Genomic DNA, 56,739 nt, shown 5'->3' on the forward strand with positions numbered 1-56,739 from the left:
GTGGCGGCCGGTGATCATCTCGGCGCGGTCGTCGAGCTGCTCCAGGAGCAGGTTGCGCATGCTCCAGTGGGCCTCGTTGATGAGGACCTCGTCGGCACCGCCGTCGAGGAAGCCGAGGACGGCGGCGTTGACGTCCGAGGTGAACATCGACCGGCACCGCTCCCACTGCGGCGTGCCGGGCAGTACGTCGCCGGGCCAGGTCACCCCGGTGGCGCCCTCCATGTCGGCGCTGATGAGGATCTTCATGGTGCGCCACGTTACGCGCCCGTACGGCCACCGGCCAGGAAGCGGGCCGCCGCCCCTCGGCGGCGGCCCGGCCGGCGGTCAGTTCGGGCGGTCAGTTCGGGCGGCCGGTCACCAGCCACTTCGACGGCAGCACGATCTGCTCGCCGTCGGGGGTGAACTCGGTTGTCATCAGGGGAAGTTCGCCGCCGGCGAGGATGGTGAGGCCGGCGTTTTCCAGGTACTCGGGCACCGCGCCGTCGGCGACCTCACCGGGGGCGATGCCGTGCCGGAAGATCGGGGCGAGCTTGGCAGGGGGGCCGGACGGACTCTGGGCGAGGCCGCCGAGGACGGGGCGGGCGGTCTCGGAGAGCTCGACGAGGAAGGCCCGGCCGCGATCGCCGACGAGCGTGGCGACGGCGTCGGCCAGCAGCTGCCGGTCGTCGGGCTCGCACTGGTGCAGGACGCCTCGCATGTAGATGTTGGCGTCGCCGAGTTCGGCGTGCAGGGCCTCGGCCTCGGTCTTCTCGACCGCGTCCAGCTGCCGGTAGCGGGCCAGTCCGGCCGGGTCGGCGTGCCGGGCGTGCGCCAGGGCGGCCTCGGCGATGTCGGTGCCCAGCACGCGCGGGAAACGGCCGGCGAGGAAACGGGTCTGGGTGCCGTTGCCGCAGCCCAGGTCGACCAGCGGCAGGCCGGGGTCGATGAGGTGGGGCTCGAGGAGGGGGACGTGGACGGCGGCGGTGACGCCCGGTTCCGCGTCCCAGAACACCGCTCCCGTCCCCTCGGGCGCTTCACGCCAGAAGCCCTCCCAGGCGTTCCGGTACCGACTCGTCACGCTCATGCCCAACTCCCCGGGGTGTGACCGCAGAAGGCCGCCGTATGTGACGGGCCAGTACGGTTTACCCTGCGCCGGTTTCGGCCACAAGCGCCCGGCGCGCTCCTTCACCGCGCATTCGGCGAACGTGCGTCTTCAGCGGCGCCGTGAGGTGAGTTCGAACCAGACGGTCTTCCCGGCGGCCGTACGGCTGCTGCCCCACTCCCGGGCCAGCGTGCTGACCACCCGCAGTCCGCGCCCGGCCTCGGCGCCGGAGTCCCTGCCCAGCAGGGTCGGCAGCGTGTGGTCGTCGTCGTCGACCTCGCACAGCAGGGTCTCGTCACGGATCAGCCGGAGCTGGACCGGGCGGCTGTGGGAGTGCCGTATCGCGTTGGTGACGAGTTCGCTGACCATCAGCTCGGCGGGGTCGGCGAGCCGGGCCAGGCCCCAGTCGTGCAGCTGTTCGCGGACGGCCGCGCGGGCCCTGCGGACCTCGGCGGGGTCGAGGGCGAGCCGCCACTCGGCGACGTCGTCCGGCTCGATGCCGTTGAGGCGGGTCATCAGCAGGGCGACGTCGTCCTTACGGTCGCCGCGGCCCGTCTTCGAGAAGGTCGCGGCCAGGGTGCGGACGATGGTGTCGCAGGCATCGTCCATGGAGGCGGCCGGGTGGGCGGCGGACTCGCAGAGGGCGGCGAGGCCGACACCGATGTCCTCGCCGCGCATCTCGACCAGTCCGTCGGTGCACATCACCAGCCGGTCACCGGGCTCCACCCGCACCCTCAGCGACTCGAAGGCGACCCCGCCGACGCCGATGGGCGCCCCGGTGGGCAGGTCGAGGAGTTCGCTTCGGCCGTCCACGGCACGGACCAGCACGGGCGGGATGTGGCCCGCGTTGGCGAGGTGGAGTTCGCTCTCGATCGGGTCGTAGACGGCGTAGAGACAGGTGGCGAGGTAGCCGTCGCCGAGGCGCTGGGCGAGGTCGTCCAGGTTGCGCAGGAGCTGGGCGGGCGGCAGGTCCAGGGCCGCCATGGTCTGGACGGCGGTCCGCAGCTGGCCCATCATCGCGGCCGAGTGGAGGCCGTGGCCCATGACGTCGCCGACAACCAGGGCGGTGCGGGCGCCGGGGAGCTTCACGGAGTCGAACCAGTCGCCGCCGACCCGTCCGAGCAGGGTGCCAGGCAGGTACCGGGTGGCGATGTCACAGCCCGCCATGCGCGGCGGGATGTGCGGCAGCATGCTGTCCTGGAGGGTCTCCGCGACGCTCTCCTGGAAGGTGTACATGCGCGCGTTGTCGAGCACGAGGCCGGCGCGGGCGGCGAGTTCGGCTCCGGTGACGCGGTCCATGTCGTTGAACGTCTCGCGCTCGGGGTGGCGCAGCAGGATCATGAAACCCAGCACGACGTTGCGGGCCTTGAGCGGAACGACCAGCATCGAGCGGCCGGTGATCAGCGGCCGGATGTCGCGCTTTTCGAACTGCGAGGCGATGGCGTGGCCCATCTCCACGCTGATGCGCGGGACCAGGACCGGCTCACCGCTGGTCATGCACTGGAAGAACGGCGTGTGCGCGGGGAACGGCATGGCCTCGCCGACCGGCACGACGTCGTCCCAGCGGCCGGGCTCGTCGGTGTGCTCCAGGGCCACCCGGTGCCACATGGTGGTGGTGTCGGGCACGCCCCCCTGGAACCCCTCCCCGGCGACGACCTGTTCGCGCAGATAGGTGCCGGCGACATCGGTGAAACGGGGTACGACCGCCCTGCTGACCTCGATGATGGTCCGGGACAGGTCGAGCGAGGTGCCGATCCTCCCGCTGACCTCGTTGAGGAATTCCAGGCGCTCGCGGACGGCCGCGTGCTCCAGGTCCTCGCCCTCGTCGCCGGTGAGGCCGGCGGGCGGCGGGAGGCCCTGGGCGGCCGCCCGGGCGGCACGCTCTCGACGGGCCTGGCGCTCGGCGCGCCGGGCGACACCCCAGTCGGGGGTGACGGGGACCCGGTCGTTCTGGCTGAACTCCAGGATGGGATAGCCGAGTTCGAGAACCTGGGCGACGATCCGCGCGCTCTCGTCGACGCTCATGCTGGGCAGGATCTCGGGGAGCCGGCGGGCGAGTTCCTCGGCGCCGGGGAAGTCGGTGTGCAGGGCGAATCCGGGCGCGACGCGCTCGAAGGCGACGTCCTCGGCGCGCTCGGACCGGCGCAGCCGCCCGGCGTCGGCGGCGAGCACCAACAGCCGCTCCTCGCCGGGTCCGACCAGCGGATACGCCCACCACAGCACATCGACGCGGTCGCGGTCCGGCACGGTCAGCCGGGCCCGGCCGGCGGCCGGGAAGTTGAGCCGTCCGTCGAGAGAGGACTCCAGGTCGGGGCCGAGTCCGTCGTAGGCCGCGTAGGCGCCGTACAGGGTTATCTCGTCGTCCTCGGGGAGCGCCCCGGAGACCGGCAGCAGGTCCAGGACGGGGCGGCCGATCGCCTGTTCCCTGACGGCGCCGAACAGCCGGCGCGCGCCGGTGCTCCAGTGGGAGACCCGCCCGTCGCGGCCGACGACCACCACGGCCAGGGGGATACGGCCGGACGCGCCCTCCCCGGCACCGAGACTGGGAGGTCCGTCCCGCTCGCCGCCATGGTTCATGGCCCAGGCCCTCTCTCCCCACGGCTCCGCAAAGATCTGTGCCGCCCGCCACTACCGTACGGTGGCCGCCGGTTGCGATGTGTGCCAATTCTGGAATTGGTATCACCGGAGCGCACCGGCGCGCAGGTCCGCGCCCTCGCGCCCGCCAGGTCCGGCCCCGTGCCCCGTCCGGTCAGTCCTCGTGCCCCAGTTGGAGATCGCGTTCGGTGCGGCCGCCGCCCGCCACCTGCAGCACCGTGGCGACCGGCGGGTAACCGGCGGCGATGACGGTGTACTCGCCCGAGGAGAGGTCGACGAACCGGAACGTTCCGTCGGGACCGGTGGTGAGGGTGTCCACGACGTTCCCGGCGGCGTCGAGCAGCGTCACCCGCGCGTCCTCGACGGGCCGCCCGCCGCCGGCCCGGACGGTGCCCTTCAGCACGGCGCCGCCCGCGAGTTCGACGTCCTGCCGGGTCTCCCGGGCTGCCTGCACGGTGACCGGGAGGGCGGCCGGGCGGAAGGCGGGGGCGCTGCCGGCGAGGGTGTACTCGCCCGCCACCAGCTCGGTGATGACGTAGCCGCCCTCGCGTCCGCTGCGGGTGCTGGCGACCACCTCGCCCTGCACGTTGGTGAGCGTGACGGTGGCGTCGCGCACCGGCGTGCCGTCGGCGGTGCGGACGGTGCCCGCGAGCCGTCCGGCGCCGCCGAGGACGACGTCGAGCTCGACGGGCCGCTCGCCGACGGTCACGGTGACCGCCTGCGGCTGGTGGCCGCCGGCGGCGGCGATCAGGACGTACGCCCCGGAGCCGGGTGTGGACAGGGCGTACCGTCCGTCGTCGCCGCTGGCGCCCCGGCCGATCTGCCGGCCGACGGCGTCGATGAGGGTGAGTGCGGCGCGGGGCACCACGGTCCCGTCGGGGTGCTGCACGGTGCCGCAGACCGGGATCCCGGCACCGGGATGCGCCGAGCGCGCCTGCGGGATCGGGGTGTGGACGGGGACGGACCCGGTTTCGGCGGTGGGGTGGGACACCAGCGGTTTCTCCTTGAGGAAGCAGGCGATGAGCAGGCCGAGGACGAGCATCGGCACCAGGTAGAGGAAGATCCTGGGCATCGCGTCGGCGTAGGCGCGGATGTAGGCGTCACGCAGTGCCGGGGGCAGCGCGTGGACGAGCTGCGGGGTCAGCGACTCGGGGTCGGGCAGCCGGGCGCCGGCGTGGGCGGGCAGATGCCGGTGCAGGGCGTCGGTGAGCCGGTCGGCGAAGAGTGTGCCGAAGACGGCGGCGCCGACGCTGCCGCCGATCTGCCGGAAGTAGTTGTTGGCGCTGGTGGCGGTGCCGAGGTCGGCCGGCGGCACGGAGTTCTGCACGGCCAGCACGAGTACCGGCATCACCATGCCGATGCCGGCGCCGAGGACGGCCATCCAGATGCTGTACTGCCAGCGCGGGGTGTCGACCTCGAGCCGGGAGAGCAGCCACATGCCGACCACCGACACTCCCCCGCCGAGCACCGGGTAGATCCGGTAGTGCCCGGTGTGGCTGATGAGCTGGCCGGAGACGATCGAGGCGCCGACGATCCCGCCCATCATGGGCAGCATCAGCAGCCCGGACTCGGTGGCCGAGGCGCCGTCGACCATCTGCAGGAAGGTCGGCAGGTAGCTCGCGGCGCCGAACAGGGCGACGCCGATGACCAGTCCGACCAGTCCGGTCACGTTGAAGACGGAGTCCCGGAACAGCCGCGGCGGGATGAGGGGTTCGGCCGCGCGGTGCTCGGCGACCAGGAACAGCGCGGTGGCGGCCAGGGCGCCGGCCCCGAGTCCCAGGATGACGCGGGAGCCCCACGCGTACTCCGTGCCGCCCCAACTGGTCAGCAGGACCAGGCAGGTGGAGGCGGCGCCCAGCAACAGACTGCCCAGGACGTCGAAACGAGCGCGGACCCGGGGCTTCGGCAGCCTCAGCACGGCGGTGACGACGGCCAGCGTGACCAGACCGAAGGGCACGTTGACGTAGAAACACCAGCGCCAGGAGAGGTGGTCGGTGAAGTAGCCGCCGAGCAGCGGCCCGGCGACGGAGGCGAGGCCGAAGGCGGCGCCGATCAGTCCCATGAAGCGGCCGCGCTGCCGGGGCGGCACGATGTCGGCGATGATCGCCTGGACGCCGATCATGAGCCCGCCGGCGCCGATGCCCTGCACCGCGCGGAAAGCGATCAGCTGGTCCATGCTCTGCGCGCGGCCGGCCAGCGCGGAACCGACGACGAAGACCAGGATCGCGAACTGGAAGACGCTCTTGCGGCCGATGAGGTCGCCGAGCTTGCCGTAGACCGGGAGGCCGATGGTGGAGGTCAGCAGATAGGCGGTGATCGCCCAGGACATCCGCTCCAGACCGTGCAGTTCGCCGACGATCCTCGGCAGCGCGGTGGCGACGATCATCTGGTCCAGCGCCGCCAGGAGCAGCGCGAGCATCAGCCCGCAGAACACCAGCCGGGTGCGGCGCGGCCCGAGTTCCCGCGCCGGGGCGGGTTCCGGTAGGGGGGCGTCTGCGGGTGCCGCGGCCGGCTCCTCGTACTGCACCAGAGTCGTCCCCACGTACCGCTCCCCTCGTCGCGCCTGCGCACAATTGCCGCCTTGTGTCCCGCTGGGCGACAACTGTGGGCAAGCACGACGAGTTACGGCACAGCACCGGTCGGGCCGGAGATCCACTCGAACCGGTGAGAGGGGTCAACACCCCCTGTCCATCCGGCGGTTACCTGCCGCCGGGGGAACGGGACTACTTCTCGACCTCGGCGGCGAGCCTGTCGAGCACCTCGCCGTAGATCCGGCCGAGACCCTTGGGGGCGAAGGTCTTCTCGAAGAAACCGCCGACGCCGCCGGCGCCCTGCCAGGTGGTGTGGACCACGACCCTGGAGCTGCCCTCGCCGGCCGGGGTGACGCGCCAGGTGGTGACCATGGAGGAGTTGCGGTCCTTCTCGACCAGCTCGCCGTCGGTGGGCTCGCTGACCTCCAGGAGGCAGTCGCGGACGCGCTTGCTCGTGGCCTGGAGCTTCCAGTGCACCAGGGTGCCCTCGCCGTCGCCGCCCTCGCGCACCTCGTACTCGCTGAAGTGCTGGGGCAGCAGCTTCGCGCGCGTGCCGCTGTAGTCGGCGAGCGCGTCGAACACCGTCTCCGCGTCCGCCGCGACGACCCGCTCCGTAGTGGCCTCGACCTGCGCCATTGAGTTCCTCCAGCACCTGAGTTCTCGGGGTTGGGGCAAGCCAACCACCCCGGCGCCCGGCCGCCCAAATCGGGGTGACGGAAGCGGTCGGAAACGGTGTGCGCGCGGTCTCCACAGATCGTCCGCACGATCATGGGAACAGATGTTCTATTCTGGGGGCAGTGCTACCGAGGAGGCGTCATGCGCTGGGAGAACCTCACCGAGGAGGCCGAACGCGGCCGTGCGGACACCGCGCTGTTCGGCGCGGACGCGGTCACGACCCGCACCTTCGACACCCCCGAGTTCCGGGGGATCACCTTCCACGAGGTGCGGGGCCGGTCGATCATCAACCGGGTGCCGGGCGCCTCGCGGATGCCGTTCGAATGGACGGTGAACCCGTACCGGGGCTGCACCCACGCGTGCGTGTACTGCTTCGCGCGCAAGACGCACAGCTACCTGGACCTCGACACCGGGATCGGCTTCGACACCCAGATCGTGGTCAAGGTGAACGCCCCCGACCTGCTCCGCCGCCAGCTGGGCTCACGGCACTGGCTGGGCGACCACATCGCGATGGGCACCAACGTCGACTGCTACCAGCGCGCGGAGGGCCGCTACCGGCTGATGCCGGGGATCATCTCGGCCCTCACCGACCACGCGAACCCGTTCTCGATCCTCACCAAGGGCACGCTGATCCTGCGCGACCTCGACCTGCTGCGGCGCGCGGCCGAGGTCACGGACGTCGGCATCTCGGTCTCGGTCGGCTTCGTCGATGCCGAGCTGTGGCGCACCGTGGAGCCGGGCACCCCGGCGCCCGAGCGCCGCCTGGACGTCGTACGGGCCCTCACCGAGGCCGGTATTGGCTGCGGTGTCCTGATGGCCCCCGTGATCCCCTTCCTGGGCGACCACCCGGCCCAACTGCGGGCCACCGTGCGGGCGATCGCGGCCGCCGGCGCCACGTCCGTGACGCCCCTGGTGCTGCACCTGCGCCCCGGCGCCCGTGAGTGGTTCATGAGCTGGCTCGCATCCCACCACCCGCACCTCGTCCGCCGCTACGAGCGGCTGTACGCGGAGGGCGCCTACGCGCCCAGGTGGTACCAGCGCCGGATCACCCGGCAGGTGCACGAGCTGGCCGAGGAGTACGGCATCGGCCCGACCCGCGCCGGCGCCTTCCGCCGGACGCCGGTGCCTCCGGCGGAGGAGGAGCCCGCGCCGCCCGAGCCGGCCCAGCTCACGCTGCTCTGAGAGCGTTCCCGGCCGCGGCGTGCGCGGCGGGGAGCGTTCGAGCGCAACCCTCGGCCCAATTGGGTCAATAATCGTCAGAACAGGTTCTTCCGGGTGCTGTTCCCGGGACGATGCGGCGAGGACCGTGACCCGTGCGGTCCGCGACCCTCCGTCCTGGGAGGACCCCATGCGAACACGCGCAGCCGTGCTGTGCGCCGCCGCCGTCATGGCCGGGTCGGTCACCGTCCCGCCCGCGAGCGCCACGTCCCGAGCCGCCGCCGAGGCACCCTCGGTGGCCTGGAAGAAGTGCGGCAGCACCGACTACCCGACGCTGCAGTGCGGCACCCTCAAGGTGCCCCTCGACCACCGGAACCCGGGCGGCGGGCAGATCACGCTCGCCCTCTCCCGCGTCCCGCACACCGCCGCCGCCTCCGCCTACCAGGGCCCGCTGCTGGTCAATCCCGGCGGCCCCGGCGGCAGCGGGCTGAGCCTCGCGGGGTTCGTCGCCTCCACGCTGCCGAAGAAGGTGGCGGCCCGCTACGACGTCATCGGCTTCGACCCGCGCGGCGTGGGCAAGAGCACTCCGGCGATCGACTGCGCGCCCGGCTACTTCGACCCGGTGCGCCCCGACTCGGTGCCGGCCACGCCCGCCCTGGAGCAGGCGAACCTCAAGCGCGTGCAGTCGTTCGCGGCGGCCTGCGCCAGGAAGTACGCGAGCGTGCTGCCCTACCTCGACACGGTCAGCGCCGCGCAGGACATCGACTCCGTCCGCCAGGCCCTCGGGGCCCGCCGGATCAGCTACTTCGCCTACTCCTACGGCACCTACCTGGGCGCCGTCTACGCCAAGCTGCACCCGGACCGGATCCACCGGCTGGTCCTGGACTCGATCGTGGACCCGACGGGTGTCTGGTACGACGACAACCTCAGCCAGGACTACGCGTTCAACGACCGCCACCGCGCCCTGATGACGTGGATCGCCAAGTACGACTCCACCTACAAGCTCGGCTCCGACCCGAAGCAGGTCGAGACCAGGTGGTACGCCATGCGGGCCGCGCTGGCGAAGAAGCCGGCGGGCGGCAAGGTGGGCGCCTCCGAGCTGGACGACACCTTCATCCCGGGCGGCTACTACAACGGCTACTGGCCCTACCTGGCGGAGGCGTTCTCGGCCTACGCCCACGGCAGGAAGACGGCGGCGCTCGTCGAGGCCTACCAGAACTTCGCGGCCGTCGACCCCTCGGGCGACAACGGCTACAGCGTCTACGCGGCCGTCCAGTGCCGGGACGCCTCCTGGCCGCGGGACTGGGCCCAGTGGCGCAAGGACAGCTGGGCGGCGTACGAGAAGGCGCCCTTCATGGTCTGGAACAACGCCTGGTACAACGCGGCGTGCACCTCCTGGCCGACGTCCACCCTGAAGCCGCCGGACATCGCCAACGGCAAGCTCCCGCCGGCCCTCCTCTTCCAGGCCACCGACGACGCTGCCACGCCCTACCAGGGCGGCGTCGCGGCCCACCGGCTGCTGGCCGGCTCCAGCCTGGTCGTCGAACAGGGCGGCGGCAACCACGGCATCACGCTCAGCGGCAACACCTGCCTGGACGACCACCTCGCCGCCTACCTGACCGACGGCACGGTGCCGCACGGCGACGGCACCGCCGACGCCGTCTGCCGCAAGACCCCGGACCCGAAGCCCCTGAGCACCAAGGCCGCCTCGACGTCGTCCCGCGGCTCGACCCTGCACGGGCTGCTGGGCTTCCGCGGCTGAACCGGTCCTGACGAGCCGTCGGGGGCGTTGTGACACCCGGGTCCACCGTGGACGCATGGCTGCGCCGACCCGCGTCACCGCCCCCGACGGCGTCGCCCCGGCCACCCGGTACAGCCGTGTCGTGGCGGCCACCGGCCCTCCGCGAGGCTCGTGCCGCGGACCGGGCGGAATTCCCGGCGGGCGGAGCCGTCCGTTTCCTAGGGTGCCGTCATGACCGACGACTTGCTCCGCATCCGACCGATGGCCCTCGACGACTGCGACCGGGTCTCGGAGATACGCATCCGGGGCTGGCAGTACGCCTACCGGGGGCTCATGCCGCAGCCGTTCCTGGACGGGCTCAGTGTGGAGCGGGACGCCGAACGGCGCCGGGCCCGGTTCCGGGACGGCGAGGACGGGGTGACGGACCTGGTCGCCGAACGGGGCGGCGAGATCGTCGGCTGGGCGGCGCACGGGCCGTACCGGGACGGCGACGTGCGCACCGGGGACGCCGAGTTGTACGCGATCTACCTGGACCCGGCCCATGTCGGTACCGGCGCCGGGCGGCGGCTGCTGGAGACGGCGCTGGGGCAGTGTGGCCGGTACACGCGTGTGTACCTGTGGGTGCTGAAGGGGAACACGCGCGCCCGGCGGTTCTACGAGACTGCGGGCTTCCGTCCCGACGGCTCCGAGGAGCCGTACGAGGTCGACGGGGTGCCGGTGCCCGAGGTGCGGTACGTCAGGAACCGCGATCTCACCTCGGCCTAGGAATGTGGGACAGCGCCCGGACCGCGGCCTCGGCGAGGGTGGGGTGGGCCAGCGCCTCGCTCAGGACACGGCGGGCACGGGTGTCGCCCAGGTCGCCGAGGCCCTCCACGCAGGCGAGCGCGACCTTGCGGTAGGGGTCGTGGGGGCGCAGCCGGCGCTCCAGGGTGGTGATGAGGGCGGGCACGGACTCCGGGGCGCGGAGCACGACCAGGAGACGGACCGGGTGCAGGGCGTAGGCGACCCGGAGTTCGTTGGTGGCGAGGGCCGCGGCCGCGCGGGCGGTGCGCGGGTCCCGCAGGCGGGCGAGGGCGTGCGCGGCGGAGGCGCACCGGGGCGGGTCGCGGTGGTTGAGCAGAAGGACCAGGGTCTCGAAGGCACGCCGGTCGCCGGCGGTGCCCAGGCGGTACGCCGCCAACTCCCTGGCCCACAAGGGCTGTCCGGCGGCGGTGAGCACCTCCGCCAGCTCGTCGGGGTTCTCGGTCGCCAGGAGCCGGTCGCAGGCGGCCGATCCCTGCGACTCCTGACGCAGACGCTCCGTGAGCGACCGCAACTCTTCGTCCACGAAGCCCAGCGTAGAGGGGTTGCGGGAGCGGAGGGACGTACATCACAAAGTCCGGGGGCTGGCGCGCTCGTTACCCGCCGGTTAAGCTCAATCGAGCGAGTCACCCACTCGCATTGATACTCATTCCGGTTTGGTGACGCAGCCGTCGTGAGCATCAGGTCGGTTCGGTACCTCGTACCGTACGTACGACTCGGCTCCGGGACAGGGCCGGTCGGGATCAGCGGTTCCCGGGCGTGTGCACGCCCGCGGCGACCGCACCGGGCGTGTGCGCCCGCAGCCCGGCAACACCCGCATTCACGCAGCTCCCGTGCAGCTCTCTCCGCACCCGGTGCGCCGTTTCGGCGCACCCGGGGCGTTTCCAGTCGTCACCCTCATTCCTGGAGTCCCGCGATGGCCACTCCCCAGTCCGACCCCTCCCTGTCCCCGCTCAGGACCGTCGCCGTGGTCGGCCTCGGCACCATGGGCACCGGTATCACCGAGGTCCTCGCGAGGGCCGGCCGCGAGGTGATCGGCATCGACGTCAGCGAGTCCCAGGCGGCCGGCTCCCTCGCCGCCCTGGAGGCCTCCACGACCCGTGCCGTGGCCCGCGGCAGACTGACCGAGCAGGAGCGTGCCGACGTCCTCGCCCGGGTCCGCACCGGCACCGACCTCACGGCCGCGGCCGACGCCGACCTCGTCATCGAGGTGGTGCCGGAGTCGTACGACATCAAGCACCAGGTCCTCCGCGAGCTGGACGGCATCGTCCGCCCCGAGACCGTCCTGGCCACCGGCACCAACGCGCTCTCCGTGACCCGGCTGGCCGCCGACTCGGCACGGCCCGAGCGCGTCCTCGGTCTGCACTTCTTCAACCCGGCCCCGGCGATGAAGCTGGTCGAGGTCGTCTCCTCGGTGCTCACCGCCCCTAGTGCGGTCGCCGCGGTCACCGATCTCGCGCTGGAACTGGGCAAGGAGCCGGTCGCGGTCGGCGACCGCCCCGGGTTCGTCGCGGACGGGCTGCTCTTCGGCTACCTGAACCAGGCCGCCGCGATGTACGAGGCGAAGTACGCCTCCCGTGAGGACATCGACGCGGCCATGCGGCTCGGCTGCGGCCTGCCGATGGGCCCGCTGGCCCTGCTCGACCTGATCGGCGTCGACACCGCCCGGACGGTCCTGGAGGCCATGTACGCCGAGTCCCGCGACCGGCTGCACGCCCCGGCCCCCGTCCTCAAGCAGCTCAGCGAGGCGGGCCTGACCGGCCGCAAGTCCGGGCGCGGTTTCTACACCTACGAGGCTCCGGGCAGCGCCACGGTCGTCCGGGACGCGCTGACCCCGCTGGACGGCGCCGCCCTCACCCAGGGCCGCCCGGTCCGCTCGGTCGGGGTGGCCGGCTCCGGCACCATGGCCTCCGGCATCGCCGAGGTGTTCGCCAAGGCCGGGTACCGGGTCGTCCTGGCCGCTCGCAGCGAGGACAAGGCGCAGGCCGCCAAGGCCCGCATCGGAAAGTCCCTGGACCGCTCGGTCGGCAAGGGCCGGATGACGGCCGAGGCCGCCGCGGAGACCCTGGACCTGATCAGCGCCGCGGGTTCGTACGACGCCTTCGCCGACGTCGACCTGGCCGTGGAGGCGGTCGCCGAGGACCTGGAGATCAAGCAGCAGCTGTTCGCCACGCTGGACAAGGTCTGCAAGCCCGGCGCGGTCCTGGCCACCACGACCTCGTCGCTGCCGGTCGTGGCCTGTGCCCGGGCCACCTCGCGTCCCCAGGACGTGATCGGCATGCACTTCTTCAACCCGGCACCGGCCATGAAGCTGGTCGAGGTCGTCCGTACCGTGCTGACCGCCGAGGACGTGCACGCGACCGTCCGCGAGGTCTGCGCGACCATCAGGAAGCACCCCGTGGACTGCGGCGACCGGGCCGGGTTCATCGTGAACGCGCTGCTGTTCCCGTACCTCAACAACGCGATCAAGATGGTCGAGGAGCACTACGCCTCGCTGGACGACATCGACGCGGCGATGAAACTCGGCGGTGGCTACCCGATGGGCCCGTTCGAGCTGCTGGACGTGGTCGGCCTGGACGTGTCGCTCGCGATCGAGAAGGTCCTGCACCGGGAGTTCCGCGATCCCGGGCTCGCGCCCGCGCCGCTGCTCGAACACCTGGTGGCCGCGGGCTGCCTCGGCCGCAAGACGGGCCGTGGCTTCCGCGAATATGCCCGCCGCTGAGGGCCTCGGCGACGGGCACCGGGACGAACGGGACTGGGGCGGGCTGCTCGACCCTGGCGGCGGTCTTCCGCCCCTCCGGGACAGCCCTCCCCCGCCCCCCGGGCCCTGCGGCCCCCCGCCCTTCGCGGACGGGGGAAACCCCGGTCATGCCCATCAAGCTGCGCACATGCAGTACGTTCGGGGCATGCCCCAGCCCGCCAGGTCCTCACGTACACCAGCCACGTCCGACGCCCCGGAAAGCGCCGCCGGCAGTCGCGCGGCCGCGCAGCGGCTCAAGATGCGCCGGGAGCTGGCGGCCGCCGCGATGGAGCTGTTCGCGACCAAGGGGTACGAGGCGACCACCGTCGACGAGATCGCGGCCGCGGCCGGGGTCGCCCGCCGTACCTTCTTCCGCCATTTCCGCTCCAAGGAAGAGGCGATCTTCCCGGACCACGACGACACGCTGATCCGCGCGGAGGCCGTGCTCAACGCGGCCCCTGCGCACGAGCACCCGCTCGACACCGTGTGCCGTGGCATCAAGGAGGTCATGAAGATGTACGCGGCCCGGCCGGACATCTCGGTCGCCCGCTACAAGCTCACCCGCGAGGTGCCGACCCTGCGCGAGGCCGAGATCGCCTCGGTGGCCCGCTACGAGCGCCTCTTCACGCGCTATCTCCTCGGCCACTTCGACGAGCACGCGCACGCGGACGACGCGAACGACGACCCGCTGCTGGCCGAGGTCGCGGCGTCCGCGGTGGTCACCGCCCACAACCACGTGCTGCGGCGCTGGCTGCGGGCCGGCGGGCAGGGGGACGTGGAGACGCAGCTGGACCACGCCTTCGCGATCGTGCGGAAGACGTTCGGGACCGGGATCGGGGCGGGCCGGGAGACCCCGCCGCGGACCACCGCACCGGCCACCGTGGCCTCGCAGGGCGAGGTACTGGTGACGGTGGCCAGGACCGACGCCCCCCTCGACGAGGTGATGCGCATGATCGAGCAGGCGCTCAAGGAGCACTGAGCACGAACCGCAACCGCAACCGCAACCGCAACCGGACACGACGACGCGCCCTCGAGGGCGCGTCGTCGTTTTTCCGGGCGCGATGTTTTCCGGGCGCGATGTTTTCCGGGCGCGATCTTTTTTCCGGAGTGCGATGGCACTGCGTGCCGGATGACGGCTCAGACATCGGGACGACCCCCGCGCGTCGGCGCACCTTGGGCTACCCGCCAGTAGCTTTGATCGATCATCGCTCATTTGTTACGTAAAGATTTCATCTGAGAGCAAGTTCTGGCACTCAGTGCCTTGCCACCTGACACGCGGTGTCATACGTTGTTGGTGTCCGGCCTGTCCTGGCGAGCCCACCAGCCCGCCCGCCGGACGCCTGCGTCACAGGCACCCTCCCGCGCCACAAAGCGCTGCCGAAGCACCACCCACGCCGAACCGACGGCACCTTCCCAAAACCCTCAGCAGCACCGCCGTAACCCTCAGCGCCCCTTCCCTCAAGGGCGCCGACCGCCGGAGGCAACACCGTGACCACTCAGGCCATTCTCGACGCGATCCAGTCGCCGGACTCGACGCCGGCCGACTTCGCCGCCCTGGCCCTCCCCGAGTCCTACCGCGCGATCACCGTGCACAAGGACGAGACGGAGATGTTCGCGGGCCTGGACACCCGCGACAAGGACCCGCGCAAGTCCACCCACCTCGACGAGGTGGCGCTGCCCGAGCTGGGCCCGGGCGAGGCGCTGGTCGCCGTCATGGCATCGAGCGTCAACTACAACTCGGTGTGGACCTCGATCTTCGAGCCGCTGTCGACCTTCGGCTTCCTGGAGCGCTACGGCCGCACCAACGACCTGGCCAAGCGCCATGACCTGCCCTACCACATCATCGGCTCCGACCTCGCGGGCGTCGTCCTGCGCACCGGCCCCGGCGTCAACGCCTGGAAGCCGGGCGACGAGGTCGTCGCGCACTGCCTGTCGGTCGAGATGGAGTCCTCGGACGGGCACAACGACACGATGCTCGACCCCGAGCAGCGCATCTGGGGCTTCGAGACCAACTTCGGCGGCCTCGCGGAGATCGCGCTCGTCAAGTCCAACCAGCTGATGCCGAAGCCCGGCCACCTCAGCTGGGAGGAGGCCGCCGCCCCGGGCCTGGTCAACTCCACCGCCTACCGGCAGCTGGTCTCCCGCAACGGCGCCGGCATGAAGCAGGGCGACAACGTGCTGATCTGGGGAGCCAGCGGCGGCCTCGGCTCCTACGCCACCCAGTTCGCGCTGGCCGGCGGAGCCAACCCGATCTGCGTCGTCTCCAGCGACCAGAAAGCGGACATCTGCCGCTCGATGGGCGCCGAGGCGATCATCGACCGCAACGCCGAGGGCTACCGGTTCTGGAAGGACGAGCGGACCCAGGACCCGAAGGAGTGGAAGCGCTTCGGCAAGCGCATCCGCGAACTCACCGGCGGCGAGGACATCGACATCGTCTTCGAGCACCCCGGCCGCGAGACCTTCGGCGCGAGCGTCTTCGTCACCCGCAAGGGCGGCACCATCACCACCTGCGCCTCGACCTCCGGCTACATGCACGAGTACGACAACCGCTACCTGTGGATGTCCCTGAAGCGGATCATCGGCTCGCACTTCGCCAACTACCGGGAGGCCTGGGAGGCCAACCGGCTGATCGCGAAGGGCAGGATCCACCCGACGCTGTCGAAGGTCTACTCCCTGGAGGAGACCGGCCAGGCCGCCTACGACGTGCACCGCAACCTCCACCAGGGCAAGGTCGGCGTCCTGTGCCTGGCCCCCGAGGAGGGCCTCGGCGTGCGCGACGAGGAGATGCGCGCCAAGCACCTCGACGCCATCAACCGCTTCCGCAACGTCTGAGACACCCGAGGTCATAGATGACTGAGCGTCAGATCGCCGACGGCGTGCGGGAGTCCGCTCCGCCGACCGCCCGGGAGAAGGACCGGCCGTGGCTCATGCGCACGTATGCCGGTCACTCCACCGCCGAGGCGTCCAACGAGCTGTACCGGCGCAACCTCGACAAGGGCCAGACCGGCCTGTCGGTTGCGTTCGACCTGCCGACGCAGACCGGCTACGACCCCGACCACATCCTCGCCCGCGGCGAGGTCGGCCGGGTGGGCGTGCCCGTCTCGCACCTCGGTGACATGCGCCGGCTGTTCCAGGACATCCCCCTGGAACAGATGAACACCTCGATGACGATCAATGCCACCGCCATGTGGCTGCTGGCGCTCTACCAGGTCGTCGCCGAGGAGCAGGGTGCCGACATCACCAAGCTCCAGGGCACGACCCAGAACGACATCGTCAAGGAGTACCTGTCCCGGGGGACGCACGTCTTCCCGCCGGGGCCGAGCCTCCGGCTGACGACGGACATGATCGCGTACACGGTCTCCCACATCCCGAAGTGGAACCCGATCAACATCTGCAGCTACCACCTGCAGGAGGCGGGCGCCACCCCGGTGCAGGAGATCGCGTACGCGATGTCCACGGCCATCGCCGTGCTGGACGCCGTGCGCGACAGCGGCCAGGTGCCGCAGGAACGTATGGGTGACGTCGTGGCCCGTCTCTCCTTCTTCGTGAACGCGGGCGTCCGCTTCGTCGAGGAGATGTGCAAGATGCGCGCGTTCGGCCGTATCTGGGACAAGGTCACCCGCGAGCGGTACGGCATCGAGAACCCCAGACAGCGGCGGTTCCGTTACGGCGTCCAGGTGAACTCGCTCGGCCTGACCGAGGCGCAGCCGGAGAACAACGTCCAGCGGATCGTGCTGGAGATGCTCGCCGTGACGCTGTCCAAGGACGCCCGCGCGCGTGCCGTGCAGCTGCCCGCCTGGAACGAGGCGCTCGGCCTGCCCCGGCCCTGGGACCAGCAGTGGTCGCTGCGCATCCAGCAGGTGCTCGCCCACGAGAGCGACCTGCTGGAGTACGAGGACATCTTCGAGGGCTCGCACGTCATCGAGGCGAAGGTCACGCAGCTGGTCGAGGACTCCCTCGCCGAGATGGACCGGATCCAGGAGATGGGCGGCGCGATGGCGGCCGTCGAGTCCGGGTACCTCAAGTCCCAGCTGGTCGCCTCGCACGCGGAGCGCCGGGGCCGGATCGAGTCGGGGCAGGAGAAGATCGTCGGTGTCAACATCTTCGAGTCGACCGAGCCCAACCCGCTCACCGCCGACCTGGACACCGCGATCCAGACGGTCGACCCGGCGGTGGAGGCCCGGGTGGTGACGGCCATCGGCCGCTGGCGCGACACGCGCTACCAGCCGCCGTTCAACCACCCGCGCCCCTGCAAGGCGCTGGAGCGGCTGAAGGAGGCCGCCAAGGGCACCGGCAACCTGATGGAGGCCACCCTGGAGTGTGCCCGTGCCGGCGTCACGACCGGCGAGTGGGCGGGCGCGCTGCGGGAGGTGTTCGGCGAGTTCCGGGCGCCCACCGGGGTCTCCTCGGCTCCGGTGGCGGTGCCCGCCGAGGCCGGCTCGGCGATGGCCGCGGTACGTGCGCGGGTGGACGCCACCGCCCGCGACCTGGGCACCGGCAAGCTCCGGTTCCTGGTCGGCAAGCCCGGCCTCGACGGCCACTCCAACGGCGCCGAGCAGATCGCCGTACGGGCCAGGGACGCCGGCTTCGAAGTGGTGTACCAGGGCATCCGGCTGACGCCCGAGCAGATCGTGGACGCGGCACTGGCCGAGGACGTGCACGCGGTGGGCCTGTCGATCCTGTCCGGCTCGCACGCCCAGCTGGTCCCGGACGTCCTGGAACGCCTCCGTGTGGCCGGTGCCACAGATATACCCGTCATCGCCGGTGGCATCATCCCGAATGGTGACGCCGCGCAGCTCAGGGAAGCCGGAGTGGCCGCGGTCTTCACCCCGAAGGACTTCGACATCACCGGAATCATCGGCCGCATCGTCGACGAGATCCGGAAAGCGAACAAGCTCGACCCCCTGGAGGTCCCCGCATGACCGCCCGCCCGTCGCCCGCCACCACCCCTCCAACGAGCGGCTCCGCCGCGCACCTGACCTCTGTCAACCGGCTCCGCCCGCGGCGCTCCTGCCTGGCCGTGCCCGGCTCGAACCCGCGCTTCCTGGAGAAGGCGCAGGGTCTCCCGGCGGACCAGGTCTTCCTGGACCTGGAGGACGCGTGCGCGCCGCTCGCCAAGCCCGAGGCGCGGCACACCATCGTGAAGTTCCTCAACGAGGGTGACTGGACCGGCAAGACGCGGGTGGTGCGCGTCAACGACTGGACGACCGAGTGGACGTACCGCGACGTCGTCACGGTGGTCGAGGGCGCCGGCCAGAACCTCGACTGCATCATGCTGCCGAAGGTGCAGACGGCCCAGCAGGTCGTCGCGCTGGACCTGCTGCTCACCCAGATCGAGAAGACCATGGGCTTCGAGGTCGGCAAGATCGGCATCGAGGCGCAGATCGAGAACGCCCAGGGCCTCAACAACGTCAACGAGATCGCGCAGGCCTCCCCGCGTGTCGAGACGATCATCTTCGGCCCGGCCGACTTCATGGCGTCCATCAACATGAAGTCGCTGGTCGTGGGCGAGCAGCCGCCCGGCTACCCGGCGGACGCCTACCACTACATCCTGATGAAGATCCTGATGGCCGCCCGCGCCAACAACCTCCAGGCGATCGACGGCCCCTACCTCCAGATCCGCAACGTGGAGGGCTACCGCGAGGTCGCCCGGCGCGCCGCGGCCCTCGGCTTCGACGGCAAGTGGGTGCTGCACCCGGGCCAGGTCGAGGCGTCCAACGAGATCTTCTCGCCCTCCCAGGAGGACTTCGACCACGCCGAGCTGATCCTGGACGCCTACGACTACTGCACGTCCGAGGCGGGCGGCAAGAAGGGCTCCGCGATGCTCGGCGACGAGATGATCGACGAGGCCAGCCGCAAGATGGCCCTGGTCATCTCCGGCAAGGGCCGGGCCGCCGGCATGCAGCGCACCTCGAAGTTCGAGATCCCGGAGGCCTGAGCGCGATGCAGTTCGGACGCACGTACGAGGAGTTCGAGGTCGGGGCGACGTACAAGCACTGGCCGGGCAAGACGGTCACGGAGTACGACGACCACCTGTTCTGCCTGCTCACCATGAACCACCATCCGCTCCACATGGACACCAACTACGCCGAGAAGACGACCGACTTCGGCAAGAACGTGGTGGTGGGGAACTACATCTACTCGCTGCTGCTCGGCATGAGCGTGCCGGACATCTCCGGCAAGGCGATCGCCAACCTGGAGATCGAGTCGCTCAAGCACGTGGCGCCGACCTTCCACGGCGACACGGTCTACGGGCAGACGACCGTGCTCGACAAGTGGCCCTCCAAGTCGAAGAACGACCGCGGGATCGTCTACGTCGAGACCAAGGGCTACAAGCAGGACGGCACGCTGGTGTGCATCTTCCGCCGCAAGGTGATGGTGCCGACCGAGACGTACATCAAGGAGCGCGGCGGCGAGCAGCCGGGCCGCCCCGAGCTGAAGGAACAGGGGAAGTAACCGATGGCCCGTCTCGCCCAGACCGCCGGTCTGACCGACGTCCAGCAGGAGATCCTCTCCACCGTCCGCGACTTCGTGGACAAGGAGATCATCCCGGTCGCCACCGAACTGGAGCACCGCGACGAGTACCCGCAGGCGATCGTCGACGGCCTCAGGGAACTGGGTCTGTTCGGCCTGATGATCCCCGAGGAGTACGGCGGCCTGGGCGAGTCGCTCCTGACGTACGCGCTGTGCGTCGAGGAGATCGCCCGGGGCTGGATGTCCGTCTCCGGCATCATCAACACGCACTTCATCGTGGCGTACATGCTCAAGCAGCACGGCACGCAGGAGCAGAAGGACCACTTCCTGCCGCGGATGGCGGCCGGCGACATCCGGGGCGCGTTCTCGATGTCGGAGCCGGCCCTCGGCTCGGACGTCTCCGCCATCACCTCGAAGGCGGTGAAGGACGGCGAGGAGTACGTCCTGAACGGCCAGAAGATGTGGCTGACGAACGGCGGTACGTCCTCCCTCGTGGCCGTCCTCGTGCGAAGTGACGAAGGCCACCCCGAGGGGACGGCCCCCCACAAGTCGATGACGACCTTCCTGGTCGAGAAGGAGCCGGGCTTCGGCGAGGTCCGCCCCGGCCTCACCATCCCGGGCAAGATCGACAAGATGGGCTACAAGGGCGTCGACACCACCGAGCTGATCATGGACGGCCTGCGGATTCCGGCCGATCGGGTGCTCGGCGGGGCCACCGGCCGAGGTTTTTACCAAATGATGGACGGAGTCGAGGTCGGTCGCGTCAACGTGGCGGCGCGTGGCTGCGGTGTCGCTCAGCGTGCGTTCGAACTGGGTGTCCAGTACGCCCAGCAGCGTCACACTTTCGGCAAGGCGATCGCCCAGCACCAGGCCATCCAGTTCAAGCTCGCCGAGATGGCCACCAAGGTCGAGGCCGCCCATGCCATGATGGTGAACGCCGCACGCAAAAAGGACTCCGGGGAACGAAACGACCTGGAGGCCGGGATGGCGAAGTACCTCGCCTCCGAGTACTGCAAGGAGGTCGTGGAGGACGCCTTCCGCATCCACGGCGGCTACGGATTCTCCAAGGAGTACGAGATCGAGCGCCTCTACCGGGAGGCGCCGATGCTGCTGATCGGCGAAGGTACCGCCGAGATCCAGAAAATGATCATCGGGCGAAGGCTGCTCGAGGAGTATCGATTCCAGGGCTGATTGTCCCGGTGCGGGGTGTTTTCTTCGAGAAGAAGATCACACCCCGTCAGCGGTCTTCGGCCGCCGACTCGGTATCCTGGCTTGCCCAGTTGTGGCCCCCGACCGGTACGATCCCGGAAAGCCGCCGTCCCCTATCACCGCGCGGCATCATCCGCTACGAAGGTCATCCATGCCCCACAGCCAAACCTCTGCACATCGAGACAGCCTGGCCGGCGTACGCCTCGCGCGCGGAGCATCGCCGTGGCTTCTCCCGACCGTCGCCACCGCAGCCGTCAGCCTCCTGCGTGCCCGTCGCTCCGGCGCCGCGAAGGCCGTCGCCGTGCCCGCCACCGCGCTCGCGGCGGGCATGCTGTGGTTCTTCCGCGACCCCGAGCGTGAGATCGCCCAGGGCCGTGTCATCTCCCCCGCCGACGGTGTGGTGCAGAGCATCATGCCGTGGAAGGACGGCCGCACCCGCGTCGCGATCTTCATGAGCCCGCTCAACGTCCACGTGAACCGGGCGCCGCTGTCCGGCACCGTGACGTCGGTGGAGCACATCCCCGGTGGCTTCGTTCCCGCCTTCAACAAGGAGAGCGAGAACAACGAGCGCGTAGTCTGGCATTTCGACACCGAACTCGGCGACATCGAGATGATCCAGATCGCCGGCGCGGTGGCCCGTCGCATCGTGCCCTACGTCCCGCAGGACACGAAGGTCGAGCAGGGCGACCGCATCGGTCTGATCCGCTTCGGCTCGCGCGTCGACATCTACCTGCCCGAGGGCGTGGAGGTCGCGGTCGAGGTCGGCCAGAAGACCGTGGCTGGGGTGACTCGCATTGACCGTGATTGATCCGGAGACCCAGGCGGGCTGGGTGCCCGAGGCGGACGAGATCGGCGAGGACGAGGAGGAGATGCCTCTCTCTCTTCGCCTCTCGATAGCGGACACCCTCACGCTGGGCAACGCCACGTGCGGCTTCATGGCGGTGTACTTCACCACCACCGGCATCCTGATCCCGCACCTCACCGGGGACGACCAGTCGGCGGGCATGGCACGGCACAGCGCCGCCACCGCGGTCATCCTCATGCTCTGCGCGGCGGTCTTCGACCTGTTCGACGGCCTCGTGGCGCGCAAGCTGCGCTCCTCCCCCATGGGCGCCGAGCTGGACAACCTCTCGGACCTCGTCAGCTTCGGCCTGGCCCCCGCGTACTTCGTGCTCGTCTACGGCATGGTGGCCGACGACGCGTACCAGAAGGTGGCCGCGGTCGGAGCGGTGGTCGTGCTGCTGGCAGTGGTGCTGCGGCTGGCCCGCTTCAGCTGTGTGACCCCGCCGAACGGCATGTTCCAGGGCATGCCCTCGCCGTTCGGCGCGCTCACGGTCGTCTCGATCGTGCTGCTGGAGCTGCCCTTCGTCGCGACGCTCCTCGCGATCATCGGCACGGCGTGGCTGATGGTGAGCCGGGTCGAGTACCCGAAGCCGCGCGGGCGTCTGGCCGGGGCGATGCTGTCCTGGATCGTCCTGTCGATGGGGCTCCTGGCGTCCTGGGCCTTCGACGCCCCCGGCGGCCAGCTCCTGCTCCAGACCGGCTGTGCGCTGCAGCTGGTGATGGGCGCGGTGATCCCCCTGTTCGCCACGGCCCGCCGGGTGAACAACATCCGCGACAACCGTCGCGAGGCACGGGCGGCGCAGCTGCCGTAACCCCGCGACGCGCAAGGGCCCCGGACCGCGATCGGTCCGGGGCCCTGTGCCGTTCCCGCGCCCGGGGGATCAGGTCAGGAAGTCCCCGGCGATCTGTTCCGCGACCCGCTCCAGGATCGGTCCCGCGTCCGCGATGCACCTCGCGATGTCCGGCTCCACGGACGTCAGCGGATACGCCCGCCGGATCCCCGCCCGCCCGAGCTCGGCCGGCGCCAGGGCGAGCCGCCCGCACACCGCCACGACCTCCTTACCGGCGGCGCGCGCGGCCGCGGCCACCCCGGCCGGCGCCTTGCCGTGCAGCGTCTGCTCGTCCAGCGAGCCCTCGCCGGTGATCACCAGCGACACCTGCTCCAGAGCGGGCGCGAAGCCGAGGACGTCGAGCATGACCTCGATGCCGGGGCGGAAGCGGGCGCCGAGCAGCAGCGCGCCGTATCCGATGCCGCCGGCGGCCCCGGCGCCCGGCGCCACGGCGTACCCCGCCGCGCGCGGGCCGGTCTCGGCCTCCAGGATCTTCGCGAAGTGGGCGAGGGCGGCGTCCAGGACCTCGACGTCGTCCGGCGAGGCGCCCTTCTGCGGGCCGTAGACGGCCGGTGCGCCCTTGGGGCCGGTGAGCGGGTTGTCGACGTCGCTGGCGAGGATCAGGTCGACCGAGGACAGGCGCGGGTCCAGGCCGGACAGGTCGGCGCGGGCCACGTGGGCGAGGCCGCCGCCGCCCGGCGGTACCGGCTCGCCGTCCTCGTCCAGGAACCGTGCTCCGAGCGCGGACAGCATGCCGGCGCCGCCGTCGGTCGTGGCGCTGCCTCCGACGCCGAAGACGATCGTGCGGGCGCCCGCGTCCAGCGCGGCCCGCAGCAGCTCTCCGGAGCCGTACGTGGAGGCCGTCAGCGGCGCGAGGACACCGGACGGCAGCCGCTGCAGTCCGCTCGCCTCGGCCATCTCCACCACGGCGGTGTCGCCGCGCAGCGCGAACGCGGCGGTGACCTCCTGTCCCAGTGGCCCGGCGACCGGTTGCTCGCGGCGATCGAAGCCGGCGGCGAGAGCGGCGGCCACTGTGCCGTCCCCGCCGTCCGCGACGGGCAGCGCCGCCACCTCCAGGCCGGGCACGACCCGCCGGAGCCCCGCAGTGACCCGCTCGGCGACCTCCACGGCCGTCAGCGACCCCTTGAACTTGTCCGCGGCGATGAGCACGCGCTGTGTCACCTGTATCCCCTTGCTCTCCGGGCCTCGCGCACGTCAAGGCCAGTCGCGCCGCTGTGACCTTAACCGGAGGACACCCTCGCCGTCATTCCCCGGCCGAAGCCCGGGAAAGGCCTGGGAGCCGCCTGCGAAACCGGGTAGACCACAGCCATGGGCAACGACGGCACCGCCGGCCCGGACCTCGCCGACCGGGTGCTCGGCGGCTGGCTCGGCCGCATCGCGGGCAACATGCTCGGCAAGCCGGTCGAGCGGGGCGACGTGTGGACCAGGGACCGCATCGACGGCTATCTGCGGCGGGCCGCCGCCCTGCCGCTCACCGACTACCTCCCCGAGCCCGCCGACGAGAGCGACGCGATCGCGCTGCGGCCCGAGTGGCGCCGGTGCGTGCGCGGCCGTATCCACGGCAGCTGCCGGGACGACGACGTCGACTACGCGATCCTCGGCCTGGACCTCCTGGAGACCCACGGTCTCGGTTTCAGCACCGAGCAGGTCGGTGAGCTGTGGCTGCTGCGACTGCCCTACCTCCAGACCTTCACGGCGGAGCGGGCCGCCTACCGCAACCTCGCGAACGGCCTCGAACCGCCGCTCACCGCCACCCACGACAATCCCTGCCAGGAGTGGATCGGCGCCCTGATCCGCGCCGACATCTTCGGCTGGACCTGCCCGGACGCCCCGCACCGGGCCGCCGCCCTGGCCCGCCGGGACGCCGTGCTCTCCCATACGGGCAACGGGGTCTACGGCGCGATGTGGGCCGCCGCGCTGATCTCGGCGGCGTTCACCGCGCCGACCGTGCGGCAGGCGATCGACAGCGCGCTCACGGTCGTACCGGCGAGCTGCCGGCTCGCGCGGACCGTACGCCGGGTCGTCTCCCTGCACGAGACCCGGATGAGCTGGGAGGACACCCTCGCCACCGTGTCCGGGGAGACCGCGGGCCTCGGCTGGATCCACGCCGTCCCGAACGTGGCCGTGCTCACCGCGGGGCTGCTCTACGGTGACGGCGACTTCACCCGGACCGTCGCCCTCACCGTGCGCGGCGGCCTGGACACCGACTCCAACGGCGCGACGGCGGGCTCGGTGGCCGGGGTGCTGACCGGAGCGGCGGCCATCCCGGACCAGTGGAAGGAGCCGCTGGAGGACACGGTCCGCAGCGCCGTCTTCGGGTTCGACCGGTCCCGCATCAGCGACCTGGCGAAGCGCACCCTGCGACTCGCCCGGACGGGTCCCGGGCCCGCCCTCGATACCCTTCCCGAGTGACCACGACTGACACCTACGCCGCGTACATCGCGAGCCTGCCCCGGATCCTCGCCGGGGCTGCCGCGCTCCTCCGGGACGCCGAGGGACGGGTGCTGCTCGTCGAGCCGAACTACCGGGACGGCTGGGCGCTGCCCGGCGGGACCGTCGAGTCCGACGACGGGGAGACCCCGCGTCAGGGCGCCCGCCGGGAGACCCTGGAGGAGATCGGCCTGGACCGGGAGATGGGCCCGCTGCTCGCGGTGGACTGGGTGCACGGCGCGGGCCGGCCGCCGATCGTCGCCTACCTGTACGACGGCGGTGTCGTCACCGACGCCGACCTCGGGGCGATCCGCCTCCAGGAGGAGGAACTGCTCTCCTGGCGGCTGGTCCCCCGCGCGGAACTCCTCACCTACCTGCCGGGCTCCCTGGGCCACCGCGTGCTGGCCGCACTGGACGTGCTGGACGAGGGCGCGGGCACCGCGGAACTGGAGAACGGCCACCGCGCGGGGTGATCCCGGAACGGTCGATAACCGTTCGCCGCCCGCACCGCCCCCGCCCTACCCTCGAACACATGACCAAGCCCCTCGTGGCCATCCTCAGCGGCGCCGGCATCTCGACCGACTCCGGTATCCCCGACTATCGCGGCCCCGACGGTCTGTGGCGCAAGGACCCCGAGGCCGAGAAGCTCGTGACCTATGACTGCTACATGGGCGACCCCGAGATCCGGCGCCGGTCCTGGCAGATGCGGCGCACGAACCGTGTGCTCCGGGCCGAGCCCAACGCCGCGCACCTGGCCGTCGCCGAGCTCGACAGGTCCGGGGTCCCGGTCCGGGTCGTCACGCAGAACGTCGACGGACTTCACCAGCTCGCCGGGATGCCCGCCCGCAAGGTGATCGAACTGCACGGCTCGGCACACGGGGTGGTGTGCACCAGGTGCCATGCGCGGGGAGCGATGGCTGACGCGATCGCCCGCGTCGAAGCCGGCGAGGACGATCCGCCGTGCCTGGAGTGCGGAGGCATCCTCAAGTCCGCGACCGTCATGTTCGGTCAGAACCTCGACCCCGTCGTCATCGGCGAGGCCCTCGCCATCAGCAAGGCCTGCACCGTGTTCATCGCCGTCGGCAGCAGCCTCCAGGTGCAGCCCGCCGCCGGCCTCGTGGGCGTCGCGGCCGACCACGGCGCCCGGCTCGTCATCGTCAACGCCGAACCCACGCCCTACGACGAACTCGCCGACGAGATCGTCCGGGAGCCGATCGGAACCGCGCTGCCGAGGCTGCTCGCGGAGCTGCGGACCGGCTAGAAGAGGCCCCCGTCGCGTTCGAGGGCCAGCAGGCGCCGCTTGCGGGGCAGGCCGCCGCCGTAGCCGGTGAGGCCGCCGTTCGCTCCGACGACGCGGTGGCAGGGCACGATGATGCCGATCGGGTTCTTGCCGTTGGCGAGGCCTACCGCCCGGGAGGCCCGTGGATTGCCGAGGGCGTCGGCGAGTTCGCCGTACGAGCGGGTCTGTCCGTAGGGGATCAGGCGCAGCTGTTCCCAGACGCTGCGCTGGAACGGGGTGCCGTTCAGGCGGAGTTCGACGGTGAACTCCTTCAACTCGCCCGCGAAGTACGCGGTCAGCTGTTCCTCGGCCTCGGCGAACAGGGCGTCGTCACGGGCGCCGAAGTTCTCCTCGGGCGGGCGGTGGCGCTGGTCCTCCATGTAGAGGCCGCAGAGGGTGCCGTCCTCGGCGACCAGGGTGAGGGGGCCGTAGGGGCTGTCGGTGACGGTGTGGTTCTTCACGCCAGAGTCCTTACACGGGCAGGAAGTTGATCGGGTGGCTGTCGGTCGCCCACAGGTACTGGACCGCGTAGGCCCGCCAGGGGCGCCAGCCGGCCGCGCGGGCGGTGAGAGCGGCCGGAGTGCCGGGCAGGCCAAGCTCCAGGGCCGCGCGGCGGATTCCGAGGTCGGTGGGGAGGAAGGCGTCGGGGTCGCCGAGGGCGCGCATGGCGATGACGTCGACGGTCCAGGGGCCGAAACCGGGCAGGGCGAGGAGCCGGGCGCGTGCCTCGGCCCAGTCGCACTCGACGCCCAGATGGAGGGTGCCGTCGGCGAGCCGGCCGACCAGGGTGGTGAAGGTGGCGCGTCGGGTGCGGGGCATCGCCAGGGACTCGGGGGCCAGTCCGGCCAGGGCCCCGGGGGTCGGGAAGAGGTGGGTGAGGCCGCCCTCGGGGTCGTCGACGGGGGTGCCGTGGGCGGTCACCAGGCGGGTCGCGTGGGTGCGGGCGGCGGCCGTGGAGACCTGCTGGCCGAGGACGGCCCGCACCGCGAACTCCGCTTCGTCGACCGTGCGGGGCACGCGGCGGCCGGGCGCCTTGTCCACCAGCGGGGCCAGCACGGGGTCGGTGCGAAGCTGGTCGTCGACCGCGACCGGGTCGGCGTCCAGGTCGAGCAGCCGCCGGCAGCGGCTGATGGCGACGGGCAGGTCCCGCAGGTCGCTGAGGGTGAGCCGGCAGGCGATGTGATCGGGCTTCGGGGCGAGGGCCGCGATGCCGTGGCCGTACGGCAGCCGCAGGGTCCGCCGGTAGGCGCCGTCCCGCCACTCCTCGACGCCGGGTACGGCGGTGGCCGCGAGGTGGCCGAAGAGGTTGTCGGGGTTGAGGGGGGCGCGGAAGGGCAGCCGCAGGGACAGCGCTCCGGGGGCGCTGGACGCGCTCTTCGGGGCCCTCGTGCGCAGCTCGCTCGGGGACAGCGCGAAGACCTCGCGGACGGTGTCGTTGAAGGTGCGGATCGAGGAGAAGCCCGCCGCGAAGGCGATCTGGGCCATCGGCAGGGCGGTCGTCTCGATGAGCAGGCGGGCGGTCTGGGCGCGCTGGGCGCGGGCGAGGGCCAGCGGGCCGGCGCCGAGTTCGGCGAGGAGCTGGCGTTCGACCTGCCGGGGGCCGTAGCCGAGGCGGGTGGCGAGGCCGGGCACGCCCTCGCGGTCCACGACCCCGTCGGCGATCAGCCGCATGGCCCGGGCGACCAGGTCGGCGCGCTGGTTCCACTCCGGGGAGCCGGGACTGGTGTCGGGGCGGCAGCGCTTGCAGGCCCGGAAGCCGGCCTGCTGGCAGGCGGCCGCGCTCGGGTAGAACGTCATGTTCTCGGGCTTGGGCGGGACCACCGGGCAGCTGGGCCGGCAGTAGATGCGGGTGGTCAGGACGGCCGTGAAGAACCAGCCGTCGAATCGTGCGTCCTTCGACTGCACGGCCCGTACACAGTGCTCTCGGTCGAGGTGCGTCCCTTTCTGCATGGGTCCAGCATCGGCCACCGGACACGGCCGATGCTGGCGGAAATCCGACACGTAGGTGCGCTGACCTCCGGGAGCGCCGGTGGCCCCCGCGGCCTGCTGTGGATGCCGTGGCCCTCTCAGCCGAAGTAGTGGTCCTGGTCGAGGTCGGCCAGCAGGTCCGGCTGCCCGGGGCGCCAGTCGTAGCGCTCGCGGGTCGCGGTGCTCGACGTCGGGTTGTCGTGGCCGGCGAAGCGGATCATCCAGCCGAAGTGGGCGGCCGCCTCCTCGGGCGCGAGGGACACCAGCGGCAGGCCGAGACGGCGGGCGACGACCGCGGTGATGGCGCGGAGCGGTACGCCCTCCTCGGCGGCCGCGTGCAGCACGGCACCGGCCGGCGCGCTCTCCAGGGCCTTGCGGAACAGTACGGCCGCGTCCAGGCGGTGCACGGCGGGCCAGCGGTTGGCGCCGTCGCCGGGGTAGCCGGCGACGCCCTTGTCCCGGGCGAGGCCGATGAGGTGCGGGACGAAGGCGTGGTCGCCGGCGCCGTGCACCGAGGCCGCGAGGCGGATCGCGCAGACCCGTACCCCGCGCCCGGCCAGGGCGAGGGCGGCCCGCTCGGACTCGCCCCGGTGTGCGCCGGGCGCCGCGGGGTCGGGTCCGTCCGTCTCGGTGCCGAGGCGGCCCGGGGCGAGCAGTCCGGTCACGGAGCTGATGACCAGGGGGCGGCCGGAGCCGGCGAGGGCGTCGCCGAAGGCCGCCAGGGTGGCGAGTTCGGTGCGCAGGGCTCCGGGCATGTCGGAGAAGTCGTGGTTGAAGCCCGTGTGGACCACCCCGTCCACCGCGGTCGCCGCGGCCCGCAGGCCGTCGACGTCGTTCAGGTCGCCGCGGTGGGCCTCCGCTCCCGCCTCCTTCAGGGCCGCCTCGGCCGCGTCCGAGCGGGCCAGGCCGAGCACCTGGTGCCCGGCGCCGAGCAGTTCGCGGACGACCGCGCTGCCGATGAACCCGGTGGCGCCGGTGACGAACACACGCATGACGAATCACCTCACGGAGAGTGAATGGGATGGGATGGCTCCAGCCTGCGTCCGGCCCGGGGCCGGGGTCCAAGACCTGTTCCGCACCCCGTGATGCCCCCGCGGTCATGACCGCAGCTCACGGCGGCGGGAGTAGAGTCGTGGAGTGCCCGATTCCCTCGTACCGCCGGTGGACCTGGAGCTGCGCCTGGTGCGCTACTTCACCGTGGTCGCCGAGGAGTTGCACTTCGGCCGGGCGGCCGACGCGCTGCGTCTGGCCCAGCCGTCGCTGAGCCGGCAGATCCGGCGTCTGGAGCGGGAGCTGGGCGTGCGGCTGCTCGATCGCACTCCGCGCGGCACCCGGCTCACCGAGGCCGGCGAGACCTTTCTGCCGCAGGCCAGGGAGTTGCTGCGCAGTGCCGCCCGGGCCGCCGCGAGCGCCCGTTCGGCCGCCGCGCAGGGCCCGTTCACGGTCGGCTACACCACTCACCAGATCGTCACCCCTGCCGTACGGGAGATCCGGCACCGCCATCCGGAGGCCGACGTGCGCACCCTGCACGTGGACTGGAACGAACCGCGCGACGCGCTCCTCGACCACCGGGTCGACGTGGTGGTGACCCGCTTCCTGTTCACCTCCGACGGCCTGGACATCACCGTCCTGTACGACGAGCCGCGGGTGCTGCTGGTACCGCTCGGCCACCGGCTGGCGGGCCGGGAGTCGGTCACGCTCGCGGACTTCGCCGACGAGCCGCTCCCCCGTTTCACCGGCGCCGACCGGGTCGGTGCGAATCCCGCGGGTCACACCAACCTGGGCGCCCTGGTGGACACGCTGGAGGACAAGCTGGAGCTGGTGGCGAGCGGTGAGGTGGTGTCACTGGCGCCGGCCGGCTTCCGGGGCAGCCTGCGGCCGGACATCGTCCTCGTGCCGGTCGTGGACGCGGACCCCGTCCAGGTGGTCCTGGCCACCCGGAAGGGCGACCGCCATCGCCTGCTGCCGGCGTTCCGAAGGGCGGCCGAGGCCCATCTGGTCCCGGTCGGCGCTGCCGGGACCGGACGGCCGAAATCGCGGATCGGGACCGGGTGACGGGCGGGCCGGGCCGGGGCACGCCGAACGACGTGGCCGTCGCCGGCGGTGTCTCGCGTGCCACGGTCAGCTTCGTCCTCGACGACGATCCGCGGCAGTCCGTCCCGGCCGCCACCCGTGACCGGGTACGGCAGGCGGCACGCGACCTCGGCCATGTCCCGCACGGGGGTGGCGCGCGCCCTGCGCGAGGGCGGCTCCCGGGCGGTGCTCCTCGATCTGGACCGGGGTCTGGAGGGCAACTGCTCGCGCGGCTGCGTGCGCGGTCTGGACGACGAACTCGCCGCGCACGGGCATGTCCTGCCGGTGCGGCACGGCCGGCGCCCGGCGGCGGCGACCCGGCAGGTGCTGGACGCGATCACCCCGTGCGCCATCATCCGGTTCGCGAAGCCGCACCTGACCGGTCACGGCCTGGAGGGCCTGGGGGCGGTTGCCGGCGGGACGGCCTCGCCGCGCACGCGGCCCCGCAGATCCGGGATCTGGCCGAGCACGGGCACCGCCGGATCGCACCGGCCCTCCCCGAGGAGGACTCGGCGCGGGCCCGGGCCCGGCGGCGGTCCGCCGAGCACACCGCGCACAGCCTCGGCCTGCCGCCGCTGGTCCCGGTCACGGTGGAGCGACCGCGGCGGGCGGGCACCGACGCGGTCGCCGGGCTGCGCGAGGGCCATCCGGGCGTCACGGCGGTCGCCGCCTTCGACGACGGCCTGGCCCTGCGCACCCTGACGGCCCTGCACGACCTGGGCCTGTCCGTCCCCGGCGACAACATGGCGGTGACCGGCTACGACGACACCGGGTACGGCGAGCTGAGCACGCCCGCCCCGACCACCGGGCACATCGACGCGGAGGCCCACGGCCGGCGGGGCGCACCGCGCTGGGGCTGGACCCGGCGGCCCTGGTGCCGGTCCCGGCGCGGATCATGGTGCGGGAGTCCGTGGGAGCGCACCCGTCCCGGGAGCGGGGGCCACGGCGGACTCCCCCGCGACCTGAACCGTCTTCAGGGCAGCTGCGCGGCGAACGCCTCGTAGGCCCGCTCGTCGAAGAGCACGAACCGGACCTCCTCGACGGCCGTGTCCGCCTCCCGGACTGTCGCCATGGCGATCCGGGCGCCGTCGTCCAGCGGCCAGCCGTAGATCCCGGTGGAGACGGCGGGGAAGGCGACGGTGTGCGCGCCGAGTTCGTCGGCGCGCTTGAGGGACTCGCGGTAGCAGGAGGCCAGCAGCTCGGAGCGGTCCTCGCTGCGGGAGTGGACGGGGCCGACGGTGTGGATGACCCACCGGGCGTCGAGTTCGCCGGCGGTGGTGGCGACGGCCTGGCCGGTGGGCAGGCCCTTGCCGTAGTGCCCGGCACGGAGCCTGCGGCAGTCCTCCAGGATCGCCGGGCCGCCGCGCCGGTGGATGGCACCGTCGACGCCTCCGCCGCCGAGCAGCGAGGAGTTGGCCGCGTTGACGATCGCGTCGGCGGTCTGCCGGGTGATGTCGCCCTGGACGAGCGTGATGCGGGTCATGACTGTCTCAGCCTCCTCCAGACGGCCTTGGCCGCGTTGTGTCCCGACATCCCGTGTACCCCCGGGCCGGGCGGGGTCGCCGACGAGCAGATGAAGACGGCCGGGTGCGGGGTGCCGTAAGGGAACAGGGAGAGCTTGGGGCGCAGCAGGATCTGCAGGCCGGAGACCGCACCGGTGCCGATGTCGCCGCCGACGTAGTTGGCGTTGCGGGCGGCGAGTTCGGCGGGTCCCGCGGTGGCGCGGGCCAGCACGCGATCGCGGAACCCCGGTGCGAAACGCTCCAGTTGGCGTTCCATCACGTCGGTGAGGTCGCCGGTCCAGCCGTTCGGCACATGGGCGTAGGCCCAGAAGACCTGCTTGCCCTCGGGGGCGCGGGACGGGTCCACGACGCCGGGCTGTACGGTGATCATGAACGGCCGGTCGGGGGCGCGGCCCTGGCGGGAGGCGGCCCGCAGCGCGGTGCCGATCTCCGCGCTGTCCGCGCCGATCTGCACGGTCCCGGCGCGGCGGGCCTCCGGGGCCGTCCAGGGGACCGGCCCGTCCAGCGCGTAGTCGATCTTGAAGACGCCCGGGCCGTACCGGTAGTCCTGGTAGTAGTTGCCGAGGCCGGCGATGCGGGCGAGGGCGGTCGGCGAGGTGTCGAAGATGTACGACCGCGCGGGCGGCAGGTCGTCCAGGCGCTTGACCTCGTAGTCGGTGTGGATCGCGCCGCCGAGGTCCCCGAGGTAGGCGGCCAGGGCGTCGGAGACGGCTTGCGAGCCGCCCCGGGCCACCGGCCAGCCGCGGGCGTGCGCGGCGAGCGCGAAGACCAGGCCGACGGCACCGGTGGCGAACCCGCTGAGCGGGGCCATGACATGGGCGACGAGGCCGGCGAAGAGGGTTCTGGCCCGCTCCTCACGGAAGCGGCGCACAAGCAGGGCGGCGGGCTCCAGCCCTACCAGGCCGAAGCGCGCGAGGGTGAGCGGGTCGCGGGGCAGCGCGGTCAGCGGCAGGGACATGAAGTCCCGGACCAGGGTGTCCCAGTGGGGCAGGAACGGCTCGACCAGCCTGCGGTAGGTGCCCGCGTCACGCGGTCCGAAAGAGGCGGCCGTCTCGGCGACCGAGCGGGCCAGTACGGCGGCCCGGCCGTCCGGGAAGGGGTGGGCCATCGGCAGCTCGGGGTGCAGCCACTCCAGGCCGTAGCGGTCCAGGGGCAGGGCCCGGAACGCGGGCGAGTTGATGCCGAGCGGGTGCGCCGCGGAGCACGGGTCGTGCCGGAAGCCCGGCAGCGTGAGCTCCTCGGTGCGGGCGCCGCCGCCCACGGTGTCCCGGGCCTCGAAGACCGCGACGGAGAAGCCGCGCCGGGCCAGCTCCACGGCGGCCGTCAGGCCGTTCGGTCCCGCCCCCACCACGACCGCATCGAGCATCGACGGCACCTTCGCACCCCTTCGTCAGCCGATTGGCCACTCGGCCTCAGGATATGCCGCTGGACTGACACCGCCCTCGTCCGGGGTTACCAGTGCGGGTTCCGCAGCAGGTCCAGCACCCGGTGGGCGGTGGCCGCGTCGCGGGCCGCGGTGAAGGGCAACGCGTTGTCCCCCGTGATCCGGAACGGCACACCGGCGAGCGTGAGGTGGGCGCCTCCCGCCTCCTCCACCAGCAGCAGCCCGGCCGCGTGGTCCCAGGCGGCCTCCCACGAGAACGCGGTCGCGTCCAACTCGCCCCGGGCGACGGCGAGATACTCGAGACCCGCCGAGCCGCAGGCGCGCGGGGCGACGCCGTCGACCCACAGGGCGAACAGCGCGCGCTTCTGCGCGTCCGTCGTGTAGTCCGGGTGGGAGGTGGCGATCCGCAGGTCCTGGCCCGCTGCGGGAGGCCCGGCGTGCAGCCGTACGCCGTCCAGGAAGGCACCCTTGCCCCGTACCGCCGTGGCGAGTTGCTCGCGGGCGGGGGCGTAGGTCCAGGAGGCGAGCAGAACGCCCCGGTGGGCGAGCGCGACCAGGGTGCAGAAGCCGTCCTCGCCGCGCACGAACTGGCGGGTGCCGTCGACCGGGTCGACTATCCACACCGGCGCGTCGCCCCGGAGCGCCCCGTAGCTCTCCGGGTCCGCGTGGACCGCCTCCTCGCCGACCACGACGGAACCCGGCAGCAGGGCGCCCAACGCCCCGGTGAGGTACCTCTCGGCGAGCCGGTCGGCGTCCGTCACCAGGTCGTGCGGGCCGCTCTTCTGGTCGATCTCGTGGTCGGCGAGCCGGCGCCAGCGGGGCATGATCTCGGTCCGGGCGGCCTTGCGGATGGCGTCCTCGACGTCACCGGCGTGCTGGAGGAGAAACTCGTCGATGGTCTCCGTTGCTTCGATCATGCCTCCATGAGAGCACGCGTCACTGACAATCCCCCCCGCCCGGATGTACGGAACGTGGAATACGCACGAACAACCGGTGCCGACGATCAGTGGACGGCCGGCCCGCCGGGTCAGCGTCCCACCGCGTACCCCTGCATCCCGCGCGGATTCGCCGCCGCCGACAGCACCCCGGTCTCCGGGTCCCGGGCCACCGCGCACAGCCGCCCCTCCGACCAGGCCGGCCCGACCGTCACGTCATGGCCGCGCCGCCGCAGCTCCGCCACCACCGCGGGGTCCGTCCGCGACTCGACGGTCACGCTGCCCGGGCGGCGCCCGCGCGGGTAGAAGGAGCTGGGGAAGCTGTCGTTGTGCCAGTTCGGCGCGTCGATCGCGCCCTGCAGGTCGAGGCCGCCGCGCACCTCCCCGCGCAGCGCGACGGCGAGGAAGAAGTGCAGCTGCCACTGGTCCTGCTGGTCACCGCCGGGCGTGCCGAAGGCCAGTACCGGAACTCCGTCGCGCAGGGCGACGGACGGGGTGAGCGTGGTCCGGGGGCGACGGCCGGGAGTGAGGGAGTTCGGCAGGCCCTCCTCCAGCCAGGCCATCTGGAGCCGGGTGCCCAGCGGGAAGCCCAGCTCGGGGACGACGGGGTTGGACTGGAGCCAGCCGCCGCTGGGGGTGGCGGCGACCATGTTGCCCCAGCGGTCGACGACGTCCAGGTGGCAGGTGTCGCCCCGGGTGGTGCCGTCGGCGGCGACCTGCGCGACCGTCGGCTCACCGGCGCCCATCGGATCGAAGGCGGTGCCGCGCGCGGCCTCCAGGCGCGCGTACCCGGGCAGCCGGGGCACCCGGCCGCCGGGACTGCCCGGCCGCAGCTCGGCGGAGGCCTCGGCGCCGACCAGCCCGCGCCGCTCCGCGTTGTAGGCGTCCGAAAGCAGTTCGGCCAGCGGTACCTCGGCCGCGTCCCCGTACCAGGCCTCGCGGTCGGCCATGGCGAGCTTGCAGCCCTCGATCAGCAGGTGCAGATAGCCGGCGGAGCCGTACGCGGGCAGCTCGGAGAGGCCGGGCGGCAGCAGCGCGAGCTGCTGGAGGAAGGCCGGGCCCTGGCTCCAGGGGCCCGCCTTGCACACGGTCCAGCCGTTCCACTCGTACGACACCGGGGGCTCGTAGCTCGCGGACCAGCCGGCCAGGTCGGCGGCGGTGAGGGTGCCGGTGTGCCGCTCGCCGCTGGTGTCCATGGTGGGGCGGGCGGCCTGGCGGACCAGGGCCTCCGCGATGAAGCCGGTGCGCCACACCGCACGGGCCGCGTCGATCCGCGCCTCGCGGTCCCCGGCGCCCGCGGTCTCCGCCAGCAGCCGCCGCCAGGTGGCCGCGAGGGCCGGGTTGCGCAGCAGTTCGCCGGGCCGGGGCCCACGGCCGCCGGCCAGGTACAGGTCCGCCGACGAGGTCCACTCGGTCTCGAACAGCTCCCGTACGCTCGCCACGGTCGCGCCGACGTTCTCCACGGCCGGGTGCCCGTGCTCGGCGTACCCGATCGCGTACGCCAGGACCTCGTCCAGCGGCTTGGTGCCGTGGTCGCGCAGCAGGAGCAGCCAGGCGTCGAAGGCGCCGGGAACGGCCGCGGCCAGCGGGCCGGTGCCGGGGACCAGGTCCAGTCCGAGCTCCCGGTAGTGGGCGACGGTGGCGCCGGCGGGGGCCACGCCCTGCCCGCACAGCACCCGCACCTCGCCGCCGGCCGGGGCGAGCAGGATCGGTACCTCGCCGGCGGGTCCGTTGAGGTGCGGCTCGACCACGTGCAGGACGAACGCGCCCGCGACGGCCGCGTCGTACGCGTTGCCGCCGTTCTCCAGGACCGCCATCGCCGACTGGGAGGCCAGCCAGTGCGTGGAGGACACCATGCCGAAGGTGCCCTGGAGGGTCGGTCGGGTCGTGAACACAGGGTCTCCCACCTCGCTCTTTACGTGTACCGGCCCGGATGACGGGCGCTCACGAGGGGGCCTGGGGAGAATCTGGGGATGTCCGCCAGGGGTCTCCTTCGCCCACTCCCCCGGAAGGCTATCGACCGCCCTGCTCCTCTTCTTCCCCGCCTCCGGTTCTTCCCCGCCTCCCTTTCTTTGCCGTCTCCGGCATGAGGTGGGCGAGTGGTCGAGGGGTGATGGCCGGCGACGTGTGCCCCAGTCACCCGGCGAGTCCGGCTCGTGCAGGCCGAGGCCCCGGCCTGTCCGCGCACCCGCCGCCGGGGTTCCTGGATCCGCGGCCAGGCCGACTGGGCGGTGGGCCTGCGCTGGCCCTCGCGCCAGGACTCGGGCCTGCTCTCCGGCGAGGTGTGCGCCCTGTGCGAACCGGAGCACTGCCCCGCCCTGCTCCAGCCGTCCTCCCAGGCACCGCTGGAGCTGGACACCCGGCCGGCCGCGACTACGTGAACGACCTGCTCGCCCCGCTGCGCATCCGCGTCGAGCACCCCCGGCGGCGCGCGTCCTAGTCGTCCGAGTCGGGCTTGTTGCTCGCCGCGTACGCCTGGGCCGGTGTCATGGCGACCCCGTTGAGGCTGACCGTCCTGTAGGGGCTGACCTTGGCGCAGGTCTTGGAGTCGTCGGCGGTGGAGGCGTTGGCGTTGGAGACGGCGGCCTTGGTGTCGCCGGACTTGGCCGGGTAGCTGGTGCCGGTGGTCCAGTCGCTGCCGATGACCAGGGTCACGCCGGTGCCCGTGCCCTGCTTGACGTGCGAGGTGGGCACGTCCAGCGCCTTGGCGACGGTCTGTGCCGCGGCCTTGTCGCCGCTGCCGTAGGTCACGGTGGTCGTGGTCGCGGAGTCGGGCGCGTTGGCCGTGCTCGTACCGCTGTTGAAGCCCTGCGAGATCAGGGCGCCGGCGATCGCGGAGGCGCGGCCCGTGATGTCGGTGCCGTTCTCGACGGTCACGGCGATCTGGGCCGCGGGTACGGTCGCGGTGGTGGCCCTGGGCTTTCCGGTGGCGTCGGCCGCCGACGACTTCTTGCCGGAACCGGTGGTCAGCGACTGGTCGTTGGCCATCGTGGCGAACAGGTCCTTGGCGCCGTCGCCGACCACCACGCGGTTGCTGTTGTTCGGGTCCGGGGCGGTCTGCATGGTGGTGAAGGTCATCCGCTTGGTGGGGACCTTGTTCACGTCGGCCGCGAGCGATATCAGCTTCTTGACGCTGCCGAGGCCGTCGTCCACGGTGAGCGCCTTGGTGGCGGCGTCGGCGAGCTTGTAGACCGCGGTGGGGTCGGTGAGCGTTCCCGCGCTCTTGAAGTTGCGCATCATCGCGCTGAGGAAGATGTGCTGGGAGACGGTGCGGCCGAGGTCGCTGCCGTCTCCGAAGCCGTGCCGGGAGCGGACGAACTCCAGCGCGGCCTCGCCCTTGAGGGTGTGGGGGCCCTTGGACAGCTTGAGGTGCGAGTAGGTGTCGTACACGTTGGAGTTGACGCAGACGGAGACACCGCCGACCGCGTCGGACATCTTGACCACGCCCGAGAAGTCGAGCTTGACGAAGTGGTCGATGGTGATGCCGGTGAGCTGGTGGATGGTGTCGACCTGGCAGGCGGGCCCGTACTCCAGGGCGCTGTTGACCTGGCCGTAGTAGCCGGACGTGGACTGGCCGCTCGCCTTGTCCTTGCAGGCCGGCACGTTGACCATGGTGTCGCGGGGGATGCTCATGACCGTGGCGTTGGAGCGGTCCGCGGATATGTGGACGACCATCTCCACGTCCGCGTTGCCGTTGCCGGTCTGTACCCCGGTGGTCCTGCAGCCGCCGCCGAGCTTGCAGTCCTCGGAGCTGGTCCGGCCGTCCGAGCCGATCACCAGGATGTTGATCGGGGTCCGGCCGAACGCGTCGGCCTTCTCCGTGCCGCCCTTGCCGTCGAGGGAGACGCTGTTGATGTTGCCGTTCAGGTGCTGGTAGAACCACCAGCCCGCGCCGGCCGTGACCAGGACCAGGACGGCGGTGACCACGCCGAGGATCTTCAGCGCCCGCCTGCCGCGGCCGGTCGGCCTGGCCCGCCGGGCCCCTTTGCCGCCGCGGTTCCTGGCCGCCTGCCGGGCCGCGGCCCGGCCGCCGGTCGGGCGCGTCCCGTCAGGCAGTGCACCGCGCTGTCCGGGCACCCGGTCGGTGCGGCTCCGCGTGGCCTGCCCCCCCGGGCCGTCCCACGGGTCGGTCATCTTCCACTCCCATGAACGGGTGGGGCCCGCGACGGTCGGGCCGACCCGTACCCGGCGGTGTACGGGAAGGCGCGATGTGGGCCCACTTGGGTTGCGTGATTGCGCAATCTAACAAACCCATGGCCCGAGCAGCACAGATCCCGGCGGATTTCACAGGTGAGTGATCTCATGGAAACGCCCGGGAACCCTCGCGGAACCCGTGACGCGTCACAGGCGTCGGGACCGTACCCGCGCGCTCAGACCCCGGCCTCGCGCAACCGTCGCACCGGTGCCGGAACTTGGTACGTGCGGGCGGTCAGCTGTCCGACGGTCACCCGCACCACGGTCACGATGTCCGGATCGTCCACATAGTAGATCTGCCGGCGCCCCTCCCGGCGGGACCGGACCAGGCCGGCGAGCTTGAGCTTGGCCAGGTGCTGACTGACCGCGGGCAGGGCGCCTCCGACCCGGTCGGCGAGGCACGTCACGTCGCTCTCACCCTGGGACAGCGCCCACACGAGGTGCAGCCGGGCCGGCGAGGCGAGCAGCCCGAACACCGCGGCCGCCTCCGTCAGCACCCCGTCGGAGAGGTCCGTGACGCCGTCGAGGTCCTCGGTCACAGCCCGCTCCCTCCCTCGCCGTCGCCACACAGAAGTGCACTCAGTGTAGGCGCGCGGTCACGGCCGCCCGCACGACCTCCCCGGAATGTCCTCCACGTGTTCCCCGCATTGTCATGAGCGGGTGACAGATCTTCGACGGCTCGGCGTCAGGCGCTGCCGTCGGCCTCCGCCGTTCATAAGCTTGCGCAACAAGGCAACCGAGCAAGGCACCACCCCGCACCGGGAGGACGACGAACGTGGGCATCATCAGCTGGATCATCCTGGGCCTCCTCGCCGGAGCCATCGCCAAGGTCCTGCTGCCCGGCCGTGACCCGGGCGGCCTGATCGGCACCACCCTCATCGGCGTCGCGGGCGCCTTCGTCGGGGGCTGGCTCTCGGCCCGCTTCCTCGACCGCCCGGTGGAGAAGCAGTTCTTCGACCTCTACACCTGGGGCGCCGCGATCGCCGGCTCCCTGGTCCTCCTCATCGCCTACCGGCTGCTGTTCGGCAACTCGCGGGACCGCGCACGGCGGTGACCCCGGTCACCTTTGCGGGCCCGATGCAGTCACGACATTCCGGAAGTACGCGGACCGCGGCCACACGACATTCCGGATGTACGGGGACGGGCTCGCGAGCTCTGTCAACAGGGCGTAAGCGCCCCCCGCACAGTCAAGGCGCCGATTCCACTTCCACCCCACGGGGAGTCGTGTGACACTGGCGTCCCGTCCGCAGTGTGGACACCTCGGCACACCGTCCCCCACGAGAAGTGCGACTTGCGTTCTCTACCACTGCCACTCGCCCTCACCGCGCGCCTGACGCCGGTCGCCGTGCTCGCCTGTGCGGGCTGGGCGATGGCATCGGGTCCGGACAAGACGGCCGGCACCGCCTCCGGTGACACCTCGGCCCAGCAGACCGCCGGCCGGTCGACGAGCGAGGACCCGTCCTCGTCCGCCACGTCGACGGCGGCCGCCAAGACGTACGACGGTGCGCCCGCGCCCTGCGGGAGCATCCCCGCGGCAACCATCAAGTCGCTGGTGCCGGGCGCCAAGACGGCCGGCAAGGAGATCCCCTCCACGGACACCAAGCTGCGCCGCACCTGCTCCTGGAACGCGCTCAAGGGCTACGACTACCGCTGGCTCGACGTCTCCTTCGAGATCATGGACACGAACGCGGCGGCGGCGAAGGAGTACAAGGAGCGGGTCGCGGAGAAGAGCGGCGGCGGAGCCGTGCCGGGGCTCGGCGACAGCGGCTACTCGGTGGTGAACCTCACCACCGAGGACAAGCAGCAGACCCGTGAGGGCGTGGTGATGGCCCAGGTCTCCAACGCTCTGGTGGTCGTCACCTACAACGGCAGCGACTTCGAGAACAAGAAGGCGCCGGACACGGACGAGATCAACAAGGGCGCCATCAAGGCCGCGAAGAGCGCGGTGACCGCGCTGAAGGGCAGCCAGTGAGGCAGTACCGGCCGCCCTTCGCGCTCACGCCGCTCGGGGGGTGGGCCTGATCAGCAGCGACAGGCCCAGATACAGCACCAGCGACGTACCCAGACCGACCGCCCAGCCGTAGTCGGCGAGCGAGGACAGCGCCGGGATCGGGCGGCCGTCGATCAGCGGTTTGAAGCTGGCGCCGCCGATGGCGAGCACGCCTCCGACGAGGAAGGCGAGGACCGCCCGCCAGTTCCAGCCGCCGTCGTACCAGTAGCGGCCGCCCGTGCGGTACAGGTCGGTCAGGTCGAGGCGGGTGCGGCGCAGCAGCCAGTAGTCGGCGATGAGGATGCCGGCGACCGTGCCGAGCAGACCGCCGACCAGGCCGAGCCAGGTGAAGATGTAGCCCTGCGGGTCGGAGTACAGCTTCCAGGGGAAGATCACCACGGCGAGCACGCTGGTGATCAGGGCGCCGGTGCGGAAACTGATCTTCCGGGGCGCGACGTTGGAGAAGTCGAACGCCGGTGACACCAGGTTGGCCGCGATGTTCACGGACAGGGTCGCGACGAGGACGGTGACCAGGGCGTAGAGCAGCCCGACCACGTTGTCCGTCTTGGCGGCCAGCTGGACCGGGTCCCAGACCGGCTCGCCGTACACGGCCTGGGAGCCGGAGGTCACCAGGACCGACAGGAACGCGAACAGGGTCATGGTGGTCGGCAGGCCGAGGGCCTGGCCCCAGGTCTGCGCCTTCTGGCTCTTGCCGTACCGGGTGAAGTCGGGGATGTTCAGGCTCAGGGTGGACCAGAAACCGATCATGCCCATCAGCGAGGGCCAGAACAGCTTCCAGAAGTCGCCGCCCCAGCCGAGCTTGGAGGGCTGGTCGAAGAGCGGTCCGACGCCCCCGGCCTTGTTGCTCATCCAGATCAGCATCACCACCGCGCCGACGATCACGAAGGGCGCGGCCCAGTTCTCGAAGCGGCGGATGGTCTCCATGCCCCGGTAGATGATGGCGACCTGGAGCACCCAGAAGAGCGCGAACGACAGCCACATGGTCCAGGCGTGGCCGCCGATGTGCGAGGCGTTCGCCCAGCTGTCGCCGATGAGCTTGCCGGCCAGGAAGTAGATGGCCTCGCCGCCGATCCAGGTCTGGATGCCGAACCAGCCGCAGGCCACCAACGCCCGGACGACGGCGGGGAGGTTGGCTCCGCGCACGCCGAAGCTGGCCCGGGCGAAGACCGGGAAGGGGATGCCGTACTTCGGTCCGGCGTGCCCGGTGAGCAGCATCGGGACGAGGACGATCAGGTTGGCGAGGGCGATGGTGAACACGGCCTGTTTCCAGTCCATGCCCACCGCGATCAGCCCGGAGGCCAGGGTCCAGGACGCCGTGTTGTGGGCCATGCCGACCCAGAGTGCGGAGAAGTTGTACGTGGTCCAGGTGCGCTTTTCGACGGGGACCGGCAGCAGGTCCTGGTTGGCGTAGGGCCCGGCCGGCGGCGGGGAGCCCGGGGCGAGCTCTACGCGCCCGTCGGAGGTGGTTACTTGACCGGACGGCGGTATGGCCGTGGGAGCGGTGTCGGTCATGGCAGGCCAATCGGGAGGAGACGGGACGGGAGACAGGCCGTGCGGGCGGGGCGGGGGGTACGCGTGTGGGGTGCGCCCTGACCCCCTTCCCGGGACGGCGGGAAGGGGGAGACCAACTGCCAGGAATGGGCTAACCGTTGACGGCGGGGATGACCTTGCTCCCGTAGGCGTCGATGGTGGCCTCCTGCGCGTCGTGCATGTCGTAGACGGCGAACTGGTCGACGCCCAGTTCACGCAGTGCGTTCAGCTTCTCGATGTGCTTCTCGGGCGGTCCGATGACGCAGAACCGGTCGACGATCTCGTCGGGGACGAACTCGGTGTCGGGGTTGCCGCTGCGCCCGTGGTGCGAGTAGTCGTACCCCTGGCGTGACTTGATGTAGTCGGTGAGTTCCTCGGGGACCTGGGAGGAGTGTTCGCCGTACTTGGCGACCAGATCGGCGACGTGGTTGCCGACCATGCCGCCGAACCAGCGGCACTGGTCGCGGGCGTGTGCCAGGGCCTCGGGCGAGTCGTCCTCGGTGACGTAGGCGGGGGCGGCGACGCAGATCGTCACTTCGGACGGGTCGCGGCCGGCGGCGGCCGCCGCGTCCTTGACCGCCTTGACCATGTACTCGGTGAGGTAGAGGTCGGAGAGCTGGAGGATGAACCCGTCGGCCTCCTCACCGGTCATCTTCAGGGCCCTGGGCCCGTACGCGGCCATCCAGACCGGGAGCCGGGCGTCCGGCTTGATCCACGGGAACCTGATCGCCGTGCCGTCGCCCAGGTCGGCCTCGCCCCCGCTGCCGAGGGCGCGGATGACCTTCATGGCCTCGCTGATCCGGGCGAGGGTGTTGGGCTTGCGCCCGGCCACCCGCATCGCGGAGTCGCCGCGGCCGATGCCGCAGACCGTGCGGTTGCCGAACATGTCGTTGAGGGTGGCGAAGGTGGAGGCGGTGACCTCCCAGGTACGGGTGCCCGGGTTGGTGACCATCGGCCCGACCGTCAACTTCGTGGTGTTGGCCAGGATCTGACTGTAGATCACGAACGGTTCCTGCCACAGCACGGCGGAGTCGAAGGTCCAGCCGTACGAGAACCCGTTGCGTTCGGCCCGCTTCATCAGGCTGATGACACGGGAGGCCGGCGGATCGGTCTGCAGGACGAGTCCGAAGTCCATAAGCGCCACTCCTAGTTGAGGTACTGACAGGTGGAGCGCGGGGTGTAGACGCCGTGCCCGGCGTGTCCGGTGTACTCCCGCTCGGTGATGACGGGTTCGCCGCGCGAGAGGACCGTCTCGACCCGGCCGGTGAGCCGCCTGCCCTCGTACGCCGAGTAGTCGACGTTCATGTGGTGGGTCTCCGCGGAGACGATCTGCTCGGCGTGCGGGTCGTAGATGACGACGTCGGCGTCGGCACCCGGGGTGATGGTGCCCTTCTTGGGATACATCCCGAACATCCGGGCCGGAGCGGCGCAGGCGATCTCGATCCAGCGCCGGCGCGAGATGTGCCCGTCGACGACGGCCTGGTGGAGCAGGTCCATGCGGTTCTCGACACCGGGCAGGCCGTTGGGGATCTTCGAGAAGTCGCCCCGCCCCAGCTCCTTCTGGCCGACGAAGCAGAACGGGCAGTGGTCGGTGGAGACCACCTGGAGGTCATCGGTCCGAAGGCCCTGCCAGAGCTTGGCCTGGTGCTCCCTGGGCCGCAGCGGGGTCGAGCACACGTACTTCGAGCCCTCGAAGCCGGGCTCGGCGAGGTTGTCGGTCGACAGGAAAAGGTACTGCGGACAGGTCTCGCCGAAGACGGGCAGCCCCTCGTCACGCGCCCGTGCCAGCTCGGCCACCGCCTCCATCGCCGAGACGTGCACGACGTACAGGGGCGCACCCGCCACCTGCGCGAGCCGGATGGCGCGGTGGGTGGCCTCGGCTTCCAGCAGCGCCTTGCGCACCTCGCCGTGGTAGCGGGGGTCGGTCTCGCCGCGGGCCAGCGCCTGTTCCACCAGCACGTCGATGGCGATGCCGTTCTCGGCGTGCATCATGATCAGGCCGCCGTTCTCGGCGGAGCGCTGCATGGCGCGCAGGATCTGGCCGTCGTCGGAGTAGAAGACGCCGGGGTAGGCCATGAACTGCTTGAAGGAGGTCACCCCCTCCTCGACCAGCAGGTCCATCTCCTTGAGGGTCTCCTGGTTCACATCGGAGACGATCATGTGGAAGCCGTAGTCGATCGCGCAGTTGCCCTCGGCCTTGGCGTGCCAGGCGTCGAGCCCCTCGCGCAGACCGTGCCCGACGCTCTGCACGGCGAAGTCGACGATCGTGGTCGTACCGCCCCAGGCGGCGGCGCGGGTTCCGGTCTCGAAGGTGTCGGATGCGAAGGTGCCGCCGAACGGCAGTTCCATGTGGGTGTGGGCATCGACACCGCCCGGGATGACGTACTTGCCGGTGGCGTCGATGGTGCGCTCGGCGGTGAAGGTCTCGGCGACGGGGGTCGCGGAGGCGGCGAGGGCGGCGATACGGCCGTCCTCGATCAGGACGTCGGCGTGGATCTCGTCGGACGCGGTGATGACGAGTCCGCCCCGGATGACGGTACGGCTGCTCATTCTCCCTCTCCTGCCCTGCTCGGCTCTGGTGCGGTTACGGTGCGGTGATCGGGCCGTACGCGTCCGGGCGGCGGTCCCGGAAGAACTGCCAGCGGTCGCGGACCTCGCGCAGCTTGGCCAGGTCGAGGTCGCGGACGACGAGCTCGGTCTCCTTGTCGGAGGCCACCTCGCCCACGAACTGCCCCTCCGGGTCCACGAAGTACGAGGTCCCGTAGAAGTCGTTGTCGCCCAGGTCCTCGACACCTACCCGGTTGATCGCGCCGACGAAGTACTCGTTGGCCACGGCCGCCGCCGGCTGCTCCAACTGCCACAGGTAGCGGGAGAGTCCGCGCGAGGTGGCCGACGGGTTGAAGACGATCTCGGCGCCGCCGAGGCCCAGCGCCCGCCAGCCCTCCGGGAAGTGCCGGTCGTAGCAGATGTAGACGCCGATCTTCCCGACCGCGGTCTCGAAGACCGGCCAGCCCGCGTTCCCCGGACGGAAGTAGAACTTCTCCCAGAATCCGGGGACCTGGGGGATGTGGTGCTTGCGGTACTTGCCGAGGTAGGAACCGTCCGCGTCGATCACGGCCGCGGTGTTGTAGAGGACGCCGGGCTGCTCCTCCTCGTACACCGGCAGGATCAGGACGATGCCCAGCTCCCGCGCGAGGGCCTGGAAACGCTGGACGACCGGGCCGTTGGGTACCTGCTCGGCGTACTCGTAGAACGCTTTGTCCTGGACCTGGCAGAAGTAGGGTCCGTAGAACAGTTCCTGGAAGCACAGGACCTGGGCTCCCTGCGCGGCCGCGTCGCGGGCCGCCTGTTCGTGGACCTGGATCATCGACTCCTTGTCGCCGGTCCAGGCGGTCTGGAACAGGGCGGCACGAATCACTCGGCTCATCGGGACCTCCGGTCGCTCGGGCGTGTGTCGCTCGATGTGCGAGGAGCCTAGGAAGTCGGCGAGCGGGCTTTGAGTGGCAGCGTGTCACGTCTGCGGGCGCTCCGCGTGTCACGGTGTCACACGGTCGTCGGCTCATGTTTCACCGCCGTTTTCCCAGGTCGTCGCATATTTCACCCCTGTTGCGCGTCGTGTGCGAGGAGCGCGATGTGCACGGAGGCCGCCTGTTCGAAGTCGTCGAGGTCGACGCCGAGCCGGGCCTGTATGGCTTCCAGACGGCGGTACAGCGCGGGCCGCGAGACATGGTGCAGCTGGGCGGTGCGGGACTTGTTGCGCCCGGTGGCGAGGTAGGTCCGCAGGACGCCGAGCAGGTCCTGGTCGACGCCCTTTCCGCACAGCAGCCCGTCCAGCTCGCGCTCGGCGAAGGACTGTACGTGCGGGTCGTCGCGGAGCAGCCGGAGCAGACCCCGCAGGTGTACGTCCCTGAGCCGGACGACGGGTGGCAGGTCGAGGGCCGCCGTGGAGTCGGCCACGGCGTCGGCCACGTGCTGGGCCTCGCGCAGACCGGCGGGCACGTCGTCCCAGGCGGTACGCGGGCCGGCCGCGGCGACCACCACGTGCGGCTCCGCCGACTCGCCGTGCAGGCGGACGGCGAAGTGCGCGGCGAGGGCGTCGGCGTCCTGGTCCCGGGCCAGGCTGAGCAGGACGGCGGTGACCCGCTCGGTGAGCTCGGCGACGAGTCCGGGCAGCCCCAGCAGACGCAGGGTCCGCTCCAGTTGGGCCGGTTCGGCGTCCCGTACGACGACGGGGACGAAGGTCCTCCGGTTCACCGGCAGTCCGGCCGCCCGCGCCCTGGGCAGCAGCTGCCGGGCCGGTACGACCCCCGAGACCAGGTCCGTGAGCAGGCTCTGCGCGGACTGCTCCTCCCAGCTGTGGGCGGAGCCGCCGCCGAGCATGCGGTGCAGGACGAGGGCCTCGGCGCCGCGGTCGGCGAGCAGCCGCCCGGTGGCGGTGTCGCCGCGGTAGCCGCAGAGCATGATCTGCCCCCAGCGCTCACCGCGGCCGCCGAGTTCGGCGCGGATCCAGCCGCCGCCCTCGCCGCCGCCGGCCTGCCGGGAGATGCGCTCCCAGTCACGCAGCACGTCGTCCACGGCCGACCGCTCCCCCGCGGTGGCCAGAACCCGGTGGGCGAGGTTGGTGACGACGACCGGACAGGCGCTGTGCCCGGCGACCTCGTCGAGGAGGCTCTGCAGGGGGGCGCCGGCGGTGATGAGTCCGGTGAGCACGGTGCGGACCGACTCGGAGAGGCTGACGGCGGCGAACTTCCGCCGGACCAGCCGGGACTGGACCTCCTCGGTCAGCTCGGCGAAGGGGAACGGGCGGTGCAGGACCACCAGGGGGAGGCCGCAGCGGTCCGCCGCGCGGCGCATGGCCTCGGGTGGGGAGGGGAAGGCCCGGCCGAGGCCGAGGACGACCGCGGCGGCCTCGGCCCGGTGCAGGGACTGGATGTACTCGGCTTGTTTGTGCGCGTCGTCCGCCAGCAGGACACCGGTGGTGAGGACCATCTCGCCGCCGGTGAGCATGACGCCGACGTCGGGGGCCTCGGCGACGTGCACCCAGCGGACGGGACGGTCGAGGTGGGCGGCGCCGGCGACGACCTCGGGGTCACCGGCCAGGACCCGCTCCAGGGCCAGGACCTGACGGACCGACAGGGTGGGGGCGTGTGCGGTGTTCGGAGGATCCCAGGTGGCGGTCATCTCGCGTGTCCCTTGGTCCGGATCGGTGCGTTCGCAGCTGCGGGCCGGTGGGGGCCGGTCGCGCGGTTCCCCGCGCCTTGGGGGGCGCTGCCTGGGGCCCCGTCAGGGGCGCGGGGAACCGCGCGAGCGGCCACGACGGCGCCTCGGTCGGCACACGGCCTGCCGGGCACGCTTCCGGCCGACCGCTCAGTAGGCACTCCTCAGCGCCTGTTCGAGGATCGCGGCGCCTTCCTCCGCCTCCGCGACCGTCAGGGACAGCGGTGGCGCGATGCGCAGCGCGCTCGTGTTGTGGCCGCCGCCCTTGCCGATCAGGAGGCCGCCCTCACGCGCCGTCTCCAGGACCTTCGAGGCGGACTTGGGGTCGGCCTCGTCCGTGCCGGGCCTGACCAGTTCGACGCCGATCATCAGGCCACGGCCCCGGACCTCCCGTACGCCGGGCAGCTGGGCGGCGACGCAGCGGAGACGTTCGATGAGGAGGCCGCCCACCCGGCGGGCGTTGCCCTGGAGGTCGTGGTCCAGGAGGTACGACAGGTTGGCGAGGCCCGCCGCCATGGTGATCTGGGTGCCGCCGAACGTCGAGATGCTGTTGGAGTCGAGGCAGTTCATGATCTCGGAGCGGGCGATCACCCCGCCGATGGACATGCCGTTGCCGATGCCCTTGGCGAAGGTCACGATGTCCGGCGGGCCGCTCTGGCCGTGCGCCTGCCAGCCCCAGAAGTGCTCGCCGGTGCGGCCCCAGCCGGTCTGCACCTCGTCGGCGATCCAGAGGATGCCCTGCTCCTGGAGGACCTTGCGGAAGGCCGCGTACAGGCCGTCGGGCGGGGAGGTGAAGCCGCCGACGCCCTGGATGGGCTCGGCGATCAGCGCCGCCGGCGGCCGGGTGTGGCCGAGCAGGTCGCGCAGGTCCTCCACGCAGGCCGCGATGAAGTCACGGTCGTTCAGCTCGGCGTACGGGCCACGGGTGCGGACGCCGCCGTGGACGTACAGCGTCTGCAGCGGCGAGAGGGAGGTCGGGGACCAGCCCTTGTTGCCGGTGATGCCGACGGCGCTGAAGGAACGGCCGTGGTAGCTGTTGCGCATCGCCAGGATGGTGTTGGTCCGGCGGTAGGTCGTCGCGAGCAGCAGGGCGGTGTCGTTGGCCTCGGTGCCGGAGGTGGTGAAGAAGACCCGGGCGTCCGGGATGCCGCTCAGGTGGGCGACCCGCTCGGCCAGTTCGACCATCGGGCGGTTCAGGTAGAGCGTGGAGGAGTGGATGATCCGCCCGGCCTGCTCGCTCACCGCCTTCGTCACCTCGGGGAGGGCGTGCGCGGTCATCGTGGTGAGGATGCCGCCGAAGAAGTCGAGGTAGCGGTTGCCGTCGGCGTCCCAGACGTGCCGGCCCTCGCCGTGGGTGATCTCCAGCGGTTCGTCGTAGTAGAGGGCCAGCCAGTCGGGCAGGACCTGGCGGTGGCGGGCGAAGAGGTCGTTCACGGCTGTACCAGCCCTTCGTAGGCGTCGGGACGGCGGTCGCGGTAGAAGGCCCACTGCTGCCGCACTTCGTCGATCAGGCCGAAGTCGAGGTCGCGGACGACGAGTTCCTCGTCCTTGTCGCCGGCGACCTCCCCCACGAACTGCCCACGTGGATCGACGAAATAGCTCGTGCCGTAGAAGTCGTTGTCCCCGTACTCCTCCTGGCCGACCCGGTTGATGGCGGCGACGAAGTACTCGTTGGCGACGGCTGCCGCGGGCTGCTCCAGCTGCCAGAGGTAGGCCGACAGGCCGCGCGAGGTGGCCGACGGGTTGTACACCAGCTGGGCGCCGTTGAGGCCGAGTTGCCGCCAGCCCTCCGGGAAGTGGCGGTCGTAGCAGATGTACACGCCGATCTTGCCGACGGCGGTGTCGAAGACCGGCCAGCCGGCGTTCCCGGGCTTGAAGTAGTACTTCTCCCAGAAGCCCTTGACCTGAGGGATGTGGTGCTTGCGGTACTTGCCGAGGACGCTGCCGTCGGCGTCGATCACGACCGCGGTGTTGTAGTAGAACCCGGACTGCTCGACCTCGAAGACCGGGACGACGATCACCATGCCGGTCTCGCGGGCCAGCTCCTGCATACGACGGACCGTGGGGCCGTCGGGGACCGGCTCGGCCCAGCGGTAGTGCTCGGGTTCCTGGACCTGGCAGAAGTAGGGGGCGTTGAAGACTTCCTGGAATCCGATGATCTTCGCACCCTGCCGGGCCGCCTCGCGGGCGTGCGCCTCGTGTTTCGCCACCATGGACTCGGTGTCGCCCGTCCAGGTGGCCTGGACCAGAGCGGCGCGTACGACGTTGGCCATGAGCTGCTCCTTCTACGCCCGTAGAGGGTCGAAAGTAGGCGTCCTCGGAGTCCTTGCCAAGACCATCGTCGTTAAGCCGCCGAGTCGATCTCGTTTCTTACCCCGGTGGACGAGTCGGAGGGCTCCGCCGTCGCTTCGGCCGCCTGCCGGGTGCCGGTGCGGGGGGCTGGTCGCGCGGTTTCCCGCGCCCTGGAAGAGCGCGGGAACCGAGGCCGGTCAGGCTGCGAGGCCCGCGACGCGCAGGGCGTGGAGCACGTCCCAGTAGCAGCGGTCCGAGAACGACCGCGCCGAGCGGAGAAGCAGTGGCGCCAGGCGGTGCGGGTCCGGCTCCGCGCTGTGCGCCGCCTCCTCCGGCGGGCGGACCTGGACGTAGGTGTCCAGCAGGGCCCGGACCTCCCGGTGCCGGCCCGCCGTGTCCAGCACGAGGACGGCCTCGCCGATCTCCGCGGCGGGCCGGACCACGCCCTGGCGGAGGATCTGCCGGCCGTCGGCGGTCCGGCCCGCGGCGGTCAGCGCGTCGGCGGCTGCCACCAGCCGGGCGGGCGGCAGCGAGGCCGTCTCCCACAGCAGCGTGGCCCAGTCGGCGCCGAGCCCGGCCCGCTGGAGGGCGTCCGCGAGCAGCGGGAAGCGGGCGGCGGGCCACTGCGCGGCCTCGGCCAGCAGCGCGTGCGCCTCTCCGGTGCGGCTCTCGGACCGCAGCCGTTCCAGTCGCGCCACGGCCCCCGCCACGGCCTGTGCCGCCTCCTCGTCGGCCTGCTCCGCGACCGGCTCCGGCCGCGCCGGCGCCTCGGCGGCCCCGGCGAACCGGGCTCCGCGCGGGGTGCGGCGGCCGTCGGGAGCCACGGGCACGGGCACCGCCGGCGTCTGCGGTACGGCGCCGGGCGGGACTTCGTCCTCCGCCATCCCGGCGAACCGGGCACTGCCCCGCCGCCGCTTGCGCGGTCTGGCGGGGGCGGGGTCCGGGCCGGGAGCGGAGGCCGGGACTTCGGACGGCTCCGGGGCGGCCGGCGCCGTGGCGGTGCCGGCCGCGGTGGCGCGGGCGGTCGCCCGCGGTTCGGCGGCCGGGTCGTCGGGCGGCGCTGCCGGCTCGTACCGTCGCTCCAGCCGGCCTATCCGGTGCCGGAGTTCGACACACCGGGCGGAGGCCCGTTCGTGGTCGTCGCGGGCCCAGGCCAGGTCGACGTCGAGGGACTCGGCCTCCTCGCGGGAGTGCGCGGAGGTGTACGCGCGGCCGACCTGGGCCAGCCGTTCGGCGGCGTAACGCTGCTCGCGGAGCATGACGTCGAGGCGGTCGACCAGATCCTCCCGGGCGCCCGGCCGGGCGTCGCAGGCGGCGAGGGCGCCGGCGTGCAGCTGCCGGGCCTGTTCCGCGGCGCGGGCGGCCGCCTCGGGACCGTAGGCGGTCGCGAGGTCCTGGAGAAGCGCGGCCACCACGTCCCAGGGCGGAACCTCCCGTGCGCCGAGGCAGGCCCGCATACCGTCGGGATCGCGCTGCCAGAACACCGCGCACCAGCCGCCGCCCTGGTCCAGGCGTGCCAGCAGACCGTTGAGGTAGTTTGCGAACTCCCGCATTCCTCCCGGGAGTTGATCCACAGTCATCGCTCGACTCCCGCCCGACCGGAACACTCCGGCTTCGTAGGCAACACCAGTCGTGTTACGGGGCTGCTACGGGGAGTTTTCAGCGGGCGCGCGGAGTCCTCATTGCGGGATCTTGACCGATGCGCGTCACACCGGGACCAGGGCGCAGCGGATCACCAGTTCGTCCATCGACAGGCCGAGCGCACGGGCGAGCGCGGCGACGGTGAAGAAAGCGGGGGTCGGCGCCCGGCCGGTCTCGATCTTGCGGAGCGTCTCGGCCGAGATGCCGGCCTCGGCCGCCACCTCGGTCATGCTCCGGTCACCGCGCGCCTCGCGCAGCATCTGCCCGAGACGCTCGCCGCGTTCGCGCTCTTCCGGGGTGAGGGGGGTGCGCACCATGCCCCCATCCTAAGCCGTGATTCTTAGCCGGTCGAGAAAGCCGGTATAGTAATTGGCATGGTGGAACTGAAGACAGACGTATCGATCGAGGCGATGTACGGCGCGGGCCAGGTCCTCGGGCAGGCCCTGACGGCCGTACGGGAGGCCGCCGGTGTCGGCGTCTCCCTCCTCGAGCTGGACGAGGTGGCGCGCGGGGTGCTGCGCGCGGCCGGGGCCTCCTCCCCCTTCCTCGGGTACCGGCCCTCGTTCGCGGCCACCCCGTTCCCCGCCGTCATCTGCGCCTCGGTCAACGACGCGATCGTGCACGGCATCCCGACCTCCTACCGGCTGCGCGACGGCGACCTGGTCTCCATCGACTGCGGGGCGGAGCTCGACGGCTGGGTCGGCGACTCGGCGATCAGCTTCACGGTCGGCAAGGCGCGCCCGGCGGACGTACGGCTGGTCGAAACGGCAGAGCGGGCCCTGGCGGCGGGCATCGCGGCGGCGGTCGTCGGCAACCGCATCGGTGACATCGCGCACGCCGTCGGCCGGGTCTGCCGCGAGGCCGGCTACGGCATCCCGCAGGGCTTCGGCGGGCACGGCATCGGCCGCCGGATGCACGAGGACCCGGAGGTGCCCAACGAGGGCCGTCCCGGCCGCGGCCTGCCGCTCCGGCACGGCATGGCCCTCGCGATCGAGCCCATGCTGATCGCCGGTGGCCGGGACGGCTACCACGAGGCTCCGGACGGCTGGACCCTGCGCACGAACGACGGATCCCGCGCGGCGCACGTGGAGCACACGGTGGCGATCACGGAGGCGGGGCCGCGGATCCTCACGGAGCGGAGTCCGGAGAACTGAGAGCCGGCGAAGTGCTGGACATGCCCCCTTCGGGCAGGCGTGCGAAGGTGGTGTGACCGGGTCCTCCCGGGGGCACCCGCGCGGACCGGCACGTCGACCAGCGAGCGCGTCCCGCCAGGTGCCGGGACGCCGGAACGGAACGAACGCTCATGAGCAGCGGTTACCCCGGACCGAACGACTTCGGACAGGATCCTTTCGGAGAGTTCCTCGCCCGCTTCTTCGGCGGCGGCGGGGAGCGCCAGGGCCCCCGTCAGGTCGATATCGGCAGACTGCTCAGCCAGCCCGCCCGGGAACTGGTCCGGGGCGCCGCCCAGTACGCCGCCGAACACGGCAGCCGGGACCTCGACACCGAACATCTGCTGCGCGCGGCGCTGACCGCGGAGCCGACCCGCTCCCTGCTCAGCAGGTCCGGCGCGGATCCCGACTCGCTGGCCACGGAGATCGACGGCCGCGCCGGACCGGTCCAGCACCCGCCCGGCGAGGCGCCCCCGCCGACCTCGCTGTCCCTGACCCCTGCCGTGAAGCGCGCCCTGCTGGACGCCCACGATCTGGCCCGGGCCGGGGGCGCCGGATACATCGGCCCCGAACACGTCCTGGGCGCGCTGGCCGCCAACCCGGACTCGGCCGCCGGACACATCCTGAACGCGGCCCGGTTCGCCGCGAGTCTGCCGGCCGACGTCCCGGACACCGACCGCGTCCTCACCGGTACGGACAGCCGCCGTCATACCGGCACGCCCACACTGGACAAGTACGGCCGCGATCTCACCGAGCTGGCCGGGGAGGGCCGGATCGACCCGGTCATCGGCCGCGACGACGAGATCGAGCAGACCATCGAGGTGCTCTCCCGGCGCGGCAAGAACAACCCCGTGCTGATCGGCGACGCCGGTGTCGGCAAGACCGCGATCGTCGAGGGCCTGGCCCAGCGGATCGCCGACCAGGACGTGCCGGACATCCTCTCCGGGCGCCGGGTGATCGCCCTCGACCTGCCCGGCGTGGTCGCGGGCACCCGCTTCCGGGGTGACTTCGAGGAACGCCTGACCACCATCGTGAAGGAGATCCGCGCCCACTCCGAGCAACTGATCGTCTTTCTCGACGAACTGCACACCGTGGTCGGCGCCGGAGGCGGCGGCGAGGGCGGCTCGATGGACGCGGGCAACATCCTCAAGCCGGCACTGGCCCGGGGCGAGCTGCACATCGTGGGCGCGACCACGCTGGAGGAGTTCCGCAAGATCGAGAAGGACGCGGCACTGGCCCGCCGGTTCCAGCCGATCCTGGTTCCCGAGCCCACTGTCCCGGACACCATCGAGATCCTGCGCGGCCTGCGCGACCGCTACGAGGCCCACCACCAGGTCCGCTACACCGACGAGGCGCTGGTCGCGGCCGTGGAACTGTCCGACCGCTACCTCACCGACCGCAGGCTGCCGGACAAGGCGATCGACCTGATCGACCAGGCCGGCGCCCGCGTCCGGCTCGGCTCCCGGGCCAAGGGCAGCGACGTACGGGCCATGGAGCGCGAGATCGAGCAGCTCACCCGGGACAAGGACCAGGCGGTCGCCGACGAGCAGTACGAGCACGCGACCCAGCTCCGCGACCGCGTCGTGGAGTTGAGGACGCGCATCACCGAGGTCTCCGGCGAGGACCTGGCGGACGAGGGGATGAGCCTGGAGGTGACGGCCGAGGCGATCGCCGAGGTGGTGTCCCGCCAGACCGGCATCCCGGTCAGCAGCCTCACCCAGGAGGAGAAGGAACGGCTGCTCGGCCTGGAGGCTCATCTGCACCAGCGGGTCGTCGGCCAGGACGAGGCGGTCGCCGTCGTCTCCGAGGCGGTGCTCCGCTCCCGCGCCGGGCTCTCCAGCGCGGACCGCCCGATCGGCAGCTTCCTCTTCCTCGGCCCGACCGGTGTCGGCAAGACCGAACTGGCCCGCGCCCTCGCGGAGGTCCTGTTCGGCAGCGAGGACCGGATGGTGCGCCTGGACATGAGCGAGTACCAGGAGCGCCACACCGTCTCCCGCCTGGTCGGGGCCCCGCCCGGCTACATCGGTCACGAGGAGGCCGGGCAGCTCACCGAGGTGGTGCGCCGCCACCCCTACTCGCTCCTGCTCCTCGACGAGGTGGAGAAGGCCCATCCGGACGTCTTCAACATCCTGCTCCAGGTCCTGGACGACGGCCGACTGACCGACTCCCAGGGCCGCACGGTGGACTTCACCAACACGGTCATCGTGATGACGAGCAATCTGGGCTCGGACGTGATCACCAGGCGGGGCGCAAGTGTCGGCTTCGGCCCCAGCGGGGAGGAGGCGACGCAGGAGGCCCGCAGGGAACAGGTCCTGCGCCCGCTCCGGGACCACTTCCGCCCGGAGTTCCTGAACCGCATCGACGAGATCGTCGTCTTCCGCCAGCTCACCGGCGACCAGCTGCACCAGATCACCGAGCTGCTCCTGGAGCACACCCGCCGCATGCTGCACGCCCAGGGCATCACGGCCCACTTCACGGACGCGGCGGTCGACTGGCTGGCAGAACACGGCTATCAGCCGGAGTACGGCGCACGACCGCTGCGGCGGACCATCCAGCGGGAAGTCGACAACCAGCTCTCCCGGCTGCTGCTGGACGGCACGGTCACGGAGGGCGGCACGGTGACGGTGGACGTCACGGACGGCCGCCTGGAGTTCCGCCCGGAAAATGCGCCCCTCTAGGAGCGGGGGCTGGTCGTGCCCCCCGCTCCGCGACCGCGCTACCGCCGAGCCGGGTCCACCACTTGGGCGGCTCCCCCGCCCCGCCGCACCGTCTCCGCCGCCGCCAGCCACTTCCCGCCCGGCAGCCGCTGCACCCCGGTAGCCGCACCGATCTCGGGATTCAGCGAGAACGAATGCCCGATGGCCTCCAACTTGCCCCGCAACACGGGGTCGTTGTACAGCACGGGCTCCAACTCGGTCTTCGCCGCGTTGCGCTGCGACGCCCGGGGCGCGGCGATCGCGTCCACCAACGGCAGATGCCGGTCGAGGAACTCGGTCAGCACCTGGAGCACGGTGGTGATGATGGTCGCCCCACCGGGCGAACCGACCGCCACCACGGGCCTGTCGGCCTTGTCGAGCACGATCGTCGGTGAGATGGAGGAGCGCGGCCGCTTCCCCGGCCCGGGCAGGTTCGGGTCGTGCACCGCGGGGTTCGCCGGCGTGAACGAGAAGTCGGTCAGCTCGTTGTTGAGCAGGAACCCCCGCCCGGGAACCGTGATCGCGCTGCCGCCGGTCTGCTCGATGGTCAGCGTGTAGGAGACGACGTTCCCCCACTTGTCGGCGACCGTGAGGTGCGTGGTGTTCTCGCCCTCGTACGTGGTCGGCGCCGGCGTACCGGCCGAGCCGGGGTTTTCGGGGTCGCCCGGTGCGACCGGGCTGGCCAGCACCGCGTCGTCACTGATCAGCTTCGCGCGCTCGTCGGCGTACCGCTGGGACAGCAGTCCCTTCGTCGGCACGTCCTCGAACGCGGGGTCGCCGACCCACCTGCCGCGGTCCGCGAACGAGATCCGGCTCGCCTCGATGAAGTGGTGCAGGTACTGCACCTCGCTCGCCTTCGAGAGGTCGCTGTTCTCCAGGATGTTGAGGGCTTCCCCGACGGTCGTCCCGCCGGACGAGGACGGCGCGATCGAGTACACCTTCAGCCCGCGGTACGACGTCTCGGTGGGCGCCTGCGCCTTGGCCCGGTACGCGGCCAGATCCTTCGCCGACAGCTTGCCCGCCCGGGCGTTCCACCCCGAACCGGGGTCCACCGGAGGCTTGTTGACCGTCGAGATGATGTCCTTGCCGAGGTCTCCGCGGTAGATCGCCGCGACCCCCTTGCGTCCCAGCTCCTGATAGGTCCGGGCCAGGTCGGGGTTCTTGAAGGTGGAGCCGACCGCCGGCAGCTGCCCGCCCGGCAGGAACAGCTCGGCCGTGTCCGGGAAGTACCGGAAGCGCGTCTCGTTGGACGCGGTCTGCGACCGGAACGTGTCGTCGACGACGAAACCGTCGCGTGCGATCCGCTCGGCCGGCCTGAGCACGGTGCCGAGCCGTTCGGTCCCCCACCGGTCGAGCGCGGTCTGCCAGGTGGCCGGCGTCCCCGGGGTGCCGACGCTGAGCCCGCTGCTGACGGCGTCCGCGAAGGAGAGGGGCTTGCCGTTCTCCGTGAAGAGGCCGGAGTCGGCGGTCAGCGGCGCGGTCTCGCGGCCGTCGATGGTGTGCACCTGGCGGGACTTGGCGTCGTAGTAGACGAAATAGCCGCCACCGCCGACGCCGGAGGAGTAGGGCTCGGTGACCCCGAGCGCGGCGGCGGTCGCCACGGCCGCGTCGACCGCGTTGCCGCCCTTGCGGAGTACCTCGACACCGGCGGCGGTGGCGTCCGCGTCCACGCTGGAGACCGCGCCGCCGTAGCCGACG

The 56,739-nt window shown here is 71.8% G+C and carries 48 protein-coding genes and 1 pseudogene (2 of these 49 cut by a window edge); 23 read left to right on the forward strand and 26 right to left on the reverse strand.

Annotated features, from left to right (window positions below):
• The 5 genes from ACFXI4_RS13015 to ACFXI4_RS13035 form a co-directional block, all read right to left on the reverse strand.
• Positions 1-246 carry the beginning of a M55 family metallopeptidase gene (locus tag ACFXI4_RS13015; RefSeq protein WP_384989975.1) on the reverse strand. The gene continues 588 nt to the left of window position 1, outside the view, so 246 of the gene's 834 nt are visible here — the first part of the coding sequence; the start codon lies at positions 244-246; its stop codon lies beyond the left edge, outside the window.
• 91 nt (positions 247-337) lie between these two features.
• Positions 338-1,063 (reverse strand): class I SAM-dependent methyltransferase, encoded by a 726-nt coding sequence (locus ACFXI4_RS13020; RefSeq protein ID WP_384989976.1) that lies wholly within the window; start codon positions 1,061-1,063, stop codon positions 338-340.
• 129 nt (positions 1,064-1,192) lie between these two features.
• Positions 1,193-3,658, reverse strand: a complete 2,466-nt coding sequence (locus tag ACFXI4_RS13025; RefSeq protein ID WP_384989978.1) for a SpoIIE family protein phosphatase — start codon at positions 3,656-3,658, stop codon at positions 1,193-1,195.
• 172 nt (positions 3,659-3,830) lie between these two features.
• The gene (locus ACFXI4_RS13030) at positions 3,831-6,218 is read right to left on the reverse strand and encodes an MFS transporter (RefSeq protein ID WP_384989980.1); all 2,388 of its coding nucleotides are present in this window, start codon (positions 6,216-6,218) and stop codon (positions 3,831-3,833) included.
• Positions 6,219-6,399: 181 nt separating this feature from the next.
• Positions 6,400-6,843, reverse strand: coding sequence for an SRPBCC family protein (locus tag ACFXI4_RS13035; protein WP_384989981.1), 444 nt, complete (start codon positions 6,841-6,843; stop codon positions 6,400-6,402).
• Positions 6,844-7,023: 180 nt separating this feature from the next.
• Here ACFXI4_RS13035 and ACFXI4_RS13040 point away from each other — a divergent pair, with 180 nt between their 5' ends.
• From ACFXI4_RS13040 to ACFXI4_RS13050, 3 genes are all read left to right on the forward strand, one after another.
• Positions 7,024-8,064, forward strand: coding sequence for an Rv2578c family radical SAM protein (locus ACFXI4_RS13040; RefSeq protein ID WP_384989983.1), 1,041 nt, complete (start codon positions 7,024-7,026; stop codon positions 8,062-8,064).
• A gap of 166 nt (positions 8,065-8,230) precedes the next feature.
• On the forward strand, positions 8,231-9,802 hold the full coding sequence (locus ACFXI4_RS13045; protein ID WP_384989984.1) for an alpha/beta hydrolase: 1,572 nt from the start codon (positions 8,231-8,233) through the stop codon (positions 9,800-9,802).
• A gap of 210 nt (positions 9,803-10,012) precedes the next feature.
• Positions 10,013-10,546: a GNAT family N-acetyltransferase gene (locus tag ACFXI4_RS13050; RefSeq protein WP_384989986.1), complete on the forward strand. Its 534-nt coding sequence runs from the start codon at positions 10,013-10,015 to the stop codon at positions 10,544-10,546.
• Here ACFXI4_RS13050 and ACFXI4_RS13055 read toward each other — a convergent pair.
• A complete protein-coding gene (locus tag ACFXI4_RS13055; protein WP_384989987.1) occupies positions 10,533-11,108 on the reverse strand; it encodes an adenylosuccinate lyase in 576 nt (191 codons plus the stop codon). The two genes, ACFXI4_RS13050 and ACFXI4_RS13055, sit on opposite strands and share 14 nt — an antisense overlap.
• Before the next feature lie 390 nt (positions 11,109-11,498).
• Here ACFXI4_RS13055 and ACFXI4_RS13060 point away from each other — a divergent pair, with 390 nt between their 5' ends.
• From ACFXI4_RS13060 to pssA, 9 genes are all read left to right on the forward strand, one after another.
• Positions 11,499-13,304 (forward strand): 3-hydroxyacyl-CoA dehydrogenase family protein, encoded by a 1,806-nt coding sequence (locus ACFXI4_RS13060; RefSeq protein ID WP_384989989.1) that lies wholly within the window; start codon positions 11,499-11,501, stop codon positions 13,302-13,304.
• 166 nt (positions 13,305-13,470) lie between these two features.
• Positions 13,471-14,301, forward strand: a complete 831-nt coding sequence (locus ACFXI4_RS13065) for a TetR family transcriptional regulator (protein WP_384989991.1) — start codon at positions 13,471-13,473, stop codon at positions 14,299-14,301.
• 509 nt (positions 14,302-14,810) lie between these two features.
• A complete protein-coding gene (gene ccrA / locus ACFXI4_RS13070) occupies positions 14,811-16,154 on the forward strand; it encodes a crotonyl-CoA carboxylase/reductase (protein ID WP_384989992.1) in 1,344 nt (447 codons plus the stop codon).
• Positions 16,155-16,171: 17 nt separating this feature from the next.
• Positions 16,172-18,244, forward strand: a complete 2,073-nt coding sequence (locus tag ACFXI4_RS13075; protein WP_384989993.1) for a protein meaA — start codon at positions 16,172-16,174, stop codon at positions 18,242-18,244.
• A gap of 53 nt (positions 18,245-18,297) precedes the next feature.
• A complete protein-coding gene (locus tag ACFXI4_RS13080) occupies positions 18,298-19,260 on the forward strand; it encodes an HpcH/HpaI aldolase/citrate lyase family protein (RefSeq protein ID WP_384990049.1) in 963 nt (320 codons plus the stop codon).
• A gap of 5 nt (positions 19,261-19,265) precedes the next feature.
• Complete coding sequence (locus ACFXI4_RS13085; protein ID WP_316781971.1) at positions 19,266-19,778, forward strand: MaoC family dehydratase; 513 nt, start codon at positions 19,266-19,268, stop codon at positions 19,776-19,778.
• Positions 19,779-19,781: 3 nt separating this feature from the next.
• Positions 19,782-20,987 carry an acyl-CoA dehydrogenase family protein gene (locus ACFXI4_RS13090; RefSeq protein WP_384989995.1) on the forward strand — a complete coding sequence of 402 codons (1,206 nt, stop codon included), beginning with the start codon at positions 19,782-19,784 and terminating at the stop codon, positions 20,985-20,987.
• A gap of 169 nt (positions 20,988-21,156) precedes the next feature.
• Positions 21,157-21,813: a phosphatidylserine decarboxylase gene (locus ACFXI4_RS13095; RefSeq protein ID WP_362721442.1), complete on the forward strand. Its 657-nt coding sequence runs from the start codon at positions 21,157-21,159 to the stop codon at positions 21,811-21,813.
• Positions 21,800-22,660, forward strand: a complete 861-nt coding sequence (gene pssA, locus ACFXI4_RS13100) for a CDP-diacylglycerol--serine O-phosphatidyltransferase (protein WP_362721432.1) — start codon at positions 21,800-21,802, stop codon at positions 22,658-22,660. The genes ACFXI4_RS13095 and pssA overlap by 14 nt, the downstream gene beginning before the upstream one ends.
• 69 nt (positions 22,661-22,729) lie before the next feature.
• Here the strand turns inward: pssA and ACFXI4_RS13105 are convergent, their stop codons facing one another.
• On the reverse strand, positions 22,730-23,866 hold the full coding sequence (locus tag ACFXI4_RS13105) for a glycerate kinase (protein ID WP_384990051.1): 1,137 nt from the start codon (positions 23,864-23,866) through the stop codon (positions 22,730-22,732).
• 141 nt (positions 23,867-24,007) lie between these two features.
• Here ACFXI4_RS13105 and ACFXI4_RS13110 point away from each other — a divergent pair, with 141 nt between their 5' ends.
• The 3 genes from ACFXI4_RS13110 to ACFXI4_RS13120 are packed head-to-tail and all read left to right on the forward strand — an operon-like array spanning position 24,008 to position 26,390.
• On the forward strand, positions 24,008-25,111 hold the full coding sequence (locus tag ACFXI4_RS13110; RefSeq protein ID WP_384989997.1) for an ADP-ribosylglycohydrolase family protein: 1,104 nt from the start codon (positions 24,008-24,010) through the stop codon (positions 25,109-25,111).
• Entirely contained in the window at positions 25,108-25,602 is a 495-nt protein-coding gene (locus tag ACFXI4_RS13115) for an NUDIX domain-containing protein (RefSeq protein WP_384989999.1), read from the forward strand. Before ACFXI4_RS13110 ends, ACFXI4_RS13115 begins: the two co-directional genes overlap by 4 nt.
• A 59-nt stretch (positions 25,603-25,661) precedes the next feature.
• On the forward strand, positions 25,662-26,390 hold the full coding sequence (locus ACFXI4_RS13120; protein WP_384990001.1) for an NAD-dependent deacetylase: 729 nt from the start codon (positions 25,662-25,664) through the stop codon (positions 26,388-26,390).
• Here the strand turns inward: ACFXI4_RS13120 and ACFXI4_RS13125 are convergent.
• The 3 genes from ACFXI4_RS13125 to ACFXI4_RS13135 all read right to left on the reverse strand — a co-directional run bounded on the left by ACFXI4_RS13125 (position 26,387) and on the right by ACFXI4_RS13135 (position 29,368).
• Entirely contained in the window at positions 26,387-26,869 is a 483-nt protein-coding gene (locus ACFXI4_RS13125) for a methylated-DNA--[protein]-cysteine S-methyltransferase (protein WP_384990002.1), read from the reverse strand. The genes ACFXI4_RS13120 and ACFXI4_RS13125 overlap by 4 nt on opposite strands.
• 10 nt (positions 26,870-26,879) lie before the next feature.
• Positions 26,880-28,358, reverse strand: coding sequence for an AlkA N-terminal domain-containing protein (locus tag ACFXI4_RS13130; RefSeq protein ID WP_384990003.1), 1,479 nt, complete (start codon positions 28,356-28,358; stop codon positions 26,880-26,882).
• 116 nt (positions 28,359-28,474) lie between these two features.
• Positions 28,475-29,368 (reverse strand): SDR family oxidoreductase, encoded by an 894-nt coding sequence (locus tag ACFXI4_RS13135; protein WP_384990005.1) that lies wholly within the window; start codon positions 29,366-29,368, stop codon positions 28,475-28,477.
• A 145-nt stretch (positions 29,369-29,513) separates the two neighbouring features.
• Between ACFXI4_RS13135 and ACFXI4_RS13140 the strand changes: the two genes are divergently transcribed.
• From ACFXI4_RS13140 to ACFXI4_RS13150, 3 genes and pseudogenes are all read left to right on the forward strand, one after another.
• On the forward strand, positions 29,514-30,431 hold the full coding sequence (locus ACFXI4_RS13140) for a LysR family transcriptional regulator (protein WP_384990007.1): 918 nt from the start codon (positions 29,514-29,516) through the stop codon (positions 30,429-30,431).
• 32 nt (positions 30,432-30,463) lie between these two features.
• Positions 30,464-30,532 (forward strand): annotated as a pseudogene (locus ACFXI4_RS13145) (hypothetical protein); the annotation flags it as partial.
• Between the two features lie 261 nt (positions 30,533-30,793).
• Positions 30,794-31,453 carry a substrate-binding domain-containing protein gene (locus ACFXI4_RS13150; protein ID WP_384990053.1) on the forward strand — a complete coding sequence of 220 codons (660 nt, stop codon included), beginning with the start codon at positions 30,794-30,796 and terminating at the stop codon, positions 31,451-31,453.
• Here ACFXI4_RS13150 and ACFXI4_RS13155 read toward each other — a convergent pair.
• The 4 genes from ACFXI4_RS13155 to ACFXI4_RS13170 all read right to left on the reverse strand — a co-directional run bounded on the left by ACFXI4_RS13155 (position 31,423) and on the right by ACFXI4_RS13170 (position 36,147).
• Positions 31,423-31,932 carry an O-acetyl-ADP-ribose deacetylase gene (locus tag ACFXI4_RS13155; protein WP_362729257.1) on the reverse strand — a complete coding sequence of 170 codons (510 nt, stop codon included), beginning with the start codon at positions 31,930-31,932 and terminating at the stop codon, positions 31,423-31,425. The genes ACFXI4_RS13150 and ACFXI4_RS13155 overlap by 31 nt on opposite strands.
• Complete coding sequence (locus ACFXI4_RS13160) at positions 31,929-33,338, reverse strand: phytoene desaturase family protein (RefSeq protein ID WP_384990009.1); 1,410 nt, start codon at positions 33,336-33,338, stop codon at positions 31,929-31,931. The genes ACFXI4_RS13155 and ACFXI4_RS13160 overlap by 4 nt, the downstream gene beginning before the upstream one ends.
• Before the next feature lie 86 nt (positions 33,339-33,424).
• Positions 33,425-34,273, reverse strand: a complete 849-nt coding sequence (locus ACFXI4_RS13165) for an inositol monophosphatase family protein (RefSeq protein WP_384990011.1) — start codon at positions 34,271-34,273, stop codon at positions 33,425-33,427.
• A gap of 110 nt (positions 34,274-34,383) precedes the next feature.
• Complete coding sequence (locus ACFXI4_RS13170) at positions 34,384-36,147, reverse strand: gamma-glutamyltransferase family protein (protein WP_384990055.1); 1,764 nt, start codon at positions 36,145-36,147, stop codon at positions 34,384-34,386.
• 300 nt (positions 36,148-36,447) lie between these two features.
• Between ACFXI4_RS13170 and ACFXI4_RS13175 the strand changes: the two genes are divergently transcribed.
• Positions 36,448-36,672: a hypothetical protein gene (locus tag ACFXI4_RS13175; protein ID WP_384990012.1), complete on the forward strand. Its 225-nt coding sequence runs from the start codon at positions 36,448-36,450 to the stop codon at positions 36,670-36,672.
• 55 nt (positions 36,673-36,727) lie between these two features.
• Here ACFXI4_RS13175 and ACFXI4_RS13180 read toward each other — a convergent pair whose 3' ends face one another.
• The gene (locus ACFXI4_RS13180; protein WP_384990014.1) at positions 36,728-38,425 is read right to left on the reverse strand and encodes an LCP family protein; all 1,698 of its coding nucleotides are present in this window, start codon (positions 38,423-38,425) and stop codon (positions 36,728-36,730) included.
• Between the two features lie 236 nt (positions 38,426-38,661).
• A complete protein-coding gene (locus tag ACFXI4_RS13185) occupies positions 38,662-39,024 on the reverse strand; it encodes an ArsR/SmtB family transcription factor (protein ID WP_384990016.1) in 363 nt (120 codons plus the stop codon).
• A gap of 236 nt (positions 39,025-39,260) precedes the next feature.
• On the opposite strand from ACFXI4_RS13185, the gene ACFXI4_RS13190 reads away from it, so the two are divergent.
• Both ACFXI4_RS13190 and ACFXI4_RS13195 read left to right on the forward strand, forming a co-directional pair.
• A complete protein-coding gene (locus tag ACFXI4_RS13190) occupies positions 39,261-39,539 on the forward strand; it encodes a GlsB/YeaQ/YmgE family stress response membrane protein (protein ID WP_384990017.1) in 279 nt (92 codons plus the stop codon).
• Between the two features lie 237 nt (positions 39,540-39,776).
• The gene (locus tag ACFXI4_RS13195) at positions 39,777-40,457 is read left to right on the forward strand and encodes a hypothetical protein (RefSeq protein ID WP_384990018.1); all 681 of its coding nucleotides are present in this window, start codon (positions 39,777-39,779) and stop codon (positions 40,455-40,457) included.
• Between the two features lie 24 nt (positions 40,458-40,481).
• On the opposite strand, the gene ACFXI4_RS13200 is transcribed toward ACFXI4_RS13195, so the two are convergent.
• The 9 genes from ACFXI4_RS13200 to ACFXI4_RS13240 all read right to left on the reverse strand — a co-directional run bounded on the left by ACFXI4_RS13200 (position 40,482) and on the right by ACFXI4_RS13240 (position 51,493).
• Positions 40,482-42,008, reverse strand: a complete 1,527-nt coding sequence (locus tag ACFXI4_RS13200) for an NCS1 family nucleobase:cation symporter-1 (protein WP_384990020.1) — start codon at positions 42,006-42,008, stop codon at positions 40,482-40,484.
• 130 nt (positions 42,009-42,138) lie between these two features.
• Positions 42,139-43,161, reverse strand: a complete 1,023-nt coding sequence (locus tag ACFXI4_RS13205) for a TIGR03842 family LLM class F420-dependent oxidoreductase (RefSeq protein WP_384990021.1) — start codon at positions 43,159-43,161, stop codon at positions 42,139-42,141.
• An 11-nt stretch (positions 43,162-43,172) separates the two neighbouring features.
• On the reverse strand, positions 43,173-44,576 hold the full coding sequence (gene hydA, locus ACFXI4_RS13210) for a dihydropyrimidinase (RefSeq protein WP_362718363.1): 1,404 nt from the start codon (positions 44,574-44,576) through the stop codon (positions 43,173-43,175).
• Between the two features lie 34 nt (positions 44,577-44,610).
• Complete coding sequence (locus tag ACFXI4_RS13215) at positions 44,611-45,453, reverse strand: nitrilase-related carbon-nitrogen hydrolase (RefSeq protein ID WP_384990022.1); 843 nt, start codon at positions 45,451-45,453, stop codon at positions 44,611-44,613.
• 170 nt (positions 45,454-45,623) lie between these two features.
• On the reverse strand, positions 45,624-47,207 hold the full coding sequence (locus ACFXI4_RS13220; RefSeq protein ID WP_384990024.1) for a PucR family transcriptional regulator: 1,584 nt from the start codon (positions 47,205-47,207) through the stop codon (positions 45,624-45,626).
• A gap of 186 nt (positions 47,208-47,393) precedes the next feature.
• Positions 47,394-48,677 (reverse strand): aspartate aminotransferase family protein, encoded by a 1,284-nt coding sequence (locus ACFXI4_RS13225; protein WP_362728930.1) that lies wholly within the window; start codon positions 48,675-48,677, stop codon positions 47,394-47,396.
• Positions 48,674-49,516, reverse strand: coding sequence for a nitrilase-related carbon-nitrogen hydrolase (locus ACFXI4_RS13230; RefSeq protein ID WP_362728928.1), 843 nt, complete (start codon positions 49,514-49,516; stop codon positions 48,674-48,676). Before ACFXI4_RS13230 ends, ACFXI4_RS13225 begins: the two co-directional genes overlap by 4 nt.
• Before the next feature lie 216 nt (positions 49,517-49,732).
• Positions 49,733-51,115, reverse strand: coding sequence for a hypothetical protein (locus ACFXI4_RS13235; protein ID WP_384990026.1), 1,383 nt, complete (start codon positions 51,113-51,115; stop codon positions 49,733-49,735).
• A 126-nt stretch (positions 51,116-51,241) separates the two neighbouring features.
• A complete protein-coding gene (locus ACFXI4_RS13240; protein ID WP_362732273.1) occupies positions 51,242-51,493 on the reverse strand; it encodes a helix-turn-helix transcriptional regulator in 252 nt (83 codons plus the stop codon).
• Positions 51,494-51,550: 57 nt separating this feature from the next.
• On the opposite strand from ACFXI4_RS13240, the gene map reads away from it, so the two are divergent.
• Together map and ACFXI4_RS13250 are read left to right on the forward strand one after the other, a co-directional pair.
• Positions 51,551-52,330, forward strand: a complete 780-nt coding sequence (gene map, locus ACFXI4_RS13245) for a type I methionyl aminopeptidase (protein ID WP_362732275.1) — start codon at positions 51,551-51,553, stop codon at positions 52,328-52,330.
• Positions 52,331-52,479: 149 nt separating this feature from the next.
• Entirely contained in the window at positions 52,480-55,023 is a 2,544-nt protein-coding gene (locus tag ACFXI4_RS13250; RefSeq protein ID WP_384990027.1) for an ATP-dependent Clp protease ATP-binding subunit, read from the forward strand.
• 38 nt (positions 55,024-55,061) lie between these two features.
• On the opposite strand, the gene ggt is transcribed toward ACFXI4_RS13250, so the two are convergent.
• Positions 55,062-56,739, reverse strand: the 3' portion of a protein-coding gene (gene ggt / locus ACFXI4_RS13255) for a gamma-glutamyltransferase (protein WP_384990029.1). The gene runs 119 nt beyond the window's last position; 1,678 of the gene's 1,797 nt are visible here — the last part of the coding sequence; its start codon lies off the right edge, out of view; it ends in the stop codon at positions 55,062-55,064.

The sequence above is a fragment of the Streptomyces sp. NPDC059224 genome (assembly GCF_042754285.1).
GTDB lineage: Bacteria > Actinomycetota > Actinomycetes > Streptomycetales > Streptomycetaceae > Streptomyces.

Excerpts from the sequence above, each read along its gene's own strand:
- ACFXI4_RS13020 (WP_384989976.1), bottom strand. The coding sequence starts at position 1,063 with ATGAGCGTGACGAGTCGGTACCGGAACGCCTGGGAGGGCTTCTGGCGT.
- ACFXI4_RS13025 (WP_384989978.1), bottom strand. The coding sequence starts at position 3,658 with ATGAACCATGGCGGCGAGCGGGACGGACCTCCCAGTCTCGGTGCCGGG.
- ACFXI4_RS13035 (WP_384989981.1), bottom strand. The coding sequence starts at position 6,843 with ATGGCGCAGGTCGAGGCCACTACGGAGCGGGTCGTCGCGGCGGACGCG.
- ACFXI4_RS13040 (WP_384989983.1), top strand. The coding sequence starts at position 7,024 with ATGCGCTGGGAGAACCTCACCGAGGAGGCCGAACGCGGCCGTGCGGAC.
- ACFXI4_RS13045 (WP_384989984.1), top strand. The coding sequence starts at position 8,231 with ATGCGAACACGCGCAGCCGTGCTGTGCGCCGCCGCCGTCATGGCCGGG.
- ACFXI4_RS13050 (WP_384989986.1), top strand. The coding sequence starts at position 10,013 with ATGACCGACGACTTGCTCCGCATCCGACCGATGGCCCTCGACGACTGC.
- ACFXI4_RS13060 (WP_384989989.1), top strand. The coding sequence starts at position 11,499 with ATGGCCACTCCCCAGTCCGACCCCTCCCTGTCCCCGCTCAGGACCGTC.
- ACFXI4_RS13065 (WP_384989991.1), top strand. The coding sequence starts at position 13,471 with ATGCAGTACGTTCGGGGCATGCCCCAGCCCGCCAGGTCCTCACGTACA.
- ACFXI4_RS13075 (WP_384989993.1), top strand. The coding sequence starts at position 16,172 with ATGACTGAGCGTCAGATCGCCGACGGCGTGCGGGAGTCCGCTCCGCCG.
- ACFXI4_RS13085 (WP_316781971.1), top strand. The coding sequence starts at position 19,266 with ATGCAGTTCGGACGCACGTACGAGGAGTTCGAGGTCGGGGCGACGTAC.
- ACFXI4_RS13090 (WP_384989995.1), top strand. The coding sequence starts at position 19,782 with ATGGCCCGTCTCGCCCAGACCGCCGGTCTGACCGACGTCCAGCAGGAG.
- ACFXI4_RS13095 (WP_362721442.1), top strand. The coding sequence starts at position 21,157 with ATGCCCCACAGCCAAACCTCTGCACATCGAGACAGCCTGGCCGGCGTA.
- ACFXI4_RS13110 (WP_384989997.1), top strand. The coding sequence starts at position 24,008 with ATGGGCAACGACGGCACCGCCGGCCCGGACCTCGCCGACCGGGTGCTC.
- ACFXI4_RS13120 (WP_384990001.1), top strand. The coding sequence starts at position 25,662 with ATGACCAAGCCCCTCGTGGCCATCCTCAGCGGCGCCGGCATCTCGACC.
- ACFXI4_RS13130 (WP_384990003.1), bottom strand. The coding sequence starts at position 28,358 with ATGCAGAAAGGGACGCACCTCGACCGAGAGCACTGTGTACGGGCCGTG.
- ACFXI4_RS13135 (WP_384990005.1), bottom strand. The coding sequence starts at position 29,368 with ATGCGTGTGTTCGTCACCGGCGCCACCGGGTTCATCGGCAGCGCGGTC.
- ACFXI4_RS13155 (WP_362729257.1), bottom strand. The coding sequence starts at position 31,932 with ATGACCCGCATCACGCTCGTCCAGGGCGACATCACCCGGCAGACCGCC.
- ACFXI4_RS13160 (WP_384990009.1), bottom strand. The coding sequence starts at position 33,338 with ATGCTCGATGCGGTCGTGGTGGGGGCGGGACCGAACGGCCTGACGGCC.
- ACFXI4_RS13165 (WP_384990011.1), bottom strand. The coding sequence starts at position 34,273 with ATGATCGAAGCAACGGAGACCATCGACGAGTTTCTCCTCCAGCACGCC.
- ACFXI4_RS13170 (WP_384990055.1), bottom strand. The coding sequence starts at position 36,147 with ATGGTGTCCTCCACGCACTGGCTGGCCTCCCAGTCGGCGATGGCGGTC.
- ACFXI4_RS13180 (WP_384990014.1), bottom strand. The coding sequence starts at position 38,425 with ATGACCGACCCGTGGGACGGCCCGGGGGGGCAGGCCACGCGGAGCCGC.
- ACFXI4_RS13200 (WP_384990020.1), bottom strand. The coding sequence starts at position 42,008 with ATGACCGACACCGCTCCCACGGCCATACCGCCGTCCGGTCAAGTAACC.
- ACFXI4_RS13205 (WP_384990021.1), bottom strand. The coding sequence starts at position 43,161 with ATGGACTTCGGACTCGTCCTGCAGACCGATCCGCCGGCCTCCCGTGTC.
- hydA (WP_362718363.1), bottom strand. The coding sequence starts at position 44,576 with ATGAGCAGCCGTACCGTCATCCGGGGCGGACTCGTCATCACCGCGTCC.
- ACFXI4_RS13215 (WP_384990022.1), bottom strand. The coding sequence starts at position 45,453 with ATGAGCCGAGTGATTCGTGCCGCCCTGTTCCAGACCGCCTGGACCGGC.
- ACFXI4_RS13220 (WP_384990024.1), bottom strand. The coding sequence starts at position 47,207 with ATGACCGCCACCTGGGATCCTCCGAACACCGCACACGCCCCCACCCTG.
- ACFXI4_RS13230 (WP_362728928.1), bottom strand. The coding sequence starts at position 49,516 with ATGGCCAACGTCGTACGCGCCGCTCTGGTCCAGGCCACCTGGACGGGC.
- ACFXI4_RS13235 (WP_384990026.1), bottom strand. The coding sequence starts at position 51,115 with ATGACTGTGGATCAACTCCCGGGAGGAATGCGGGAGTTCGCAAACTAC.
- ACFXI4_RS13240 (WP_362732273.1), bottom strand. The coding sequence starts at position 51,493 with ATGGTGCGCACCCCCCTCACCCCGGAAGAGCGCGAACGCGGCGAGCGT.
- map (WP_362732275.1), top strand. The coding sequence starts at position 51,551 with ATGGTGGAACTGAAGACAGACGTATCGATCGAGGCGATGTACGGCGCG.
- ACFXI4_RS13250 (WP_384990027.1), top strand. The coding sequence starts at position 52,480 with ATGAGCAGCGGTTACCCCGGACCGAACGACTTCGGACAGGATCCTTTC.